Source organism: Phyllobacterium sp. TAF24 (assembly GCF_052113785.1).
Classification (GTDB): Bacteria; Pseudomonadota; Alphaproteobacteria; order Rhizobiales; family Rhizobiaceae; genus Phyllobacterium.
This window is the reverse complement of the sequence record NZ_JBFRDN010000004.1, coordinates 115344-171876: the sequence shown is the minus strand read 5'-3', so window position 1 is coordinate 171876 and position 56533 is coordinate 115344. Positions and strand designations below refer to the sequence as shown.

The following is a 56533-nucleotide window of genomic DNA, read 5'->3' as shown; positions in this document are numbered from 1 at the left end:
ACTGGCAAGATGGTGGGGACCATGCTGGATGCGGCGGATTACGGAGCATTCATCTCAGAACATGTCGATCAGTTGGTCGTGCATCGCTATTTGCGGCGCGAATGGCCGAAGGACATTGCCCGCATCCTGCCAATGCTTACCCTCGGCGATCTGCTTACGCTCAGCCTCATCGAACAGCCTGTTGATATCGACGCGACAATCATTCTTGTCCACGCCGAACGCGGGCGGCCGGAAACCATCGTCAAAATACAGGCACTCCTTGCAGATACTGATACCGGACTTGAGCAGTTCGACAAGATGACGGCGCAGGAGCTTCTGGGCGATTGGTATCGCCTGCGAATGGGAAGTGAAATGGCGCTGGATCGCATATCGGCGGCACGGTTGAAAATCTATCGGGTGTTGATCGATATTTTCGCTGGTTCAAATGCAATGACAACTGGTGGCGCGCAGGCGCAGTTTGCTCTGATGTTGCGAATGATGGAACGCTACCTCTCAGGGCTGCCATCACGCAATTTTATTATCGATCCTGCAACCGGCAGGATTGAAAAAGTTTAATGGATTAGCAAGTTCGATCAGTGCTTGCTGCGTTCTTCCGAAAGTTCTGCGGTCGTGTGGCTTAGCCTGCTCGCCAAAACGCGCATGATTTCGATGGTCATCTCCGGATAGTCGCTCAGCAGCTTGAGGAAATGTTCCTTGCTGATACGCAAGGCCTCGAGAGGTGTTGATGCGGTAACAGTCGCTGTGCGCTGCACGTCGCAGAGAATTGCGATCTCACCTACGATGGAATCATGTTCAACTTCAGCCACCTTGATCAGCCCGTTGGGCGTATCAACGCTGACATCAGCCGTGCCTGAAAGTATGACATAGGCCGCATCGGCCATATCGCCTTGACGGAACAGAGCCTGTTCAGCGCGGTAGCTGACACGATCGGACGTAAACGCCAGAAGCTTGAGCTTTGCTGGCGCCACACCCGAAAACAGCGGAATCCGCCGCAACATTTCGACTTCGTCTTTCAGAAGCATGAACGTCCATTACCCCCAAAGTGCTACTCTAGCCAGAACGCAGAGTATTACGATACTAGTTCTTTGAATATACCGTTTTTCTCCAAAAGAGTCGCGTGTGTTCCGTCTTCAACCAAAGTACCACGGTCAAACACGAGGACGCGATCAAACAAGTTTGCCAGAGAAGAATTAGCCAGCACCCAGATGATTGCAGGTGCATGGCCCTCGACATGCAGGTCTTGCAGGATATTACGCATGATTTGATCCTGCACACGCTGATCAAGGGCAGGCAATGGACGGTTGAAGATCACATAATCGGCGCGCTTGAGCAGGGCTCTGGCGACGTTCAGCTTCTGTCGTTGCACATTGGTGATCCGTTTGCCGCCCGAGCCGACATCGAAATCCAGACCGATCGATAGCACGCTGTCATAAAGACCGAGCTTATCGAAGAGATCACGCAGGATAACGCGTATGCGTTCCGGCCCGTCTGCCTGGGTAAATCCAATTCTGCCAAAGAGAACATTGTCCATTAGGTTGGCCGATGTGATGAACTTCTTGGCATCATAGCGTTCGACCACAGCTTTAAGATCATCCGGCAGGTTTTTGTGGAAACGAAGCCGCGCATCGACAATCTTAGCCATGAGCTCATCGGTCAAAAGACCAAAACGGTGTCTTGGCTCAATATAGGCAAAACTCAGGCGGATGATGCTTGACCGTTCATCCGGCGAAGCCGCATCGAAATCGCGTCCCTGCAGCTTTTGCAACAGCAATTGATAGGTCGGAATGTCATCCGCAGTCATGAACGTCAATTGCTGAAAGAACGGATGATCTGGTGGCAAATCCTCGAACAGTTCAATCGCGTTGGCTGCGATTTCGAGACCCATATTGTACAGATCGATGTTCAAACCGCTGTCCCGCAACACGGAACGGAAGTACGGATGGGCAGCAAGCTTCAGGTTGGTCATCATCGGGCGTTTCACCGTGCCGAAAAGCAGGTTCTCACCAATGGTTGCCTGTGGGTTGTAGGCCTTCGGTTCAAACGGCACCACGAGCCCGTCGAGGTCCTCATCCTTGAGGCTTTTGCGCAAGGCCTGGCGCAATTCCACAATGCGGCTTGTAAGATCGGCATGCGTTGCAGTATCCACCTGCGAGCGAAGTGCCAGATCAACAATATCCTGCGAGATCATCACCGCTTCCAGCACGGGTCTTACCACGGTGAAGAGATCATGTGGACCTGTGACACCTGCGGACTGGTAATCCACCCAATCACTGTTGAGATCAAGATCGGGATTGCCCGCAAGGCGAGCCTCATTGATGTTCCACTTGTACTTGGTTGCCTTCGCGCCCTCATACTCAACCTTCGTCAACGGAGCGTGTTTGAGACCATAAAGAAGATTGTCGCGCAGTGTTCCATGGAAGAAATAAGCGTCCGAGGCAGCATAGGCGATACGGCGGCCGGTGATGGATTCCGGCAGTTCGAGAATATCCTTACCATCAATGGTGATGCGGCCGGAATCGGGCCACAGGAGGCGGGCAAACGCCTCGGCAATTGCCTCACCACCGCTGCCGCTTGTGCCAACGATGGCGACTGTCTCGCCAAGTTTGATTTCAAGTGAAACATGCTCGACGATGCGTGCGCCGCTATCGTCAGAAAGTGTGAGATTCACGGCATTGAGGGAGTGTTCCAGCTTGCCGACAGGTTCGTGAACAACGGCCTGAATATGCGGGTCAACCAGCATATCGACATTGAATTGTTCGACTACCTGCGCATATTTCACCTGAACATCCTGACGTGACTGATCCCAGTCGATCAGTTCCTTCAGTGGGCCGGGCAGATCTTTATAAGCATTGATGACAGCCACAAGCTGGCCGATATCAAGCCTGCCCTGCAACGCAAGAACGCCGCCGATGGAATAGAACAGGAAGGGCGTAACCTGCGCGAGGAAGTTGTTGATGAATTTGACCAGGAACTTCCACTGATAAAGATCATAGCGGATGGAGAAGATGAGCCCGAGACGTGCTGCAATATCAGCGCGTTCGTAATTGGAGGTGTCGTTACCGTGAATGGTGCCGATACCGTCGACAATTTCGCCGACACGACCGGAAAGTTCGCGCGCTGTTAACTGGCGCTGGCGCCCAAGTTCGAGTAATCTTTTGCGCATGCGAGGAATGACGACGCCCTGTACGGCGACAATGCCTGCGGCGATCATACCAAGCCAGAAATTCTGCAGGATAATGAAAACAAGCGCCGTAATGGCTTGTCCCCCGAGAAGGGCCGGCTGGACAAAAGCATCGCCCGTGAAGCCACCCATCGGCTCCACCTCGTCCTTGATCATCGTGGCAATTTCGGCTGATTTCACCCGTTTGAACTGGCTGGGCGGAAACCGCAAAACGCGATCAATCAATTCAAAGCGAATGCGGCGCAACATGCGTTCGCCAAGCCGGCCCTTATATGTGTTGATATAGAGCTTGAAGAGACCGTTGATGACAACGAGCAACAGAAATACGAGGCTCAGGGCCATCAGCATCTGAAAGCGCGTTAGTTGCAGCCCTTCGAAAAACATCACTTTGCCGAAATAGGGCAGGGTGTACTGGATGCGCATGAAGGTCTGGGTCGCACCCTCAGCTTCAAATCCGGTGCCCTGTATGGGGCCGTTGACAATCTGTTTCGGTAAATCGAACGACAGGAAATACGGGACCATAGAGGCCGCAACGACCGTCAATATCCATATTTGCTGGAACCGTGTGTTCGACCAGATGTAGCGTGTTAGACTTTTTTCCATGGGTAACCGTAAGCTGTCAAATAAGCTGAATTCTGAACAATTCTAATAGGTTGTGTTTCGGTGAGATCCTCCTTTTGAAACCATTAGGTGCAATGAATTGGAGGGCAAAAATGGATGGCAGCTGGTAAATTTTATGGGACTGGCAGGAATCCCCCGAACCTTTCAGCTACCCAGTTTACAACACAGGGTAGCTGAACGCTATATGCTTGCTCCCAATTGTATGGGGGCAAATTTGGTCATGGATGTCGAACCTTCGGATCAGGCGCTGCTTTGAACAGGGTCTGTTGCCGGAGTTGCACGCGCTTCTGCTGCGCTGTCATCCACAGGTAAGAGGAGACTGGACACGAAACTCGCTCCCGCAATGAATATGAACAGGAATGCCAGCGGAGCCCATTGAACCCCGTATTTGTGCACGAGCCAGACACCGATGACGGGTGTCAATCCGCTGAAAATGGCACCGCTCAGCGATGAGCACAGCGAAATACCCGTGTAACGCAGATGTACGGGAAAGGCGCGCGTCAGGAACGGTGCCATGACAGCGTAATGGGCTGCGAGGAAGACAGTCGCTCCAAGGATAGCGATATAGATATTGGTCAGATTACCGGAGACGATCAGCATCATCATGGGAATGGCAAAGAGCAGGGCCGCACCGGCCATGGCAACCAGCAGGAAGCGTTCACCATATCGCGTGGCGATGTAGGAACCGGCGGGAAAGGCGAACAGTTCGACCACACCAACCCAGGAAATCAACACCAGCATATCAGAACGATTGATGCCGAGTGATGTGGTTGTGAATGTCATCATCAAGGTGGTGATGAAATAGAAGCCAGCGACACCCAGCAGGCACAACCCCATGCCAAGCAGCAAGGACATTTTCTTTGTACGGAATATTTCCTTGGCCGGGATAACGCTTTGAACCGATTTCTCCTTTAGCCGCTCCAGAAGTTCCGGACTTTCATTGATACCTGCCCGAATGATGAAAGCGAAGATGATCAGAACGCCGCTCAGGAGGAACGGCACGCGCCAACCCCAGCTTAGAAAGTCCTCCTGAGGCAGGTCGGAAACTGTACGGAAGGCGAGGGTGGCCAGAATAAGGCCGACGGGACTGCCATATTGCGGGGCAGATGCCAGAAAGGTCCGCCAGCGCGGCGGGGCATGTTCTGCGGCAATGAGAACCGCGCCGCCCCATTCCCCGCCCACCGCAACGCCTTGCACCAGACGCAGCACCACCAGAAGAACTGCGGCGGTCAATCCAATAGAATGAAAGCTTGGCAAGAGACCAATCAGAACTGTTGCAACGCCCATCAACAGCAGAGTGATAATCAGGGATTTCTTGCGGCCAACCTTGTCACCGAAATGACCGAAGAGCAAAGCGCCGAAAGGCCGGGCAACGAAGCCAATCGCAAACGTGCCGAGAGATGCGAGGATACCCATGATCGGGTCGGTGGATGCAAAGAACACATCGCCGAAAACCAGCGCCGCCGCTGTTCCGTAGATATAGAAATCGTACCATTCGATCATGGTGCCGACGAAGGCTCCCAAGGCAGCCCGGATCGGTTGCCTCTCAATGGTTGCTTGTGTCATTCCCTCGTCCCCCGCTCTTCCAAATGGTTTCGTCTACGACCTGTCCCGCAATTCCTGATAGGCAGCCATGAAACGGGGCGCTGCTTCGGCAACGGCGCTCAGTGAATAGCCGCCTTCCTGAACAATCACGGTTGGCAGATCGACCGCGCCCCATATATTCCCGATTTCCGCATAGGCCTCCGTGGTAACCTTGAGTTTTGACAGAGGGTCGTTGTGGTGTGCGTCCCAGCCTGCCGATATCACCAATGCGGTCGATCCATGTTTGGCAACCGCATCGGCCAGCTTTCTGTTGGCTTCGATAAATGCATCATCGCCGCTGCCTTCGGACAAAGGCAGATTAAGATTGGCGCCTTGGCCCGCACCGGCACCTGTCTCGTCCGCATAGCCGCTGTAATGCGGATAGTAGTTTGATGGATCGGTGTGAGTGGAACCAAAAAACACATCGTCGCGGGTATAGAAAATGGCCTGTGTGCCATCACCATGATGCGTATCAAAATCGATGATCGCCACGCGGTCATGTTGCTGGCGCAGGCGTTGGGCGATAATTGCCGCGTTGTTGAAATAGCAAAAGCCCGCTGCGCGATCCGCATAGGCGTGATGGCCGGGTGGGCGGCAAAGCGCAAATGACGCCCGCGCACCATTCAAGACGGCATCGGCTGCGGCAATTGCTGTCTGTGCAGATGCATAGGCCGCCGCATAGGTGTGTTCCATCATCGCGCAGGAGAGCCCATTGATGTACCAGCCAGCCTGACCCAAAACGCCTGTTGGACGCGGGCGTGAACGTGCGGCCAAATCTTGGCCAGCGCCCTGATATGCACTGACATTCGGCAGCACTTCAGGCCCATGGTTTGGCAACTGCATGAACCTGTCATAGGCGGTTCGCAGGAAAGCGACGTAGTGATCAGCGTGCACGGCGTGGATGGGATCAAGCCCGGCATCGCCGGGCTCTTCCTGCGAAAACCCCAGTTTCGTCAGGGCATCGATCAGCGTGTGGGCGCGTGCCGGATTTTCAAGTGGATCGGTAATCCGGCCATTGATCATATATTGTTTGGGCTGGTGCGCCATTTGCTGGCTGGCAAAGAACAGTTTCATAAATTCCGCTTCTTGATCAGGTTGCGGTGAGTCGTGTTCAAAGCTTATTCGCTGTTGCGCGCAATGCAATCTGGAAGGTTCAGTGCACCCTCAGCGTCACCAGTCCTGATGGCAAATGCTGTGGGCCCAGCCCGCATTTTTACGCTTCATTTCGGATAATTCCGGATCGTGTTGCACGGCGCAAAACATCGCTTTGTAGTGCGATCGGGAGTGGAAGGAACTGTATCCAAACAACCAGGTGCAGGCAAAAACAAACAAAGCTATGGGGGCAAGCCAGAGAAAGGTGCGGAAGGGATCGCGCGGCGTCATGCTCACCAATTGCTGGATGGCCTGTCGGAAATGACACTCCCAATTTATTGTGGTTTTTGACGTTCCGTCAATCGAAGATTCCATAATTATGGAAGAATATGGCTGCAAGAACGGCCGAGCCACATGACCAACGGCACCATTACAAAAAAGCCGACGAGATATGGCACCAAACTGGTAAGGTATGGCGCATATTCACTCATATTGTCCTGCTCGTCGTCGTGCATGAGGCATCACCTGCAGACACAAATCCAACCAGTGATTGATATACCAATTACACCTCCAAATCCAGTTGGTGTGCCAGGCATTTGCTTTTCAAATTATGCTTAACCAGAACTTAACGGGCTCAACCTAAAGTATAGACAACGGAAGTTTACCTCTCTGACGATCATCTCGGGATTTCACGATGCGTTTGAACATAACAGTCCTTTCTGCTGCCTCCTTATTCTCATTCTTTGGAGGACCTGTTCTTGCTGCCGATCTTGGACAAGCCTATCCACCGGAGGCCCCCGTATATGCGCCGCTTGAACAAGCGTCAGGCTGGTATCTGCGCGGCGACGTGGCTTACAATTTTAAGTCCGACGTAAAAGCCAAAGTTGACTTTGTTGGCGGCAGTTCTCCGAGTGATTATGAAATGAAACGCGGATTTTCGCCGTTTATCGGCATTGGCTATCAGTTCAATGATTATCTGCGTGGCGATGTCACCGTCGGTTACAGCCAGCGCGATACAACTTATTTTGAAACCACTGCCGACCTCTGGGAAGCCATGGCGAACGCCTATGTGGATCTCGGCAAATATTATGGCATTACGCCCTATGTCGGTGGTGGCGTCGGCTTTGCCAATGTCAACTACGACTTTCAGGGCCCTGTCTATCCGGGTCTCAAATCCGGTGACACCAATCGTTTTGAATGGGCGCTCATGGCGGGTGTTGCCATTGATGTGACGCCAAGGCTAAAATTGGATCTCGGCTATCGCTACGCAAACATCAACGGTGCCGACCTGTATAAAAACGGAGACGTGACTGTCAGCGATGACGGGATCAAAACGCATCAAATTCGCGCGGGTGTTCGCTTCAATACGTGGTAGGCAGTCAATAAATATTGCTTGAGCGTGCCAGAGGAATGACAAGCCAAGTCATATGCATGGCATTGGCCAGCACACATAGGAATAGCCATGTTTTCACGCTTTCATCACGTCGCAGTCATTTGCAGCGATTATGATCGGTCGAAGGCGTTCTATATTGAGAAGCTCGGTTACGAGATTATTGGTGAAAACTGGCGATCAGATAGTCAGTCTTGGAAGTGTGATTTAAGGTCTGGCGATACCCAGATTGAGTTGTTTCATTTCCCGCACTCTCCGGCACGTCCGTCGCGGCCTGAAGCGTGTGGTCTTCGGCATCTCGCATTTGCCGTTGAGTCCGTCGCCGATACTCTGGCTTTGTTGCAGGAGAGGGGTGTCGAGACTGAGGCTGTACGGATTGACCCCTATACCAAACGCGCCTTCACATTCTTTGCTGATCCTGATGGTCTTCCCATCGAGATTTACGAAGTGGGTTAGTGCTGCGGAACCTCGACAATTGCCTGACCGTCCACTTCTGCCGCTGCGGCCTTTCGGCTGGCAAATTCCTGCGATATCCAATCAATGAACACTCGCACGCGCGGCGAAAGCTGGCGATTGCGCGGATAGAGCAGGGATACCGGGGTTGGTGAAAGCGGAAAGCCCGGAAGAATGTGAACAAGCGTGCCAGCAGCAAGGTCAGCTTCCGCGTGATAGCGGGGGATCTGGATTAATCCGAGCCCAAGTCGAGCCACGGTGACGAAGCTTTCCGCTGCATTCACCCAGACGGGTGCAGGCAGAATGACATTGCGGACGTGGCCATTCACAAGGAATTCAAGCGGTAGAATTCCCCCTGTCGCGGTCGAGCGGAAGCCAATCATCTGATGCCCGTCGAGTCTGTCCGGATGCTCCGGCATGCCGAATTTCTCAATATAGCCTGATGAGGCCAGAGTTATCTCTTCAAGCATCCCTACGCGTTTCGCTATCATATCACTGTCGGACAGATCGCCGACGCGCAGCACGCAGTCGACACCTTCGCGCACGAGATCCACCAGCCGATCCCCTTCGCTCATATAGAATTGTATCTCGGGATATTTTTGCAGGAATGCGGGCAGTCCGGGTAGCAGGAAGTGCCGGGCAAGTGTTCCATGCACATCCACCCGCAGTGGCCCTTTTGGTTTTGCACCGGCAAATGCACCCTCAGCATCCTCAATATCGGCCAGAATGACCAGACAGCGCTGGTAATAGGCTTCGCCATCCAGCGTCGGACTGACGTGCCGTGTGGTCCGTTGCAAAAGGCCAATGCCCAGCCGCGCTTCCAACTGTTGTACCGCATTCGTCACCGTTGAACGAGGCAAGCCAACATCTTCTGCCGCCAGCGTGAAGCTGCGACGTTCTACAACGCGGGCGAAAACCCGCATGGCGTCCAATGTATCCATTGTTTGTATATCCCGAATAGTGATGCCAGTTATTGCATGATTATCCGGAAATATAAATAGTGCATGGTGCCTTCATCAACAGCGCTGCGGCGCAGACATGAAGGAGAAAGACCATGACACAACCACAAAAGAAGATCGCAATCGTGACTGGTGCATCGCGCGGTATCGGTGCCGCAATTGCCCAGCGCCTCGCTTCCGATGGTTTCACAGTCGTCATCAACTATTCGGGCGATGCTGCACCAGCTGAGGCATTGGCGCGTCAGATCGAAGACAATGGCGGCAGTGCTTTGACTGCCAAGGCAGATGTGAGTGATGCGGATGCCGTTGCCCGTATGTTTGATGCGGCAGAAGCTGCCTTCGGCGGGGTGGATGTTCTCGTCAACAATGCCGGTATCCTGAAGGCGATCCCATTGGCCGAAACCAGTGACGCCGAATTTGACCGCCATTTTGCTATCAATGTCAAAGGCACGTTCAACACGCTGCGTGAAGCAGCGAAACGCCTGAGGGATGGTGGCCGGATCGTCAATTTCTCCAGCACGACCCTTGCGCTGAACATGCCGGGTTACGCGATTTATAACGGTACCAAGGCTGCAGTCGAAGCCTTCACCCATGTCTTCGCCAAGGAATTGCGCGGCCGCAATATCACCGTCAATGCGGTGGCTCCCGGTCCTGTTGCTACGGAGCTGTTCTTCACGGGCAAGAGTGATGAGCTTGTCGCCCAGTTTGCCAAGATGCCGCCACTCGAGCGCTTGGGCCAGCCTGACGATATTGCCCGTGCTGTTGCCTTCCTCGTCGGCCCCGATGCCGGCTGGATCAATGGCCAGATCGTTCGCGCCAATGGCGGCGTTGCCTGACTGAGCTTTTCTAACAAACAACATCAAGCAATTCAGAAGGAATATTATCATGAGCAAGCAAGTTATTGTTGTTACTGGCGCTTCCAGCGGTTTTGGTGCTCTTACAGCCCGCGCTTTGGCGCAGGCAGGCCACACGGTTTATGCCGGAATGCGTGCCACGGAGGGGCGCAATGCGCCGCAGGTTGCAGAAGCAGCTGCCTTTGCTGCGGAACACAGCGTCGATCTGCGCTCGGTTGAGTTGGATGTTGCTTCCGACGCTTCCGTCGAAGCAGGCATAGCCAAGATCATTGCCGATGCGGGTCGTCTCGATGTGATCATGCACAATGCGGGCCATATGTCCTTTGGCCCGGCAGAGGCTTTCACGCCGGAACAGTTCGCTGAACTTTACGACATCAATGTGCTATCCACACAGCGCGTCAATCGTGCCGCGCTGCCCTATCTGCGCAAGCAGGGGAAGGGACTTGTTGTCTGGGTGTCCTCGTCGAGCACCCGGGGTGGTACACCGCCATATCTGTCGCCCTATTTTGCCGCCAAGGCAGCGATGGATTCCCTTGCCGTATCCTATGCGGCGGAACTCACCCGCTGGGGCATTGAAACGGCGATTATCGTTCCGGGCGCTTTTACGAAGGGCACCAACCATTTTGCCCATTCCGGTTCGCCCGCCGACAAGGAGCGCGCCGACGAATATAATGAAGGTCCCTATGCCGGTGTGCCTGATATGGCCTTGAAGGGGCTCGCTGCCTTGGAACCTGCCGACGCGGACGCCGGTGCTGTCGCAACTGCCATTGTCGATGTGATTGGCATGCCATTCGGCACACGTCCATTCCGCACCCATATCGATCCATCGCAGGACGGAGCTGAGATCGTCAACGGTGTTGCTGACCGTGTCCGGGCCGAAATGTTCCGTCGAATCGGTCTTGAAGACCTGCTGAAGCCAGCAAACACCAACGCGTAAATCCAATTCACCGCTATCGGCCAGCCCTCAAAGGGTTGGCTGTCAGCCGGTAACCTTCAAAGGAGAACATCATGACTTCGCAACCCAAAGCCACACTGGCGCCTACCTCCATGCAGTTCAATATTCTCACTCTGGCTGCTGCCATTACAGCCGCCGTCGCCGCCACCACTGCCGCCAGCGTCGGCTGGCCTGTCTGGGCCATGTTTATGGGCTGGGTCGCATTCTTCACCCGGGGTCACTCGGCGAAAGAAGCGCTGTTCAGCTATCTCTGTCTCGCCATCGGTGTGGCATTCGGCATGGGCGCTGCGCTGGCAGTAGGCCAATTGATGCCGCTGATCGGACCATTTGCATTTGGCCCCGTGGTCTTTGTGGTTGCCATCGTCGTCGTGTCGCTGCGCGCCGTTCCACATCTGAACAACGTGCCGAGCTATTTCCTCGGGCTGATTACGTTCTTTGCCGCGCACCTTGAACCCGGTGTTCTTGCCTTCTCTGAACTGGCTGCAGTCAGCGGGCTTGGTTCTTTTGCCGCATGGCTCGCCCACACATGGCAAACGAAGATCGCGCGCCGGTAACGTTCATCAACAGAAGGATGGAAAGCCGGGGCAATGCTCCGGCTTTTGCCTGCCGGGTGCTGTTAGGCCCGGATATGATCTTCGTCTCGCCCGATGTGATTTTGGGCTTTGTTCCATGCAATCTAACTTGTATGGGTTGAAGTCGGGCCAGCCTTGTCTGGTCTGAGTGGAAAATCATCAAAAAGAACAAAAGGGCGGACGTGCATCACGAAGTTTCTTTAATAGCCACGGTGGCGGTCAGTTTTGTCTTTGCAGCCGTGTTTGGATATCTAGCGGATCGTCTGCGCCTGCCTCCGCTGGTTGGATATCTGGTTGCCGGAATTCTGATGGGACCGTTTACGCCGGGTTTCATTGCGGATGGCGCTTTAGCATCACAGCTCGCGGAAATGGGCGTCATTCTTCTGATGTTCGGGGTCGGATTGCATTTCTCCGCCAAGGAGCTGCTGGCGGTTCGAGGCATCGCGGTTCCCGGTGCCATTGCCCAGATTGTGCTCGCTACACTGCTCGGTGTTGGCTTGAGTGAACTATGGGGGTGGGGGATTGGTGCCGGTTTGGTTTTTGGCCTCAGTCTCTCCGTTGCCAGCACCGTTGTTTTGCTGAAAGCGCTGGAAGAGCGCAATCTGGTGAACTCAGCAAACGGCCGTGTAGCGGTTGGTTGGCTCATCGTTGAAGACTTGGCGATGGTACTTGCTTTGGTGCTCCTGCCTGCATTGGCACAGATTCTTGGAGCTCAGGGATTTGGCGCTGCTGCAAGTGCTGCCGGTGGAATGCCACTCGTGCTGACAATCGCGATAACCTTGCTGAAGGTCGGAGCTTTCGCCGTCATGGCGATCTTCCTTGGGCCGAAAGTGGTTCCCTGGTTGCTTACTCTGGTCGCACGGACTGGCTCGCAAGAGCTGTTCACCCTTTCCGTTCTTGCTATCGCGCTTGGTATTGCGTTCGGGGCGACAGAGATTTTTGGTGTATCATTCGCGCTGGGTGCTTTTTTTGCCGGTGTCGTCATGAGTGAGTCGAACCTCAGTCACAGGGCCGCCGCAGATTCGCTACCTCTGCAGAATGCATTCTCGGTCCTGTTCTTTATTTCAGTCGGAATGCTGTTTGATCCGTCCATTCTCCTGCGGGAGCCTATGGCTGTGATAGCTGCGCTCGCGCTCATCATCTTCGGTAAATCGCTGATCGCGTTTTGCATCGTGCTTTTGCTGCGCTTTCCGGTCGGGATGGGACTGACCGTGGCAGCCAGCCTCGCGCAGATCGGAGAATTCTCGTTCATTCTGGCTGGTCTCGGTGTCACGCTGGGGCTTCTGCCGCGAGAAGGTCAGGATATTATTCTGGCCGGAGCAATCCTCTCGATCACGATCAATCCACTTGTGTTTTGGGGCGCCGAGGTTTTGGAGAAAGGTTTCCACTACAAATGGCCGTCATTCTTTGCCAGTTATGGCAAGAAAAGGCATGACGTTCTTGCTCGCGAACTCGGTGATATCAGGGCATTGAGCGATGAAAGAAACAGGCAGCATCAACTCAAGATGCAGCAGCTGATCGATACTTTTCCATTGTTCGCGCAGGTGGATGAACATTCACAGGAAGAATTGCTGCTGCTGTTCAAACCCAAATCGGCATCGCCGGGTGAGCGTATCATTCGCATCGGCGACAGGGGTGACGGGATGTATTTTATCGCGTCCGGAGCGGTGGAGGTCCAGCTTGACAGCGACCCCGTGCGCTTGGAGCCCGGAGCATTTTTCGGCGAGATGGCACTCCTCAGCGGCGGGCGGCGCACGGCAGATGTTGTCGCCATCGATTTCTGCGAATTTCTGGTGCTTGATCGCCGCGACTTCAACATGTTCATGTCGCGGCATCCGGCATTACGCACAGCCGTCAGCAATATGGCGCGTGAAAGAGCTGAGATGAACACCTTGCGCCGTAATCCGGATAAAACGGGGACAGATTGATCGATCAAGTTGGAACAGTTTGAAGGCCAGCGAGCAAGGCTATTGCTTCATCAGGCCTGCGCGCCAGGCAAGGGCGACCGCTTGGGTGCGGTCGGTCAAATCCAGCTTTGACATGATGCTTCCGAGGTGAGCTTTTACGGTCTTTTCGGTAATATTGAGCTGTGCCGAAATTCTCGCATTGCTGCCGCCTTCTGCAAGGCATCGCAAGACCTCGAGCTCGCGCACGGTCAGGTCTTCAAACTCGCTTGTCTGAGGATTGCGAATGGAATGCAGAAGACGCTGGGCCACCAAGGGATGGAGTGTCGGCGTGCCCTTGCCAGCCGCGTGAATCGCATTGAGCAAATGTTCGCCGCGCATGGACTTGAGCAGAAAGGAATGGGCACCGGCTTCAATGGCCTTGAAGGCGAGCCGGTCATCATCGCTTGATGTCAATATCATGATGTGGGTATCGGGGCTGGCCTTGCGAATAATGCCAATCACGGCTTCGGCGAAGTCACCCATTCCCGGCATCATAAGATCGAGCAACAGAACGTCAGGCCGGTGCTCCCGTACCATCAATATGGCGGTCTCGCCATTCTCTGCCTCTGCCAGAACCGTAAAGCCCGGATCAATGCGCAGCAGGCCGCGAATGCCCTCGCGGACCACGGCGTGATCATCGGCTATGACTATGGTTGTGCTCATGCTTATATCGCCGCGGGTGGTTTGAAAGACACGTCAACGGATGTGCCTGACGGTTGGGACGTGATCGTTATGATCCCGCCCGGCAATGTGTTCGCACGCCAGCGCATGTTCGACAACCCCATGCCAAATGACGCGCTGCCAATATCAAATCCCTGACCGTCGTCGCTGATAACCCAGTGCCAGCGGGTTCCCGGTTGGCACTCGATACGAATAGCGTGACACTGGGCGTGCCGCAGCGCATTGGCAACGGCCTCATGCGTAATCATCAGCAATTCCTGAGCTGTTTCAGGCGCCGTATCGAATGCATCTCGTGCATTTTCCGGCCAATTGATGGACCATTGAATACCTGACCCTGATAGCAAATCGCCAACACTGCGCAACAGTGTTTCGTATAAACCAAAATCGGCAATGGCGGGTAGGTTGAAGCCTGAAACAACGTTCTCAAGGTCCTGCTGCAGATGATCGGCAAGGCGCCGGGCAGATTCCACGGTTGGCAACAAGGGTGCATGTCCTTGCGCTTCATATTCCAGTTCCGTGAGTTTGAGGCCAAGGACGAAGCTGCGCTGCTTGGCGGTATCATGCAGGTCACGCGCGATGCGGTTGCGTTCCACCGATATTGCCAGTGCCTTCTGCATATCAAAGCTCTTCGATATCGCATCCGCCATATTGTTGAAGCGCTCGACCAACCGTCCGAATTCGTCCTTTGAACCGTCTTTGATGCGCGCCCGCAAATCGCCATCGGCCCATTGATCGGCTGCGTTGGTTGCCCGTTTGATGCGGCGATATAGCCGCCAGACAAATAAAGCGGCAACACTCGCGCCCATGGAGCCGATCAGGATGAACGTTCGGATGTAGTCGTACACGGTGGCGCTGGCAATTTCGTCATAGAGCTGCCATTGCGACCAATAATGAAACCCTATGAGCGCCTGCGTATTGGCCGCATTGGGCAGGCTCACCTGAGTAACCATAGCCCAATCTTCTTCGTCCCGATAAACTGGAATGGGTTGGGGTGATTGCCGTGCCTCGGTCATCGCCTTTGTCAAAAGCGGAGTTGCCTCGGGGAGCGTTGCGCAGAGAACCCCCTGACCATCAACGATCTGGACCTGCAATCGCCCGCTATAGAAATCGGAAAACATAACGCCGAAGTCGGAAACGCCTTTTATGCCAGCCTGAACGGTACTCCAGAAAATCTTGCTCGCCAGCGCATTGCAAGCATTCTTGTCGCGTGGATCAACACCCGTGGCCAGAGCATTCAATTGTGGCCGATCCAGCCCGTTGAGGAAGTCGCGAATACTGCTTTCATTGCGGCTGGAGGAAAACTGGCTCATCAGCATACTGACCAGCAACAGCGCGGAAAACCCAACGATAACAAACATCAACACCAGTTTGACGAACAGGCCTCTCAAACGAAGAGCATTTAGCAATCCCAAGTTGTCATTCCTTGCCGGTTACTTATGCCGGCGTCGTACTGGCCGGGCCCTTGTTCCATACCATTCGGCAGAACGAATGCCAGCTTTGCTTTCATATCGTGCTTTTGGGGCCGTGCGATGAGCCCCCGATGTCTGGCTGGATCTGCGGATCGGTTGAGGCATTGTCTCGGCTTGCTTTGGCGCCTCATCAAGGCGAGGCGCCTTGCTTTGGAACAGTCGCGTCAAATGCAGCAGAGCGAGCGCGGTGTTGCGCAGCATGCTCCAGAATGAGGGTGATAGGAGAGGAATGAGTATAAGCCCGAGCAAAAGCGACAGGGTAATATACTCAATGGAGAGCAGCGGAATCTGATAGCGCATGATCACCCAACCACCAATATGGGGTAAAGGGCATCACGCTTGACCTGCGGCTCAGGCAATATCGGTTTCAGTTTGGGCATGGTTTTTTCTTTCCATCGTCACACGCTTCGAAGCGCATGGCCGGAAAGTAGGCCTATTTGAAACGTCGCGCATCGGGCGAAGGTCAGCCCGGTGCCTACGACAAAAGTCGTACTCAGTATCCAGATGAACAGGCACCCGTCACGCATATGAAACGGCATGACGGGCTTATTTTATAGGTTTATGACGATTGCCATCAAGCGCCGCCAAGACCCAAGGCTGCACGCAGTTCGGCTTTTGCCGGTTCGTATTCAGCCTTGAAGTCATCATGCTTCATGATCGTCGCGGCAATGATGCTGCCCGAGATTCGGCCCATCTCCACGTCGGAGCGATAGTGTATGCCGCCAATGATTCGGTTGTTACCATATTCCCAGGCGCGCGCCATAATCTCGGCCTTCTTCTCGGGAACCATGTTGGACAATTCAATGCCAATCAGAGTGCCAAGCGTCGTGTGACCGGATGGCCAAGCGCCCGAGTTGGAGAGTTTTACTGCCGGTTTAACAAGGTCGCTCAACTGATGCGGGCGAGGACGCTTGAAAACATCCTTTGCCGGATCAACCACTGCGCCCTCAGTCTCGACAATACGGTCGAAGAACGCTGCCAGTTTCGGCAATTTGTCCTTATTGAAATCCGGGCCCATTACATCTGCAAAACGCCAGACATTTTCTTCCGCATCGGCTTGCGCGCGCGCAACCATTTCCGGAGTCCGGGTCATCTGCAATGTCAGAACTTCACCCAGTTCCGCCTTGGTCTGCGGTGAGTCATTGGCGGGCGGGGGTGGCAAAATCGTCAGGAGATCAATCTCCTTATTGTCGGCGAAAGGCTTTGCGTCGCCAGCATAGGCAGCGGTAAGGCCAACAAAAACAAATGCTGTCAGCAGGCTGAGAAATCTACGCATGAAATAGTCCTCGTTAGGGTGATTGCGGGAGGTCGATCATGCGCTTGCCGGATGTCATGCCTGTGACACAATGGGGCGATCTGTGGCACATCCGGGTGGCAAGAAGACGCATGGAGAGACAAGCTGTTTCCGTTGTGCGGTCCGCCCACGAAAGATAATGAAAGGCGCTAGCTGTCAGATCGGACGCCATGATTCAATACATTGAAAAGTTTGTTGAACATCCCGCTTGGCCCGGTAGGACGGCTTGGGTATTTGCGCTCAGAACCAATGCTGCAGCGCTTGTTGCGCTCATGGCAGCCTTTGCATTGAACCTGCAGCAATCGCAATGGGCAATGATGACGGTCTTTATCGTGTCGCAACCCATTGCCGGCATGGTTATCAGCAAGGGCCTGTTTCGTCTTGCCGGAACCTTGATCGGTGCGCTGGCGGCGATCGGGATAACGGCGGCGACGGGCGATATACAATGGCTGTTTGTGGTGTCAATCGCGCTCTGGGTGGCGCTGTGCACCTTTGCAGCGTCGATGCTGCGCAATCCGGAATCCTATGGTGCCGCACTTGCCGGTTATACCGCGGTCATTATTGCGTTGCCCGCCTTTGGCCAGTCCCATCTCCTGGTTGACGTTGCCTATGCCCGCTGCGCGGAAATCATGCTCGGCATTGTCTGTGCCGGTATTGCCAGCCGTTTCTTTCAGCCGCAACTTGCCCGAACCGCGCTGGTTGAAGGGTTGGAAAATTGTATTGCGGATCTCGCGCGATATACCAGTGACGCTATTGCCGGTGGCGATTCTGCCCAATTGAAAACCGCCCATAGAAAGCTGATTGCCGATACGCAGGCACTGGCGGCAATGCGCGCCCACGCGCGGCTCGAAGCGCCAAGCCTCGTTACCCACGGGCGGCACTCGCGGCATACGGTGGGCCATCTTATGTCCTGTCTGTCCATTGTGAATATTCTCGTGGCCCATCGTGTCTCCTCCGATGAGACATGGCGCAATTTGCGCGACAAGCTTGGCAAGCTGCTCGATGTTATGGCTGATGATTTCAAGCCTGACGCAACAGGGCCCTGGCTCGGCAAACTTGATGTCTTCGCAGCAGAGATTGCGGAATTGAAAAGCAAGCCGTGGGGCGATGACCGGATTGGCATGATGGCCCGCTTGACATTGCTTGGGGAATTTATTGACAGTCTGAAGGCAACTCTGGACGGACTTTCAGCTTTGGGAAGCCGTTCGCAATATATCGCTGGAAGCAGGAAGCCACCGGCTTTACCTGTTTATCGCGATCACAATACGGCTCTTGTCAATGCCATCAGGGCAATCGTCGCAACAACCCTGATGACCGCCTATTGGATGCAAACCAAGCACTCGGATGCTGCCGCGGCAGCAATCATTGTGGCGGTGGTGTGCAGCCTTTTCGCATCAATGCCCAACCCGCTTCAAACGAGTTGGGGTTTTTTCAGGGGCACCCTCTACGCTGTACCATTTGCGTTTATTCTCAGCCAGTTGGTCCTGCCACATTTTCCGGGATTGTTCTGGTTTGCTGTATTCATCATTCCGGTTCTGGTGCCAGCTGCGATCCTGATGGCTGATCCACGGCATGTCGGCCCAGCCACTGCTTTTTCCATCAATTTCATCGTCTTCCTGAAACCCCATGAAAAAATGGCGTTCGAACCTGCCATATTCATGGAAACCTCCCTTTCGGTGCTAATAGGCGTTCTTATCGGGATTCTGGTTTTCATTGTCGTTTTGCCGAAGCGGCCCTTGGTGACGGTGAACCGGATGATGAATGCGCTGCGGACGGATATCGTTCGGCTGTGTTTGCGCGACCGCGTGCCAAATGCCTCTGCGTTCAACAGCCTTGCTTATGATCGGATCAACCAGCTGATGCCGATCCTGCAAGCAATGCGGGAGACAGGCGAGACATTGATGGACGATGCCCTCTCTTCGGTAACATTAGGGGCAGAGATCATCCGGTTGCGCCGATTGTTGTTGTGGGGGCGGCTGGAACACGGCATAGCCGACCGCGTATCGGAGAACCTGGCGCAACTGGCAAAAATCATAAGCCTGCAGACACAGGACCCCGGCCTTGTGGCAGAATATGTTGCATCAGCGCGATCGCTTGCGGCAGATACTGCTGAGGTCTCAGATCGGCCGCTGGTATTGCAGGCTGCTGCATCGTTGCGTTTGATTGCGGTTATGATCGAGGATCACCCGTCTCTGGCTTTGGGAATGAAGCCGAGCGAAAGCAAAAAAGGCTTCTTCCGGTTACCATCGCTCTGATACCTGTGTTTGCAGGCATCCATTTATCTCAAGGCAATAGCTTCACTTTCACTATTCGCCTAACATGATTTCAATGACTTATGATTCTGCAAATTACTCCCTGAAAGAGCTGCTTCGCCCTATTGTGGCTGCAGAAGATGCCTTGGCGCGGCTGGACGAGCGGCTCGCGCGCAAGGGTGACTTTGGTGAATTGGGCGGCCGTCAGTCGAAGGAAGGTTTGCTGCGTGAGAACGAAGGCTGGATTGCACGCTCACATTTCATGGAGGCCTGCAACGCGCTCTGGCTGGCAGGCGAACTCGTTCATGTGGAGGATCTGGTTCTCCATGATGCGCGAATGGATATCAGAACACCGACACATGAATTAACGCGCGCCCATGCGATATTGCGAACACGGCGCCAGATTGCCGCGAGCCCGGCGCAATGGGCATTGAGCCCCAAGGGCATAGCCAGTTTGCGCGGTCGCTGGGGCGCGGACGCACTTCTTGCGCCTGTGCCAAGCGAACCGGTGAGGCGACCTGAACTCGAAACTGCCCCAGAAGCTGGATCAGAGGCGGAAAATGCCTTTGAAGAAGAATTGGCGCGGCTGGATGCGTTGCTCAACCGTTCCGAACGCCTGTTGAACCAGCCTGCCGAGAAACCTTCGCCGGAGGCAGATAGCAAGCAGCAGGTCAGGCGGAGGGCTTCTTCCGCCGGGGATTTGACGCCGGATGGTGACCCCTTGGTTTATGATCCCGACTGGGATGAAGATGGCCGCATGGACCAATGGTTCGCGGTCATGGACCGGACCCGTGATCTGCCTCCCATGCTGGCTGCGGCCTTGCTCTGGGATGCGTGGGAAGAGATTGAACCCTTGCAACACCAGCATTGGCTCGGTCCCATGCTGGTCGCCTCGATGCTGCGCGAGCGTTTGAAAACACGGGCGCATTTGGGGGCATTCAATGCGGGTTTGCGAGCGATACCACGCGATCGCCGCCGTGCCCGTAATCCCAACACGCGCCTTACGGCTTTTCTCGAGGCTGCACAAACATCGGCCATGGCCAGTTTGAAAGAGATTGACCGTTTGAGCCTTGCCCGTGTCCAGATGGAGCGAAAGCTGAAGGACCGGCGCTCCACATCCAGTCTGCCGGGTATGATCGATCTGATCCTGTCGCGACCTATGGTTTCGACATCATTGGTAGCAAAAGAGCTAAAGGTCTCGCCGCGCGGTGCTCTAAATCTGATTACCGAATTGGGCGTTCGCGAGATGACAGGTAGAGGACGTTACCGCGCCTGGGGTATTGTCTGACATCCCGTTTTTGTGATCGGTGCAAGAGCAGAAATTCCTCGTATTAATACTTGACTAAATTGATCATATTTTATTAGGGTCCCGGCGACCTGTCCTGCGATCCTCTTTATGGACGACTGGCAGGAAGAAAGTGCCAGGAGAATACCGATGTCCGCCACGCCGAATGTTCTGAGCAGCTCTGCTGCGGTTAAACTCCTGGCCCCCGGTGTCATGCTCGACAAGCTTTGCAATGTATTTGCCGAACATGCACATGTTGAGCGGGACGATCTGGAAGGGCGGATTCAGACACCCTATGGCAAAGCGCATCTGATAATCGTTGGCGACGTACTTTCCCTTGACGTTGAGGCCGATGACGAGACCTCCCTTGCTTACGTACGCATGGTGCTGGCCGATAATATTCTGGACATTGCCGGCAATGAGAAGCCGCAATTATCCTGGGTGGGCGATGGCCTGACCAGCTCGGAGCTTCCTTACTTCCGCGAAATGCGTGTGGTGAGTGCCCAGGACCTTACCCCGCATATGCGACGTATAAGATTGCGCGGTGAGAATTTGGCCCGTTTTGCTATCGGCGGTCTGCATATCCGGCTCCTGTTCGTACCTGAGGGCAGGGCTCCGAAATGGCCAACCATGGGCCGCGATGGCCGACCCGTGTGGGCGGGCGGTGAAGATGCGCTGATCGCCCGTGTTTATACGATCCGCAATATCGACGTGGATCGGGGCGAAGTCGATATCGATATGGTCGTTCATCCCGGTGAGAATACGCCGGGTGCAACATGGGCGCTGAACGCCAAATCCGGTGATATTGTTGGTATGACAGGACCGGGCGGAGGCGGCATATTGGGCGCACCGCAACAATTGCTGATCGGTGACGAAACCGCCCTGCCAGCCATCGGCCGTATTCTGCAGAATTTGCATGCCCAGACAAAAGCAACGGTCATTCTTGAGGTTGACGGTCCCGATGACCGGCAGCCATTGCAATCGCCTGCGCAGGTTGATGTTCGCTGGTTATATCGTCATGGTTCACCGGCGGGAACAACTGGCAAGCTGGCTGATATTGTTGAGGAACTGGATGCCTCCGCTCTTTCAACTGATATCTTCGTGTGGGCCGGCTGTGAATTTAACGACTTCAAACGAATCCGCGCCCATCTGCGTAAAAAACTCAAACATGATCGCGAAAAACACCATGTGGTCGCCTATTGGCGGCGAGGCTTTGATGGCGACAGCGCCCGGCGGAGCGATTGAAAAGCTCAAAAATGCAAAGCATTTAAAACCCGGGGTTGCAGAAGTTAATAGTTGATTATTATACTCAGGAATATTACAGCCGCTCCAACAGACCATGCGCCACGCATCGGAGCCTTGGATAATGGATGCATTATCGCGACGAGATGACCGGGGCGGCGGAAGAAGCGAAAGACAAAAGCCATGCGGAAAAATACAGACAGGTTTTCACCAATGCAGAACGTTTCTGTAAGGATCAGGGCAGCGGCGCTTACCTCCGCACTTCTGTTGTCTTTGATTTCCCCTGTGATGGCACAGGAAACCTCTTCTCAGGCACCGCAACCTGCACAACAGAGCCCTGTTGAAGCCGCACCTGCGCCTGTGCTTCAGCTTGCCCCGGCACCTGCCACTCAAAGTGCTCCTGCGCCTCAAGCTTCTGGTTCTGCGCCCGCTGTAATCCCTGCACCCTCCCCAATTGCCTCCGCACCAGCAGCGCCCGCGGCAGTGAACAAGGCGAACCTGCCACACAACCTGTCACCATGGGGCATGTTCATGGCCGCGGACTGGGTGGTGAAGGGTGTCATGATCGGCTTGGCCTTTGCTTCGCTTATCACCTGGACTGTCTGGCTCGCCAAGACGTTGGAACTTGCTGGTGCGCGTGTTCGCGCTTATCGCGCTCTCAGTGCAATTGGCAATGCCCGCACGCTGCGCGATGCGGAACAGGCGCTTGAAGGGCGTGGTGGACCGGGCGTGCAATTGGTCAATGCGGCGCGCGAGGAAGTGCGGATGTCGCAGGAAGCGCGCAATTATGCCGGTGCGGATGGCCTGAAAGAACGCGTTGCCTCGCGTCTGTCGCGTATCGAGGCACAGGCTGGGCGCCGCATGAGCCGTGGCACAGGTGTGCTTGCAACAATCGGTTCAACCGCTCCCTTCGTTGGTCTTTTCGGCACGGTGTGGGGCATCATGAACTCGTTCATCGGTATCTCAGAATCGCAGACAACCAATCTCGCCATTGTGGCTCCCGGGATCGCGGAAGCTCTTCTGGCCACGGCTATCGGCCTCGTCGCAGCCATCCCCGCAGTTGTGATCTACAACGTGTTTGCCCGGTCGATCACCGGTTACCGGCAATTGCTGGCTGATGCGTCGGCTGGCGTTGAACGTCTTGTGAGCCGTGACGTGGATTTTGCGCTTGTACCTCAGGTGCATCAGGCACGCCCTGCAGCGGCAGAATAAAGGTACACATCATGGCTGGCGGTATCAGACACAACGTTTCTGACGACGATTTGCAGGAAAACCACGAGATTAACGTGACACCGTTCATCGATGTCATGTTGGTTCTGCTGATCATTTTCATGGTGGCAGCGCCTTTGGCGACCGTCGATATCAATGTCGATCTGCCGGCATCGACGGCAGCACCCGCTAACCGTCCTGACAAACCGCTTTATCTCACTTTAAAAGAAGATCACACCATCGCAATCGTCAATGACATGGTGACAAAGGAAACGCTTGGTGCGTTCCTTGATCAGAAGACGCAGGGCGACAAGGAAACACGTGTGTTCCTACGCGCCGACCGTGCTGTGGATTATGGTGCGCTGATGGATCTGATGAATACCTTGCGCGCCAGTGGTTATCTCAAGATCGCGCTTGTCGGGCTTGAAAGCGCACCGTTAGCGCCGGCCACGCCTGCACCAACGGGAAGCGCGCAATAATGCCAGACAGGCCAGTAGCACCCATGGCAGGCCGGTTTCAAACGAACTGGCGTGAAATTGGCTTGTGGTCCGCAGCGGCCGTCGTGGCGATTGGTGTTCATGCGGGCGCTGGCTGGTACGGATATAGCTACCAGTCAGACGCAAATGGCGGTGAAGTTGCAGCTGCCGTGATGATCGATATGGAGCCGTTGCCAGCGCCAATCGTGCCTGAGGCTGTTGCTGAACTGCCGCCTGTTGAACCGGAAAAGGTAACGCCGGAGCCCGTTCAACAGGAAGCCGCTGCTCCCGAAATCCAACCGGAAAAGCCAGTGGAGCCGGAACCTCAACCAGCGCCGGAGGAACAAGTTGTGCCAGAGGAAGTGCAGCCGGAGGAAACGGTTGAACTGCCGAAGGTTGAAGTGCCGCTTCCTGTTGTCAGACCGGAACCAAAGAAGCCGGATGAACCCAAGAAAGAGGTTCCGAAGAAAGTTGTCCGTAAGCCAGTAAAGACAGTGGTGGCGGAAACCAAGAGCGATACTGTGGTGGAAGCAAAACAGCAGCCGAGCATATCGCGTGCGGCTTCAGCCCGTGCAGCACAAAGCTGGGGCGAAAAAATCAATTCTTATCTCGCCCGTTATGCGCGTCGTCCGGGAGGTCGTAATCATGGAGCGGGTAGTGCTAGGGTTGCTCTTACTTTTACAAGAAGCGGTGATATCACCTCATCTAGAATAGCAGTCAGTTCGGGAAAGCCTGAACTGGATCAATATATTCTTGATGTGGTTCGTCGTGCATCGCCAGTTCCCTCCGCACCGGATGATTTTACTGGTGGGAGTCAGTCGACGGCTGTGACAATTACAATCCAGTGATTTCGGGCTTGATCAAGTCGTCTTGTTAATTTGATCAAGCGATACGCAGAGTGAACTAAGTTCTTTCGCGGCCTTTTGTTGAATGACACGCCGGAGTCTTTCATCAGCCGTGACAAAGCGGCACTGTCGTTGTTTGGCCAGCGCCAGATAGATGCAGTCATAGGCTGGGTGGCCGAGCAATATTGCGAGCATTGCTGCTTCTTCCAGTAGCCCACGCATGGAGATCAGTTCAATATCCGCGCGTTGAAGCAGGCGCGCTGCAAGCCGTGCTTCGTCTGGAACAAGCTCGTTTCGCTGTACTTTCTTCCAAAGAATGTTGGCACATTCGGCAACCAGCAGATCCGGAGCCGCAAACTTATAGCGTCCACGCAGTTTGACGGCTTCCTCTGTACCCTCTTCTTCGACGACCCATTTGATGGCAATGCTGGCGTCGATAATAAGAGTGTCCATTAGCGTTCGTCGCGCCCTTCGCGCAGCAACACTTCAGAGGGCGTTTGTTGCCGTTTCGTTGTGAGTTTACGCAATTGTGCCGCTAATTCATCGAACGAAGGTTCAACTTCTGTTTCCAAAGCCTGGCGCAAAATTTCGCGATGTTCCGCCTCCGTCGAGCGCCCGTGCCGCGCCGCGCGCAGTTTGAGCCTCGTGATCAGGTCGTCGTCGAGATTTCTGACGTGCAAATTTCCGGCCATTAATGCCTCCATTGATCTCAATGATAGCAAAGAGATCAAGGGGGCTCAAGCGCTGATAATCATCTCGGCGGCCTTTTCGGCAATCATGATTGTCGGGGAGTTGGTATTGCCTGACGTGATCGACGGCATGATCGAAGCATCTGATATACGCAGGCCTTTAATGCCGCGTACGCGCAATTGCGGATCGACCACGGACTCCTGATCGGCGCCCATACGGCAAGTGCCGACAGGATGGAAGATCGTCGTGCCAATGGCTCCTGCCGCTTCAATCAGTTCCGCCTCGTTTTGATATTGCGGGCCCGGTTTGAATTCTTCCGGCCGGTAGCGTTGCAACGGTTCCTGCGCCACAATGTTTCGAGTGATGCGAATTGAATCCGCAGCCACGCGGCGGTCGCTGTCCGTTGCAAGATAATTCGGACGGATAGCCGGATGCGCGCGGTAATCAGGCGATTTGACGTGAACCGAACCGCGACTATCGGGCCTAAGATTACAGACACTGGCGGTAAAGGCAGGGAAGGGGTGAACATTTTCACCGAACTTTTCCAGCGAAAGCGGCTGTACGTGATATTGCAGATTCGCGGTGGCGAAAGACGGGTCCGAGCGGGTGAATACACCCAGTTGGCTTGGTGCCATCGACATAGGGCCGGATTGGTTGAAGAGATATTCAAGGGCAATCGATGCTTTGCCAAGCAGGCGATTGGCTTTTTCGTTGAGTGTCGGAATACCGGTTACCTTATAGGCGCACCGCAGTTGCAGGTGGTCCTGAAGATTTTCGCCGACTGAGCGCCGCTCGAGAACAGGTGTAATTCCCGCGTTCTGCATGATCTCGCCGCGTCCGATGCCCGACAATTCAAGAATTTGTGGTGAGCCCACGGCTCCAGCTGCAAGGATGACCTCCCGTCTGCAATCGATCCTGTGGATCGTTCCCGCCTGTTCAATTTCCACGCCCTTGGCAGTCAGGTCATCGATAATAAGCTTGCGCACATGGGCACCGGTCTCGACCCTGAGATTGGGGCGTTTCATAGCCGGACGAAGAAATGCCTTTGCCGTGTTCCAGCGAATGCCGCGCTTCTGATTCACCTTGAAATAGGAACTGCCTTCATTGTCGCCGCGATTGAAATCGTCGGTGCGCGGAATACCGGCTGCCTCGGCGGCATCACGAAAGGCATCGAGAATATCCCAGTGGAGCCGCGCTTCTTCCACGCGCCATTCGCCGCCCGATCCATGGAAATCGTCGGCACCCAGATAATAATCCTCCGATTTACGAAAGTAGGGCAGAACATCGTCCCAGCCCCAACCGGTGCAACCGTCCTGCCGCCATAAATCGTAGTCGCGCGCCTGACCGCGCATATAGATCATGCCGTTGATCGATGAACAGCCGCCCAGCACTTTTCCGCGCGGATAGTTCAGGATACGGCCATTGAGGCCCGGTTCAGCTTCGGTTGAAAAGCACCAGTCCGTGCGCGGATTGGAAATGCAGTAGAGATAGCCGACCGGAATGTGAATCCAGGGATAGTTGTCCTTACCACCCGCTTCAAGCAGCAGAACAGACACATTCGGGTCTTCCGACAAACGGTTGGCCAAGGTGCAGCCTGCCGTGCCCGCCCCGACGATGATGTAATCATAACTGGCTGTCATGTCAGTGTCCGGAATTGCTCTCGAGTTTCTTGCCAAGGCGCGAAGCATAGAGTTCACCGATGACACCGCGCCGGAAGACGAGGACACAGACCATGAAGATAATGCCGGTGATAACCGTCACTGGAAATTCCGATGTGGCGAGATAGTTTTCCAGAGCGGAGACAAATCCTGCACCGATGATCGGACCAACCAGAGTGCCGATACCGCCAAGCAGGGTCATCAGTACAACTTCACCCGACATCTGCCAGCTGACGTCGGTCAGCGTCGCGAACTGAAAGACGATGGCTTTCAGCCCGCCTGCCAGACCTGTAAGGGCAGCCGACATGACGAAAGCGGCAAGCTTGTAGCGGGCAACCGAATAGCCCAGCGAAATGGCGCGGTTTTCATTTTCCCGGACAGATTTCAGGATCATGCCAAAGGGCGAGTTGATGATACGCCAGATGATGAATATGCCGATCAGGAACACCGCCAGCACGAAGAAATACATGTTGAGCGGATCATTGAGATCAATGAAGCCCAGCAGTTTGCCGCGTGGCACGCCCTGAATGCCGTCTTCGCCTTTGGTGAAAGACGCCTGCAGGCAGAAGAAGAAAAACATCTGCGAGAGGGCAAGGGTAATCATCGTGGAATAAATGCCCTGACGGCGAATGGCAAAGAAGCCGATGATCAGACCCAAAATGGCCGCGCCGAAGACGCCAAGCAGGATGCCCAATTCCGGTGGGAAGCCCCATTCCTTGACCGAATGAGCGGTGAAATAGGCTGCCCCGCCAAAGAACGCCGCATGGCCGAAGGAAAGAATACCCGTATAGCCAAGCAGAAGGTTGAACGCGCAGGCAAAGAGCCCAAAGCACAACACCTTCATCAGGAAGACCGGATAGAAATGGAACGGTGCCAGAATAAGCAGCCCAACGCCGATAAGGATCAGCACCATTTCAAGCGTGAAGAACTTGTTTTTCTGAACGGAAGAAACTGTTGTATCGGTCATAGTCAGACCTCCTTGCCGAACAGGCCTGCCGGACGGACAAGCAGGACAATCGCCATGATGACGAAGATCACGATATTCGAGGCTTCCGGATAGAACACCTTGGTCAAACCTTCGAAAATACCGAGCATATAGCCGGTGACGATGGCGCCAAGAATGGAGCCCATGCCACCCACCACGACCACCGCGAACACGACGATGATCAGGTTCGACCCCATCAATGGGCTGACCTGATAGATCGGTGCTGCCATGATACCGGCAAGACCGGCAAGGCCTGCGCCCAGACCATAAGTAAAGGTCAGAAGCAGTGGCACGTTGATGCCAAAAGCCCGCACGAGGGTTGGGTTTTCGGTAGCGGCACGCAGATAGGAACCAAGCCGTGTTTTCTCGATCAGCAGCCATGTGCCGATGCAGACGGCAAGCGATGCAATCACCACCCAGGCGCGATATTTCGGCAAGAACATGAAACCGAGATTGTAACCACCGGCAAGCGCTGATGGCACCGCATAGGGCTGACCCGCTGCACCATAATAATAGCGGAACGTGCCTTCTATCACGAGCGCAAGGCCGAAGGTGAAGAGCAGCCCATAGAGGTGATCGAGATTGTAGAGGCGCGAAAGTGCCACGCGCTCGACGATTGCACCTGCTACGCCGACCACAATCGGCGCAAGAAGCAGGGCAGGCCAATAGCCGATACCCAGTTGTGCCAACAGAAGATAACCGATGAAGGCCCCCAGCATGTACTGAGCGCCATGGGCGAAATTGATCACGCGCAGCAGACCGAAGATGATCGCAAGGCCAAGGCTGAGCATGGCATAGAAGGAGCCGTTGATCAGACCGATGAGCAACTGTCCAAGAAAGGCCTGAAGTGGAACGCCGAAGATCATTGTCATGGATCAGACTCCCAGCGCTTCATTGAGCATGGTCATGCGGTCCGGCAGTTCCCGGACATGAAAATTGTCGATAATCTTGCCGTGGTCCACCACATAGAACCGGTCTGCGACTTTGCTGGCGAAACGGAAATTCTGCTCGACGAGCAGGATGGTCATGCCGCGTTGTTTCAGGGTGACGAGCACTTCGCCGATGCGCTGGACGATAACAGGCGCAAGACCTTCAGTTGGCTCGTCAAGCAGCAAGAGTTTGACGCCGGTGCGCAGGATGCGGGCAATCGCCAGCATCTGCTGTTCACCGCCGGAAAGTTTTGTGCCCGGACTGTTGCGCCGCTCCTTCAGATTGGGAAACAGGTCGTAAATCTCGGCAATGGTCATACCGCCCTTGGCGACAATTGGGGGCAGGTTGAGATTCTCGTCGACGGACAGCGTTGCGAAGATGCCGCGTTCTTCCGGCACAAAACCAATGCCCGCATGAGCCGTGCGGTGCAGCGGCACGCGCATCATGTCTTTGCCGTTAAACGTGATGCTGCCGGTACGCTTGCGAATGATGCCCATGATGGAACGCAGGGTCGTGGTTTTGCCAACACCGTTGCGGCCAAGAAGCGTCACGGTTTCGCCCTCGTGAATATCAAGATTGATGCCATGCAGTGCGTGGCCTTCGCCGTACCATGCGTGAAGATCGCGAACGGCGAGAAGAGGTTTGGTGTCACTCATGTTCGGTCCCCATATAGGCGACACGCACCCGTTCATCCTGGCTGACAGTCTGGTAATCGCCGGAGATGAGGATTTCGCCGCGCTGCAAAACGGTGACCTTGTCGCAAAGGTCTGCAACGACCTTCAGATTATGTTCCACCATGAGGATAGCCCGGTCGCGGGCAACTTCGCGGATAATGTCGGAAACGATGTGCACGTCCTCGTGGCCCATACCGGCCATGGGTTCATCCAGCAGCAGCACCTTGGGATCGAGCGCGAGCGTTGTTGCAATTTCCAATACGCGCTTGCGGCCATAGGAAAGGTCAGCGGCAAGTTTGTTGCGCGCATCCTGTAAGCCGACAGCGCTGATCAGTTCCATGGCGCGGTCATTCAGACGGTTGAGCGCACTGGTTGGCAGCCAGAATTGGGTGGACAGTCCACCGGGGCGCTGCAGGGCAACGCGCACATTGTCGAGGACTGTCAGATGCGGGAAAACCGCAGAGATCTGGAACGAGCGCACCAGTCCCATCCGGGCAACCTTGGCCGGGTCGGTTCTGGTGATGTCGTGATCAAGCAGGGTGATTGTACCGCTCGATGGTTGCAGAAATTTCGTCAACAGATTGAAAACAGTGGTCTTTCCCGCCCCGTTCGGGCCGATCAGCGCATGCACTTGTGCATGCTGAACATCCAGATCCACATTGTTGACGGCAATGAAGCCGCCAAAGTCCCGGCGCAGGCCACGGGCGGAGAGAACCACCCGGGACTCAGCGTTGTCGGCGTTGCCGGGAGAAGTCTGTCCTCCCCCGAAAGCCGTGCCTGTTAGCGAAGCCGTCATACGGATTACTTGGCCAGATCGCAGCCGCTTTCGGCTGGCTTCATGTAAGCTTCGTCACCGGGAACCGTGGCAAGAACCTTGTAATAGTCCCATGGCTCCTTGCTTTCCGAGGGCTTCTTGACTTCCATCAGATAGACATCGCTGATCAGGCGGCCATTGGCACCAACCTTGGCACCACGTCCGAAGACGTCATCAACGGGCATTTCATGCATCGCTGCAGCAACCTTTACCGTATCGTCAGTTCCGGCTTTCTGAATAGCCTTCAGATATTGCATGACGCCGGAATAGGTCGCAGCCTGAATCATGTTTGGCATACGGCCGGTACGCTTGAAGAACTTGCGGCCGAACTCACGGGACTGGTCATCGCGATCCCAGTAGAAGCTTTCCGTCAGCGTCAATCCCTGAGCCGCTTCAAGGCCAAGACCGTGCACTTCGGCCAGTGTAAAGAGCAGGGCGGCCAGACGCTGCCCACCGGCTACGATACCGAATTCGGCTGCCTGCTTGATGGCATTCGCCGTATCAAGTCCGGCATTGGCAAGGCCGATGACCTTTGCGCCCGATGATTGTGCCTGTAGCAGGAACGAGGAATAGTCGCTGTTTGCAAGCGGATGGCGCACGGAGCCAACAATCTTACCGCCTTTGGAGGTGACATACTTGCTTGTCTGCTCTTCCAATGAATAGCCGAAGGCATAATCGGCAGTCAGGAAAAACCATGTATCGCCGCCCTGCTTGACGAGCGCGCCGCCGGTACCAACTGCAAGAGCATGGGTGTCATAAGCCCAATGGAAGCCATAGGGCGAGCACTGCTTGCCGGTCAGTTCAGCTGTCGCCGCACCGGTTACAAGATCGATCTTCTTCTTTTCCTTGGAGATGCCCTGCACGGCAAGCGCAACGGATGATGTGGTCAACTCCATGATCGAGTCGACCTGTTCGGTATCATACCATTGGCGGGCGATGTTGGAGGCAATATCAGGCTTGTTCTGATGGTCGGCGGTGATGATCTCGATCGGTGCATCCAGCACCTTGCCGCCAAAATCCTCGGCAGCCATCTTTGCCGCTTCATAGGACCACTTGCCACCGAAATCCGCATAGACGCCAGACTGATCGTTCAGGATACCAATCTTCACCTTGCCGTCGGAAATCTCTGCACTTGCCGCAGGCATGACGGTTGCCGCCATAAGGGCTGCGGTTGCTATTGCCAATAATTTCATTCTGTTCTCCTCCCAAAGAAATGCCGCTCACAGGATCATCGTATGATGGACCGTCGCGGGCTTGATCGTCTCGATTGAAAATGACCCGGAGACATGACGCAGATATGTCTGCGCGCAACCGGTTCGGTTCTCCCTCCCTCAATCCGGTCAGTCATTCTCTCTGCCGGATAATTCTTGCCCCTATGATTGTCCCGTTTCTTCTGACGGGCAACCACTCTGTTGAAAAAACTGTAGCATTGACAAATAAGTACACAAACACCTATTTTCGAACAGAATAAGTACAAAAATGTACATTAAGGTGGGGCCGTGCGGCAATATACGTGGGATGATCTTCAGTATTTTCTGGCCGTGGCGCGCACTGGCCAGCTTACGACAGCCGCCCGCCGTTTGCGCACCAATCACGTCACCGTCTCCCGCCGCATCGACCGGTTGGAGGAGGCACTTTCGGCGCGGCTGTTCGAACGCAACCCGCGTGGCTATATCCTCACGGCGCTGGGTGAAAAGCTGATTGAATCCGCCGAAATCATGGAACGCGAAGCGGAACGCTTTCAAAATGAGGCATCCGGCGGCACGATTTCGCTGAGCGGTGTTGTGCGTCTGAGCATTCTCGAGGGCATTGCCAATTTCTTTCTGGCGGATCGGCTGCCGCGCATGGCGCAGGCCTATCCCAGCCTTTCCGTGGAGATGGTGACGATCCAGCAGATTGTTTCGCTTTCGCGCCGTGAGGCTGATTTATCGATAACATTGAATGCCACACGCACCGGCCCCTACCATCAGGAAAAGCTGATGCCGTATCGCCTCTTCATTTATGGTGCGAAGGACTATCTGGCGAAACATCCGGCAATCCGCCAGCGGTCAGATCTCTCTGGCCACCGGTTCATCGGTTATATCGAAGATATGATTTTCACGCCGGGGCTCGATTATATGCGCGAGATTCTGCCGGGCTTGCGGCCTGCCTATCAAAGCTCAAGTATCTTTGCCCAATTGAGCGCTGCGCGTTCCGGCTTCGGTCTTTGTATCCTGCCCTATTTCATCGCCTGCAATTATCCTGAGCTGGTGCCCGTTTTGGCAAAAGAGATGCACCTCAACCGCGATTACTGGCTGATCTGCCATGAGGATATCGTCAATACGCCGCGCATTCGTGTGCTCAGCGATTTTATCAGGTCAGAAGTGGGCAGCCAGACGAACATCTTCGGGGGCTACCCATTGCTCGGCTGAAAACGGGCGGCAGAAAGGCGCGGGGCGATTTGTGCCAGCGCATCCGGCAGCGATTGCTGGCGAATAAGCGTTGCAGTGAATTGCGAGAGGGCCGGTGCCGTCTGGATACCATAGCCGCCCTGTCCGGCGAGCCAGAAGAACCCATCAAGTTCAGCGTCAAAGCCCGCAACGGGGGTACGGTCAGGCGCAAAAGTGCGGAGACCTGCCCAGCTCCGTTCGACGCGATTAACGGGCACCGTAACCGCCTGCTCATAGCGATAGAGACCCTCAGCCAGTACCATGTCATCGACATAGGCATCGTGCGGCTCAACCGGGGTTTCATCGCAAGGCGAGACGAACAGCCTCCCGCCGTCGGGCTTGAGATACCATGCTTCATTGGCGTCATCGACCAGCGGCCAGCCTCGGGTGTCATAGCCTTCAGGTGCGGGGAGAACTGCGATACTGCGGCGCAACGGCGTAAGGCCAAGCGGCTTGCCGCCGAAAATACCCGCTATAACATCAGCCCAGGCACCCGCAGCATTGACGACGATTTGAGCGCGGAATATTTGATCAGGTGTTTCGACGAGCCACAAACCATTTACACGCGTGGCACTGATAACCTCCGCGTTTGTGCGAAGGTCTACGCCGAGGCCAGTGGCCTTGCGCAGCCAACCCTGATGCAGGGCGTTCACATCGATGTCCTGTGCCTCGGCCTGATAACACGCTGCTTTGATGTATTCGCGATTGAGGATCGGAACCATTTCAACCGCGCGATCAGTGCTGATCTCATCGACATTGACACCGTTCTTGAGCAGGTCTTCGCAGTGTTCGATGCCGGTATCATCAGCAACAGTCAGCGAACCGCGCAGTGTCAGCAGCGGCTCGGGAAACAGCTTTGTATCGCGTTGCGTGAACATTGGCGCACTGGCCCGATTGAGCGCACGAATGACATCATTGCCATAATTGGGCAGGAAGATTGCAGCCGAACGCCCTGTCGAATGATAGGCTGGCTGGCTCTCCCGTTCGAGAATGATGACCTTATGGGTGCTGGCCAGCTCGGCGGCGGCTCCAACACCGGCAATGCCAGCGCCGATTATGAGAACGTCGGTATCAATTATGTCGGTCATAACAGTGCGAGGTCTTTCAGATAGGGATTGTTTTCGATGGAAGCGGCAAACATGTGCCTGTTAATATCGGCAAACAGCAGTTGCTCTTTCGTATCGGTAGAGGCGGCAATCAAGCTGCCATCAGGTGCCGCAATGCGTGACAGACCGGCAAAACTAAAGCGCCCGTCATTATCAGCATGATTGACATAGGCGACAAATATCTGGTTCTCGAAGGCGCGCACCTGAATCATATGGCCAGCAATGAACGTGCCGGATGGACCCGCAGGAAGAGCTGTTGGCACAATGACCATCTGGGCGCCAGCCTGTGCAAGGCGACGTACATTTTCTGGAAATTCCACATCGTAGCAGATGAGTATCCCGAGCTTTAATCCGGCTATCTGGACGATGCAGCTTGCAGGTTTTTCCGGGCTGAACAGGGCTCGCTCATAATCGCCATAGAGATGTGATTTGCGGTAAACCACTGGCTGCGCATCGCCGCAGACATAAGCTGCACTGTTATAAACATGGTAGCCGTCACGCTCGGCAAAGCCAGCGATGATGGCTATGGCATTTGCTTTGGATATTGCCTGTAGCTGGCTAATCTGACTGCCATTTGCAGGTTCTGCCAATGCCGTGATTGCGTCGCCCGCACCATAGCCTGTCAGGGCAAGCTCCGGTACGACCAGAAGGTCGGCACCAGCTTTTGCTGCATCCACGGCGGCCTGTTCTATACGCGCAAGATTTGCGCCGACATCGCCACAAACCGCCTGCATTTGAAGCGCTGCAATCCGCATCATTTATCGTCCGTAGCCATGGCACCGAGAAGTTTTGGCAGATCGCCGAATTTGGCAACCAGCGAGAAAATCACTGCCGCAGTCGCGACAAACAGGATCGTGACCGATGCCATGGTTGGCGTGTAGCCATAACGCAGGGCATTGAAAATTTTGATAGGCAGGGTTTCCAGCGTAAAGCCTACGGTCATGTAGGCAACGATATATTCGTTGAGCGACAACACGAAAGCAAAGGCATAGCCCGACACCAGATAGGGCAGGATTAACGGCAGGATCACCGTGCGAAAGATGGTGCGGTCATTGGCGCCCATCGTGGCGGCAGCTTCAACGAAAGAGCGATCAATAGCGGAGAACCCAAGCGACAGGGTAACGAGCGGCAAGGTGACGAAGAAAATCGCATGGCCGATAACAGCGGTCCATGGCTGGCCATAGAAACCTGTGGTGGCCCAGAACGTGAGAAGGCCAAGCGCGGTGATGACGGGCGGCAGCGTGAACGGTGCGATGCCGAGGACCTGAAAGATGTTGGCCCATGGCGCAATCCGCCGCCAAAGAAACCATGAAAGCGGTAGCGCGATCAGCACGGCCAAAGCTGCCGAAGTGGTGGCAAGCAGGACAGAGGCGAAAAGCGCGCTGCGCCATTCCGGGTTGAGAAAGATTTCGCCATACCATGCCAGTGAAAAGCCTTGCGGCGGAAATGCAAGGGTCTGCTTGGCATTGACTGACACCCCGGCTACCACCATCAATGGAAGCGCGAGAAAGAGGCCAATCGCAAAGAAGTAAAGACGCCGGAGCCAGGTGGTCATGCCTTTTCTCCCTTGCGTCCGATGAGCAGAGTCAGAGCCACAAGACCGAGTGTGACGAGCACCAGAAATACGGCCATGGCAGCTGCGAATGGCATATTGGACTGATAAATCGCCTGATCGGTGATGAGGACCGAAAGCGTCCAGTGTTGCGGCCTGCCAAGAATCTGCGGCAGAAGGTAAGAACCGAGCGCAAAAATGAACACCATAATGAGCGTTGCCATGATCGTATTGCGCAGCGCCGGTACAAGCACATTGAAGAAGGCGCGCAGCGGAGATGAACCCAACGTTCGCGCCGCCTCCATCAGGGTCGGATCAAGCCTGACAAGGGCGGGATAAAGCACCAGCACCGTATAGGGCAGGGCCTGATAGACCATGCCTGTCAGCACCGCACCGAAACTGGGCGAAAGCGCGACGGCCTGTTTCATCAAACCAAGCTGCACGAGAATATTGGTGATCCCGGCCGTACGCGAGAACAGAGTGGACCACGCAAAGCCGATAATGACTTCCGATAGGGACAGCACGGAAAGCAGGGCGACAAGCCAGATTACCTGTAAGCGGCGTGGCAGCTTTGATAAAAGATAGGTGAAGGGCAGCGCAAGCACGACGCAACATATGGCGACCGTAATTGCCAGCATCAGGGAGAAGCCAAGAACGCCGCCAAAGAAGACGCTGAGAAAGCGCTCGTAATTGGAAAAGACGAAGGCTGGTGTATAGAAGCCGCCTTGCTGACGCTGGAAAAAGCTGACGGCGATCATCGTACCAAACGGCACGACAAAGAAGACGAGCAGCATACCGGCGGGGAAAAACAGCGGACCGTAATCAGCTACGGATTGCGGGGCTTCGCGCTTCATTGCTTGAGCACCACGCAAACGTCAGGCGCAAGCACGATGCCGACCTGCTGTCCGGCGGTGACTTCAGGCCGCGCACGCGGTGTTGAAACGGCAACGATCTGTTTGCCGCCCGCTTCCACGAAAGTCTCGATTGTGCCGCCGAGATCGCGCACGAAGGTCACGATGCCGTTGATAGCGCCATTACCGGGCGCTGTCAGATGAACATCTTCGGGGCGAACGGAAATCGTTGCCTTCTGCATACCGTTTGGAAGTATCAGGCCGGGAACCTTGTTTCCGAAAACGGTCGCTGCGCCGGAACTGTCAGCTGTGGTTTCGATGAGATTTGTCGAGCCAATAAAATCGGCGACGAATGTATCGGCAGGCTTGCGGTAAATTTCGATCGGCGAGGCGGCCTGACGAATGTGCCCGCCATTCATCACGACGACCGTATCGGCCATGGTCATCGCTTCGCGCTGGTCATGGGTGACGACAATGGTGGTAATACCGAGTTTCTGCTGCAACTGCCGCAGTTCCACCTGCATTGCCTCGCGCAGCTTGGCATCAAGCGCTGAGAGTGGTTCGTCCAGCAGGAACAGTTTGGGGGAAAGCGCAAGGGCGCGGGCGATGGCCACACGCTGGCGTTGCCCGCCTGATAGTTTCGAAACGGGCCGGTCGCCATAGCCGGGAAGGTGAATGAGGGCAAGAAGCTCATCAACACGCTTCTTCTGTTCTTCGCGGCTCTTGCCGCGAATGCGCAAGGGGTAGGCGATATTCTCACCAACGCTCAAATGAGGAAACAGGGCCAGCGACTGGAACACCATGCCAAGATTGCGCTTGTGCGTCGGGACTTTGGTGATGTCTTCGCCGTCGAGCAGAATGGAACCGCCTGTGGGATCATCAAGGCCCGCAATCATGCGCAGCAACGTAGTCTTGCCGCAGCCCGATGGCCCGAGCATGCAGACAAACGTTCCGTGCGGCACGGAAAGCTGCACATTTTCTACGGCGGTAAATGAACCAAATTGCTTGGTTACATTGTTGAGAACCAGTCCGGACATCAAGCCCCCATTTTCATTGGTCTTATTCAAGGGGAAACCCGGTTTAGAATAATCCGGGTTTCCCGCCGATACAGTCTCGCAATCTGCAGCCACCGGCCGCCAGTTGCAATCAACCGACAATCAGCTCGGTCCATTTCTGGTTGAGGAAATCGGCCTTGGTCGTCAAAAGATCGTAGCGCGGCAGGATCGGTTCGATATCTGACGAGACAGCGGCGAATTCCTTGTCATTCAGATCAAGCAGTTCGCGCTTGACCGTTGGCGCTGTTCCGACTTTACGTGACAATGTCGCCTGAATGGCTGGCTGGCTCATATAATCGATGAAGATATGGGCTTCGTCGACCTTCTTCGAAGCGCGTGACAGCGCCCAGCAACCGGAGTCCTGAATGCCGCCCTCTTTCGGGAAAGTCGAGCGAACAGGATGCCCCTCGGATGCGGCAAGGCCCGTAACATCGTGGTAATACTGGCCCATTGGAATTTCACCCGATTTCAAAGCCTGCTCAAACTGCGCTTCATCGCGATACCAGAGGCGGACATTCGGCTTCACTTCAGCGAGTTTGTCGAAGACCTTGAGGATCCCTTCTTCGGTATCGAGGGCATTGGTGCCCCCAAAGAAAGTCTTGGCGGTGACTTCCAGAAGGAACGAGTTTGAAACAAGAGCCAGCAGGCCAAGCTTGTCAGCGTTCGCCGGGTCCCAAAGTGCCTGCCATGAGGTTGGCGCTTCCTTGTAGACGTCGGTATTGGTGACAAGGGTGATGTACCATGCAACGGCACCGATACCGGCGACGCGTCCGTCAGGGTATTTGTTGATGAAACGGTCAATCAGGTTTTTGGAGTTCGGCAGCTTCGACACGTCAAGCGGTGTCCACAGATTGGTCGACTGTCCCTTAATCATGGCGACCTGTGACATCATCGAAATGTCGGCAGGGGCAGCACCAGCCTTGGCGGCCTGTTCCAGCTGAACCAGCCACGCTTCGCCTGTTGGTTCGGCGACGGATTCAACGGCGATGCCGGTTGCCTTGGTGAATTCAGGGAAAATGTTCTTGTCGAACGAATTCTTGAAATAGCCGCCATAGACGCCAATCTTCAGCGACTTGTCCTGCGCGCGCAGTATTGATGGCATGGCGAGCATTGCAACGCCGAGGGCACCCGCACCAAGCACAGTCCGCCGACTGACGTGTTTCTTGAGAATTGTATCCATAGTCCGATCTCCTTTTCTGCTGCCAGTTTCTGGCTGATTCCCACTCTTTTTGCCAACAGCCGCGCAAGCCCTAACGCTGTGCGGCACGAAGCTCCAATTTCTTAGTGTAGCGCGTCAGCGGATAGCACAGAACAAAATAGATCAGCGCGACCAGTCCGTAGACGGTGAAGGGTTCGAATGTTGCATTGTTGATGGCGTTCGAGGTTCTGACCAGTTCCTCAAATCCGATGATCGAAGTCAATGCCGTGCTCTTGATCAGCTGGACCAGAAAACCCACCGTCGGCGCGCGTGTGATCGCGAAAGCCTGCGGTAGGATAATCAGGCGCAACTGTGCGACATAATGCAGGCCGAGACTGCTCCCGGCGTCCCACTGTCCGTTTGGCAGGGATTGCACGCCGCCGCGCCAGATTTCGGCAAGGAAAGCGCTGGCACAGAGCGTCAGACCAAGCACGGCTGCTGTCCATGCCTCGATGCGAAAACCAAGGAGGGGCAGGCCGAAAAACAGCAGAAACAGCTGCATGAGCAAAGGCGTTCCCTGAAACAGGCCGATATAATATTCGGCGCTGCGCCTTAGCCATTTCCGTTTTGAGATACGGGCCAGGAGGATCGCCACGCCGACAATAGCACCTCCAGTAAAGGCAACGACGGAAAGCAGAACCGTCCAGCGGGCGGCCAGAAGCAGATTGCGCGCAATATCCCAGAAGGTGAACTCGATCATGCCATACCTCCGGCAATCGACCGGCGTCCAACCGCATAAAGCAGTCTGCGTAGCGCGATACTAAGTCCGAGATAAACGAGGGTCACGATAAAGTAGGTCTCGAAGGCACGGAATGTGCGTGCCTGAAGCATATCTGCTTCATAGGTCAGTTCCCGCACGGCGATCTGCGACACCACCGCGGATTCGAGCATCATGATAACGATCTGGCTGGTCAGAGCAGGGAAGATGACCTTCAATGCCTGCGGCAGGATGACCTTGATGAAGATGATCCTTGGATGGAGACCGAGCGCCTTCGCCGCTTCGGTCTGTCCTTTTGGCACGGCGTCCAGACCTGCGCCGACGATCTCGGTGCTGTAAGCCGCCATATTCAGGGTCATGGCAAGGATGGCCGCCGTCACCGGATCAAGGCGGATGCCGAAACGCGGCAGCCCGAAGAAGATGAAGAACAGCTGCACCAGAAATGGCGTGTTGCGGATCAGTTCGACATAACCCGCAACGAGCTTACGCAGGATCGCATGACGGCTGCGGCGCCCGATGGCACCGAAGATGCTCAGCACCGTGCCAGCAACGGAGGTCACGACGATCAGGAAAACCGTCATGCCCGCGCCGCTGACGATCATGCCGATCGCATCATTCAGCCAGCCGAAATCGAGCGCATAGCCCACCTGTTAATCCTTGAGGTTTGCGGGATTGAGCGGTGTCTTGAGCCATGCTTCGGAGCTTTTGTTCAAAGAACCATCGCTAAGCATCTTGGCAACGGCATCGTTGATCGCCTGCTTGAGCCGGTCTTCTTTCTTGTTGAGGGCGATATGCGATGGCGAGGTCAGAAGTTGGAATTTCTGTTCCGGCGCAAGGGCCTCCTGACGGGCAAGAACCTGTGCGCCCACATCGTTGCCAACCACCATGAGCTGGGTCTGGCCCGAGATAAAGGCCTGAATGACGGCGTTATAATTGTCAAAGCGTTTTACATCGGCGGAGGCCGGAGCAGCGGCCGTCAAGGACGTGTCTTCGAGTGTGCCGCGATTGACGGCGATGCTCTTGCCTGCAAGGTCGTCCTTGCCTTTCACTGCAAGCGCCTTTGGACCAATCACAGCGATGTAATAGGGCGCATAGGGCGCAGCAAAATCAATGACCTGTTCGCGTTCCTTGCTATAACCGACGCTCATCAGCAGATCGACGCGATGCTCGGTCAGATACGGAATACGGTTCTGGCCGGTGACGCTGACGGTCTTGAGCTTCACCTTCAATGCATCGGCAAGAGCCTGCGCCACATCGATATCGTAACCCTTGAGGGTCATATCAGCGCTAGCCGAGGAAAATGGTGGAAAGTCAGCGAAGACGCCGACATTGAGAACCCCCGCCTTGGTGATGTCGTCAATGGCATCGGCGCGGGCGCCGACGGTGGCTCCGCCCAATAGTAGAAGTGCGGCAACGGATAATTTGAGCGTAGTTCTGAATGTCATGTCGGTCCCCATTTGTTATTGTTTGACGGTGCAGGGTGTTCTCGCCGCACCGTTTGTCAGGTGTAAGGATCAGTCGCGTTTGCCTGTTACAAACGGGCTGAATACCATCAGGCTCAGGATCTCGAAGAGCACCTGTGCGCCCGCATGGGCGGTGTTGGCCGTTGCATCATATTGCGGGGCAACTTCCACCACATCGCCGCCGACGATGTTGATGCCCTTGAGGCCGCGGATCAGTTCGAGCACTTCGCGGGTGGTCAGGCCGCCCACTTCAGGCGTGCCGGTGCCCGGCGCAAAGCTTGGATCAACACTGTCGATATCGAAGGACAGATAGGTCGGGCCATCGCCGATGATCTTGCGGGCTTTCTCGATGATGGCGGGCATGCCAAGGCCGGTGACCTCTTCGGCATGGATGACAGTCATTCCCGACTCGTATGAGAACTCCCACAGATATTCCGCCGATCCACGAATGCCGATCTGGATGGTGCGGGTAGGGTCAAGAACGCCGTCGAGTACCGCATTACGGAACGGTCCGCCGTGGTGGAACTTTGTCTGGTCGAAGGCACCGCCGGTATCGCAATGGGCATCGATGTGGATCATGCCAACCGGACGCTTTTTACCGACCGCCTTGAGAATTGGATGGGTGATCGAATGATCGCCGCCAACGGCAAGTGGTACAACGCCCGCGTCGATGATCTGGTTGAAACGGCGCTCGATATCGTCATGGCTTTGTTCCAGCCGGTAACGGCTGGCAAAGGGTACATCGCCAATATCGGCAACACGCAGATCGAAGACAGGCGCGCATTCAAGCACGTGATTGTAGGGGCCGATGCGCTCAATGGTGCGCAGCGCCCGTGGGCCAAAACGCGAGCCGGGGCGGTTGGTAACGCCGAGATCCATTGGTACGCCGACAATAGCAACCTGCAGATTTCCAAAATCGGGCGCAGTTGCATCAACCGGCATGTAAGGCGCGGTCAGAAATGTCGGCACGCCCGCATAGGGAGCAAGACGTGTGCCGCTCTTGGAGAAAATCTTGTCTGCGACCTTGCGGAAGGTCGGGTCAAACAATTCACCGCCATGGCTTTCGCCGTATTTGGCGCGAAGATCACTCAGCTTTTTCTCATCCCATGGTGCCATGACGCTATCCCGCTATCTGAAAGCCGAGGGGACATAAGGTGCGGATTGGCCCATTCGAGCTTTCCAATCTGCTCCGCGTCTGTCTGTTCCCCTGGGCTTTTCGCCTCTGCTCCCGGCATTATCGATACAAAAGCGATAGAAAAGCAATTGACATTGTTATAGGGTTTTGTGTGAGAAAATCTCACATGACAAATGGGCGTTTGATGTCTATTGGAGTCTCCTATGACACTTGGCCGGTTGCCTCCGCTGAATCCCTTGCGCGCCTTCGAAGCGAMGGCGCGGCATGGCTCCGTGACTGCGGCAGCTCGGGAGCTCAATGTCACCCACGGCGCCATCAGCCACCAGATCAAGGCACTGGAAACAACACTTGACGTGCAACTGTTCGAACGTGGTGCGCAGCGGCTGAAACTGACGGCGCAGGGGGCTCTGCTTTTGCCGACGGTGTCGAAGGCGTTTGAGGATATTGCGACAGCAACGGCCTTGATGAAGCGCCCGACGACGAAGGGCGAACTGACTGTTACCTGCGTGCCCGCGCTGCTTTCGCTGTGGCTTATTCCCCGTTTGAACCAGTTCACCGAGCAATATCCTGATATCAGATTGACATTGAACGCCACGAACGAGGCGCATCATCTCCAGTCGCCCGATGTGGATGTCTGCGTGCTCTATGGCGATGGCAAGTGGACCGATTGCTGGTCGCGTCTGTGGAGCACACTGAAACTCTTTCCAGTGGCTAGTCCCACACTGCTTAACAGCCGGCCACTGCGCTCGGTGCGTGACCTGCGCAATCATGTTCTCTTGCATGGTGATGACGGGCGCGAGTGGAATACATGGCTGGCGGCTGCCGATGCCACTGATCTCGCGCGAGGTGCCCAGCATTTCATGAGCGATGCGCGGCTGTCCACGGAAGCAGCGCTATATGGTCAGGGTGTTTCGCTTGGCGATACGATCACCGCGAGCAATCTGATTGCCAAAGGTGAACTCATCGTTCCCTTCGATCTGACCGTTCCCGCTAATGATGCTTTCTATGTCGCCTGCCGTAACGAGGTGCGCAACGCGCCTATCGTCAGGGTGTTTATCGACTGGCTCTTTGCCTCACTTGAGTCCGAAACGATCACTGAACCGCAGACGTCGGCGCGCCGTATCATCCGTCGGCGCAACGGCAAAATAAGCGCGCCCGAACGGTTGACGGCGCCACCATCCATTCCCACAACACGGCCCAAACGGCTTGACCGCACGCAAAAGCGCCGGGCCAAGACCGATATCCGATAGGACCATCATCCATGACCGCTGCTCTGCTGAACTCGCTCGTAACCCGCTTGTCGCCGCCGCCAATCCCGGCTGTACAGGCATGGGGCAAGTCCTATACGGGCAGCCACGGTCCGTTGATCGATCTGTCGCAAGCGGTTCCCGGCTATCCGCCGCATCCCGACATGTTGCGCTGGCTGGGTGAGGCGGCGTCCTCGGTTGCTTTCGCTAATTACGGGCCGATTGAGGGTGAAACGGTTCTGCGTGATGCCTATGCCACGCACATGTCGGAGCTTTATGGCGCAAAGATTGGCGGCCAGAATATTCACATCACGTCAGGCTGCAATCAGGCTTTTATCTGCGCTGCGATGGTCGTGGCGGCAGCGAGGGAGACGGTGCTTGTCACGGACCCATTCTACTTCAATCACGAAACCACACTCTCCATGTTGGGTATCAAAACGGGTTTTGTCGCCGGCGATGCGGAGCATGGTTTTGTGCCGACGGTCGAGGCTGTGGAACAGGCACTGGTGCCGGGCGTGCGTGCTTTGGCCTTGGTAACACCCAACAACCCGACCGGCGCCGTCTATTCGCCTGAGCGTCTCAAGGCAATTTTCGAGGTCTGTACGAAGCGTGGCATCTGGCTCATTCTGGATGAAACCTATCGCGACTTTCTGGCTGAGGGCACGGGTGCGCCGCACGGTCTTTTCAATGTATCAGGCTGGGAAGACAATCTGATCCAGCTTTACAGCTTTTCCAAATCCTTCTGCATTCCCGGACATAGGCTCGGAGCAATAACGGCTGGCGAAGCTGTTGTCACCGAGATCGCCAAGATCATGGACAATCTGCAAATCTGTGCACCACGCGCACCGCAAATCGCTGTGGCGCGGGCACTTCCGGCATTGACTGATTGGCGCGCTGGCAATCGGCTCGAAATCGAGACACGGGCCAATGCCCTGCGCGAAACGATGACCGATCTCGGTGGTTGGCAGTTGGCCGCTATTGGCGCTTACTTTGCTTTCGTCCGCCATCCTTTTACGGATAAAACGTCAGTGGAAGTGGCCGAACAACTGGCCAAAAAAGCGGGCATTCTGACAATTCCCGGTGAGTATTTCGGCGCTGGTCATACGCGGTTTCTACGCTTTGCCTTTGCCAATGCAGACGCTGCAACCATTCGCCAATTGCGTAGCCGGATGGCCGCTTTCAGTCTGTGAAAAAGAGAGGCTGGCAACAATGCCAGCCTCTTCAATTATTTTAGTAGCCTTTTGCCTCGCCTGAGCTGGCGCGGCTGTCGATGGCACCGTTGTAACGGGAGCCGTCGCCCTTAGCGATCTCGGAAAGACTTTCGCCGCCAACGAGTATGCCTGCGGCCTGACCCCAGATCGACCAATCCTTGTCGATCTGCACGTCGTGTCCCATCTCAGTCAAAACCTTCTGCGTATCGGCTGATAGCGCATAGGGTTCCATATAGACTTTGTCTGGCAGCCACTGATGATGAACGCGTGGTGCATCAATGGCTTCCTGAATGTTCATGCCATGATCGATCACATTGAGGATCGCTTCCAGCGTGATGGTAATAATGCGCGAGCCGCCGGGGCTGCCGATGACCATGAATGGCTTGCCGTCCTTGGAAATGATCGTCGGGCTCATCGAAGAAAGCGGCGTCTTCTTGGGCGCAATGGCATTGGCTTCACCTTGGACAAGACCGTAGAGATTGGGAACGCCGGGCTTTGAGGTGAAATCATCCATCTCGTTGTTGAGAAGAACACCCGTACCTGCAGCCACAACACCAGCGCCAAATGAGCCGTTGAGCGTATAGGTMACAGCAACCGCATTGCCATCATTGTCGATGATGGAATAGTGGGTGGTTTCGTGGCTTTCGCCGAGGCCCTTGGGCATCAGGTCTTTCGAAACCCCAGCCTTGAACGGGCTGATCTTGTCACGGATTTCCTTGGCATAGGCCTTGTCGAGCAATTTCGTGACCGGATTGTTGACGAAGTCCGGATCGCCAAGGGCTGAGTTGCGATCGACATAGGCATAGCGCATGGCTTCAACCATGGCATGCACCGTTTCGGCTGATCCATAACCAAGATAGGAAAGCGGATAGCCTTCCAGTACATTGAGGATTTCACAGATGATCACGCCGCCGGAACTGGGTGGGGGCGAGGAGACGATGTCATAACCGCGGTAGTTGCACTTCACCGGCTCCAGTTCGCGGACCGAATATTGCTCGAAATCCTGTTTGGTGAGGATACCGCCCTTGTCCTGACTGGCTTTGGCAATGGCATCCGCCGTCGCGCCCTTGTAGAATGAATCCGGCCCCTTGTCGGAGATACCGGAAAGTGTAGCGGCGAGATCGGTCTGGACGAGCGTTTCACCGACCGCATAGGGCTTGCCATCGGGTTTGAGGAAGATTGCGGCAGCAGCAGGGTCCTTGGCCAGCTTCTTATTGCCAGATTTCAATGAATTGATATCGCCTTGAACGAGTTCGAAGCCATCCCGCGCCAGACGAATGGCGGGGCCTATCAGTTCTTCGCGTGATTTCGTTCCATATTCTGTTCGGGCCAGCTCAAACCCGGCAACAGAGCCGGGTACGCCAACGGCGAGATAGCCATCCGTGCTCAAACCTTTGACGATATTGCCCTTGTCGTCGAGATACATTGTCTTGGTGGATGCGAGCGGTGCCCGCTCGCGGAAATCAAGGAAGGTGGTCTTGCCGTCCTTGAGGCGGATGGTCATGAAGCCACCGCCGCCGACATTGCCGGCTGTTGGATAGACAACCGCAAGGGCATAGCCAACAGCCACGGCGGCATCGACTGCGTTGCCGCCATTCTTCAGAACGTCCACACCAGCCTGGGTGGCAAGGTGCTGGGCCGTGACAACCATTCCATGCTCAGCTTTTGCCGGTTCGGGCGAGGCTGCCATGACAATACTGGGTGAGATGGTGCTCAGGGCGAGCGAAACGGTGAAAGAAACCACCGTTGTGAAACGGGTCTTCATACTCTTCCTCCTACTGGCAATTTATGAATCGCTAGAGGAACCGGTCTGACGCTGCATGTCCAGCCAGAAATGCGACATGTCCCGCAAATTTACAATGTTCGCGCAGTTCGCTATGAACCTGAAGTAATATTGAGGTTAAGGTGGGAGCCATGACAATCAAACCGAGTGAGCGACACAGACAGCTGACGGTCGGCGAGGTAGCTGCGCGCAGCGGGGTTGCGGTTTCGACACTGCATTTCTATGAAAACAAGGGGTTAATCCAAAGCGAACGCAATCGCGGCAATCAGCGCCGCTATTCGCGTGAGGTCTTGCGCCGGGTTGCTATTATTAAGGTGGCGCAGCGAACGGGCATACCGCTGGCATCCATAGCAGAAGCCTTGTCGACACTACCGCAAGGGCGCACGCCCACTGCCGCGGATTGGCGACGGCTTTCGGCTGGCTGGAAAGAGGATCTGGATGACCGGATCAATAAACTGATCGGCCTGCGTGACCAGTTGAACACCTGTATTGGTTGTGGCTGCCTGTCGATGCAGGACTGTCCACTGCGTAATCCGTGGGATGAATTGTCAGAGCAGGGGCCGGGACCGAGATTGCTCGACCCCGTGGCGGATGCGGATTGAAATTCGAGCCAAGCCCCTCTGCCGCGCCGGGCAGAGGGGGTGAACAGCCTTGGGAGGCTATTTCTTCCTGAGCAAGGATTTGGCTTCCTTGATCCCAAGCGCTTCTGGCCGCGTACAACTGCTCTTGATATCGATGAACTTCTTTTCCTCGCCGGAGCGCAGGATTGAAACCATCACATCAACACCGTGCAGCGCCCGGTCGATGGAGCAGCGAATGTCACGACCCTCCAGTATGGCTGCAGCCATATCCGCGAGACCGGCCGTGCGGTAATTGGCCATCATGCCAACCGAGTGTTTTTGGTTCGGAATGCCAAAAGGATGCGCCCAGCTTTTCAGGGATTTTGCCTTTTTGCCCGGCTTTGCCAGTTTGACATCGCCGCCAAAGAAGTTCGGATCGGGCAGGAACAGCGAGCCATCCGTTCCATAGAGCTCCATATTGGGATGATGATGAGCCCAGACATCCCAGCTTGCCGAAAGCGTGATCGAAGCGCCGCTTTCGAATTCGAGCAGAGCCTGAATAGTAGTCGGCGTTGTCACCGCAATGGTTTCACCTTTGCGCGGTTCACTGGAAATGGTCCGCGTCGGTGTCGCCATCGAAGTCAGCGCAGCAACCCGTTTTACCGGCCCTATGAGATTGACCAGATTGGCAATGTAATAGGGTCCAAGATCAAGGATCGGGCCGCCGCCCGGACGGAAGAAGAAGTCCGGGTTTGGGTGCCAGTGCTCCATGCCATGGCTCATGACATGGGCTGTTCCAGATGTGATTGTGCCGATCTGACCATCATCAACGGCTTTGCGTGCCAGCTGATGCGCACCGCCGAGATAGGTGTCCGGCGCACAGCCCGCCTTCAGGCCCTTCTTGTTGGCGAGCTTCTGCAGCTCAAGGCCATCCTTGAGCGACAGGGTAAGCGGCTTTTCCGAATAGAGATGCTTGCCTGCCGAAAGGATCTGCTGCGAAACGTCGAAATGCGCGTCCGGCACAGTCAAGTTGACGATGATGTCGATGTCATCGCTTGCCAGCAGCTTGTCGATGCTGCGGGCCTCGACGCCAAATTCCTTGGCGCGTGCCTCTGCCGCCTTCTTGTTTAGATCAGCCACCGCCCGCATTTCGATGCCCTTGAAGAGTGGGCCGAGCCTTAAGTAAGTGGCGGAAATATTGCCGGCACCGATAATGCCGATACCAAGTGTTTTAGCCATCATGCTGTCTCTCTTCAAAATGCCTTGACGGTCGCGATGGAGCGGCGGGCAAACCGCTCATCATCCGACGGGTTGTCGTGTTCCATGACAAAAAACTGGACTGGTGTGCCTTTCAGCGCTGCGAACAATGCTTTCCAGTCGACGGTGCCGTAGCCGACATCAGACCAGCCATCTTCGTTGGTGTTTTCACCCTTGGGCGCAATGTCCTTCACATGAACCGCGCTGATGCGGGAGCCGTAATCCTTGATCCACTGGAACGGGTCTGCACCGCCGCGAATAACCCAGGCGATATCCGCTTCCCACGAAATGCTTGGTGCCGCGTCGAGGATGAGTTTCTGTGGAATTGAGCCATCGGCCAGCGCCTTGAACTCGAAATCATGGTTGTGCCAGCCGAAAATATATCCGGCTTTGCTGTAGGTCGCATGGACAGCCTCCAGCCGCTTGCCGAAATCCGACCATCCCGAGGCATCCGATGGGCGGTGCTCGACAGCCAGATGCGGGCAATAGATGGCCTTCAGGCCAAGTGTACCTGCTATATCGAGCACCTTGTTTGGCTCGTTTTCCAGAACATCGATGCTGAAATGGCCCGATGCCATGGTAAGTCCATGGGCGTCGAGGGCCGCCCGCGTTGCTGCCGCATCCGTGTAGACACCGCCATATCCTTCGACCTGCGCATAGCCATTCTTTTGCAGGATCGGAAGTATCTTTTCGAGCGGCGGAAAGTTGCGGGAACTGTAGAGCTGGTAGGAAAAATCAGTCACGGTCATTACTCCATAGGGTTTTGGGAGGACTAAATTCGCTCTTCGGTCTGGGAGTCGAAGAGGGAGGCGAGGGCGGGGTCAAAGGTCAGCTGCACGGTTTCGCCGTTCTGGTAGCGACGACCGGAATCCACGCGGACTGAGACGGCTTTGCCAGCGACTTTCAACCAGACAAGGCTATCGGCGCCCATGGGTTCATCAAGATCAACGGTGGCCTGACAGGAACGGCCAGCCGGGCCCGGTTGATCACTGAGGGCAATATGTTCCGGGCGGAAACCGAAAATGACCGAACGACCAGCCTTTAAGGGTTCCTGCGCGCCATAAGTATCCAGAGACACATCAAGATCGGCGACACGGAAAAACGGCTTGCCACCTTTCTCCGCAATCTCACCCTTCAAGAAATTCATCGAGGGTGAACCGATGAAGCTGGCAACGAACAGATTGCGCGGCTTGTTGTAGATGGTCAGCGGCTCGTCCAGTTGCTGGATCAGGCCGCCCTTCATGACTGCGATGCGATCCGCAAGGGTCAAAGCTTCAATCTGGTCATGCGTGACGTAGATCATCGTATTGGCGAGTTTCTGGTGCAGCCGCTTGATTTCAACACGCAATTCGGAACGAAGTTTTGCGTCGAGATTGGACAGGGGTTCATCAAACAGAAACACGTCGACGTCACGCACCAATGCGCGGCCAATAGCGACGCGCTGGCGCTGGCCGCCGGAAAGCGCGCCGGGTTTGCGCTGCAAAAGCGGGCCGATCTGCAGGATATCAGCGGCGTTGGCGATGCGCTTTTCGATCTCGGCTTTTGGCAAGCCCGCAACCCGCAGACCAAAGGAGAGATTCCTTTCTACTGTCATCTGCGGATAGAGCGCATAGGACTGGAACACCATGCCGATGCCGCGGTCCTTTGGTTCCTTCCATGTGACGTTCTTGTCTTTTATAAAGATCTGTCCATCCGAAATTTCGAGCAGACCGGCAATGCAGTTCAGCAAGGTCGACTTGCCACAGCCTGATGGCCCGAGCAGTACAAGGAATTCACCATCGGCCACGTCGATATTCAGCTCTTTGAGCACGCTCACCGAACCATAGTTGAGCGAAAGATCCTTGATCGAAACGCTGGGGCTTTGCTGGGTCATACTGATCCGTTCCCTCGTGGCTGATGGTGACAATCCTTGCATACGCAATCATCCTTTGACGGCGCCAGCGGCGATGCCCCTGACGAAATATTTGCCTGAAAAGAAATAGACGAGCAGCGGCACCAGACCGGTGAGAATGGTGGCTGCCATGTTGACGTTGTATTCCTTGACGCCCTGCGTCGAGTTGACAATGTTGTTGAGCTGCACCGTCATCGGCACGTTTTTGGTGCCGGCGAAGACGACGCCGAAGAGGAAATCATTCCAGATGCCAGTGACCTGTAGAATGATGGCGACAACGAAGATTGGCGCAGACATCGGCACCATGATCTGGAAAAAGATGCGCCAGAATCCTGCACCATCGACGCGGGCAGCCTTGAACAGTTCCACCGGCAGCGAAGCGAAATAATTGCGGAACAGCAGCGTCAGTATCGGCATGCCGAAAATGGTATGGATGACGATGATACCCGGCAATGTTCCAAAGATACCAAGATCGCGCGTGATGATCACAAGCGGATACAGCATCACCTGATAGGGAATGAACGCACCAAACAGAAGAATGCTGAAGAAAACTTCCGATCCCTTGAAGCGCCAGTTCGCCAGCGCATAGCCATTCACCGAGGCGATGAGGATCGAGATGATCACGCTGGGAATGGTGATCTTCACCGAATTCATGAAGCCGACTTTCAGGCCTTCGCAGTACAGGCCTGTGCAGGCCGTGTCCCAGGCGGTGCTCCATGACTGGAAGGTTATCTCCACAGGCGGCGAGAAGATATTGCCAAGGCGGATTTCCGGCATGCCTTTCAGCGATGTCACAATCATCACGTAGAGTGGCAACAGGTAATAGATCGCAGCCACAAACAGAATGCCGTAGATCATGATCGTTGCAGGCGAAAAAACCCGTGTCGGACGTTTACCGCGTGGTTCGATTGTCGTCTGGCTTACAACGGTCATTTGCGTTTACCCTCGCGGAATTCCATCAAGGCCCACGGAATGAGAATGATGAGAACGGTGGTCAGCATGATGGTGGATGCGGCAAGGCCCTGTCCGAGATTGGCGCGCCGGAACATGAATTCGTAGACATATTTTGCCGGGACTTCGCTGGCGTTACCGGGGCCACCATCAGTGAGGGCGACAACCAGATCGTAAACACGGACGATGCCTGCGGCAGTCAGGACGATTGTGGTGATGAAGACCGGTCGCATCATCGGGATGATGATGAAGAGGTAGGTCTTCCATGTGGGAATGCCGTCGACCCGGGCGGCCTTCCAGATTTCCTCATCAATGTTGCGCAGGCCCGCCAGCATCAGCGCCATGACAAGGCCAGTGCCATGCCACAGACCGGCAATGACGATCGCATAGATGGCGTAACGCTGATCATTCAGGATTGAGAAGGTGAAGTTCTCAAAACCGAGATCGCGAACCACTTTTTGAATGCCAAAGGTCGGTGTGAGTATCCACTGCCAGATAAGCCCGGTGACGATAAAAGACAGGGCATAGGGGTAGAGGAAGATGGTGCGGAACGTATTCTCAAAGCGGATTTTCTGATCCATCAGCGCAGCGAGAATGAAGCCGATGACGGATGAAAAGCACAATAGACATACACCGAAGATTGCCAGGTTTCGCGCGGATATGTTCCACCGGGGCGTATTGAAAAGCCGGGCATATTGGTCGAACCCGACAAATGTCAGTTCCGGCAATGCCCGCGATGCCGTGAAGGAATAAACAACGGTCCACAATGTGCATCCGATGAAAACCACGAGAACTGTCACGATCATCGGCAGGGCCGCAACCTTGGCATTGAGGTTCTTGAAAAGCGTGTTGGGCCGCGCCGTGGAACTCATTGTGTTCTCCGTCAATCCTCGGTTGGCCGCCGATTGCCTGTGCAACCGGCGGTCCCGAGGGTGATGTCAGTGGGCTACTGGGCTTGCTTGATGATTTCGACGAAGCGCGCCTGCGCGTCATCGACAGTCATGTTGGGATCGGCGAAGAATTCCTTCGTCAAATCCTCAATCTGCCCCTTGGTGTCCGCCGTCAGATTCTGGTTGAGCGAAGGCAGAATATTCTCGGGGCTTTTGAGAATTTCGATACCCTTCTTCATGCAGGCATTGGCTGCCTCAAGATCAACGTCCCCGCGCACCGGCAGAGAACCTTTGGCAAGATTGAACGCCACTTGCGTCTCTTTGGAAAGCAGAAGGCTTGCCAGCTTCAGCTGTGCCTTGGTTATCTCAGGGTTCTGGTTCTTTGGGAAATAGAAGGCATCGCCACCCGTATCGAGGATGGCATTGCCACCAAGTCCGGGTAGGCAATCATAATCAGTCCCTGCCACCTTTTTGGCGAGGCCAAATTCTCCCTGTGCCCAGTCGCCCATGACCTGTGCTCCGGCCTTGCCGGTGATGACCAGATTGGTTGCCTCATTCCATGATCGACCGACATATCCGGGGTCAACGAGGGTGCGTGCCTGTGCGAAAGAGTCCCATACGGCCTTCATTTCCGGGCTCGCTGCTGCTTCGGGGTCCTTGAGCTCATAAACCTTGCGGAACAGTTCCTTGCCGCCAAGCGAAGGGATCATGACATTGAAAATAGTATTGACCTGCCAGGCTTCGCCTGTGGCGAGCGGGATGATGCCCTTTTCCTTCAGCGTGGGTGCTGCGGCGACGAATTCTTTCCAATTCGTAGGAACTGCCACACCGGCGTCCTTGAAAGCGTTGGGATTGATCCACATCCATTGTGCCGAATGAATGTTCACAGGCACGCAATAGATTTTGCCTTCATATTTGCATGCATCGAGCAGTTTTTTGGGACGGATAAAATCGGCCCAGCCTTCCTTGGCTGCGAGGTCGGAGAGGTCGGTCATCATGCCGGCCTTCACAAGGTCTTCGGCATCACGTCCCGTATTGAGCTGCGTTGCACCCATGGGGTTGCCGCCAAGAATACGGCTGACGATGATAGGGGTTGCTGTTGAGCCGCTGCCAGCAATGGCGCCGTCGACCCACTTATCACCGCCCTGCTTGTCAAAGGAATCGGCGAGGACCTTGACCGCAGCAGCTTCGCCGCCGGATGTCCACCAATGGGTGACTTCAAGGTCCACAGCGCTGGCAGAGCCAGCAGTCCATAGCAATGTTGACGCAGCCAAAATGGCCAATGATGTCCGGTAACGCATCGTATCCTCCCAAATCTGAAACGTTACAGGTAGCGTAGTCGAAAACTTTTAACGACGCAATTCCCGATGGAGGATTTTTTTCGATGGCCGATATAATGTTGTGGAGCACGTATTTTACCCAATAATATCATGTTATTAGGCCGTTCATAATGTGCAGTCATAGACACGACGGCTGGGGTTTTCCGTTTTTGATGATCGAGATACCGCTCCAATCCATCCTTGTAACATCACCGTCGGGGAATGCTTTTCGATATAATCTGAAACGTTACAGAAAATTATAACGTCTATCTTGAAGATATGCGTCGGCGTGTCCATACAGGGGGAAGCACCTGCAATCGGTTGAACTGGCATGAACGATAAACGGCATATTCCTCTTGATGGGGAAAAGGCGGCGCCTCTCAGCGAAGGCGAGCGGCCAACGTTGAAAACCATAGCTTTTATGRCCGGGCTCGGTGTGACCACCGTCTCGCGCGCACTCAAGGACGCTCCGGAGATCGGGCAGGCGACGAAAAACCGCGTGCAGCTGATTGCCAGGCAGATTGGCTACCGGCCCAACCGGGCGGGCGTGCGTTTGCGGACAGGCAAGACAAATGTCATCAGCCTTGTGCTCAATTCACAGAGCGAGATCATGGGGCTGACATCCAACCTCGTTTACGGCATCTCGGAAATTCTGGCCGAAACGCCTTATCATCTCATTGTCACGCCATATTCGCCTGAAAATGATCCGATGCAGCCCATCCGTTACATCTTCGAAACCGGATCGGCTGACGGAATTATCATGTCGCAGACCGAGCCTTCCGATCCGCGTGTTCGCTACCTCACGGATCACAACTTTCCGTTCGCCACCCATGGTCGCACGAGAATGGGTATCGAACATCCATTCCATGATTTCGACAATGAGGCCTATGCCTATGCCGCAGTGAAAAGCCTTGCGGAACGGGGGCGTCGCCGGATTGCTATGGTTGCGGGGCCTAGTCCCGCCCATACCTATTATTGGCACCTCGATGATGGCTTCAGGCGCGGTCTGCAGGAAAGCGGCGCCACAGCAGTTCCGCTTGATCACTGGAATGGCACRCTCTCACTCACCGATGTGCGCAACCTGACAGAAATATTCATGCGTGAACCCAATCCGCCGGATGGTATCATCTGTTGCACGGGTGGTTTGGCAGTCGCTGTTGTTGCCGGTATCGAGGCAACTGGCTTAAAGCTTGGCCGGGACGTTGATCTGGTGTCGAAACAGACGACGAATTTCCTGCAATGGTTCCGGCCTGAAGTTATCGTTTATAATGAAGACATCCGGCATGCCGGGCGTGAACTTGCCCGTGCCGTCTTGCGCCGGATTGAGGGTGTCGACCCGACACAGTTGCAGAGCCTGAGCTATCCGGAAGCTGATCAGGGCGAGCGCATCGGGATTTCTAGCCGATAAGGCCACCAGCGGTGAAACCACCATCGACGGCGAGCGTCTGGCCCGTCACATAGCTTGAGCGGTTCTCATCAAGAAGAAAGGCGATTGTGCTGGCAATTTCTTCGGGCTGGCCGTAGCGCCGCTGTGGCACTGTCCGGCTCCAGCCCTCGCGAATTTCGGGCGTGTGGAGGGCGGCGGCCATGGGTGTTTCAACAGGGCCGGGAGCAATCGCATTGACGCGGATGTTGTAGGGAGCAAGTTCAACGGCCATCACCTTTGTCAGGTTGATGATCGCACCCTTCGAAGCACCGTAGGCTGATCGACCTATATTGCCGCGCATGCCTGAGATCGAGGCAAGATTGACCACGGCGCCACCACCATTGGCGGCCATGATGCGTGCACCGGATTGGGCAACCAGAAATGTACCGACCACATTGATCTCGTAGATTTGGCGGAACATGTCTGCGGTGGTATCAAAGAATGGCGTATCGCGGCCAATCCCTGCGGAGCAGACTATGCCCCTGATGGGGCCGAACTCCGCTTCTGTTTCCGCTGTCAAGGCTTCGACGGCGTGTTCGTCGGTGACATCAAGTTGCGCGAACCGTACGCGGCCCGGATAGGCTTGGTTAAGTTCGACCTTCACCGCTTCCTTGACATCACGATCAGCGACAACAACCTTCCAGCCGTCACTTGCCAAAGCGTGAACCGTGGCAAGACCGATCCCCGATGCGCCGCCGGTAACAAGGGCTGTCCGCTCGTCAGTATCGAATGTCGTCATGGTGCTGGTCCTCTCTGTTATGAGGGAAGAGGATGGTCAGGCCTCTTCCAGACAAAGTTCGAAGGTGATGCAAACAGGGTTGTCGCCGCGCACGAGGGTGCCGCTGGTGATGCTGCCCCTGGTATCGACCATGGTGATTTCCAACCGGGTTGCGCTGGAGTCCGCCGAGATGAAACCGCCGGTGATGAACACTTCGGTCGCAATATCGTCAACGCGGGTACCGTCCAGATACCGCGCACCGATCAGGCTGCCGACACCGCCGCGAAAGTGTGCGCCCGCAAAGCCGTGCTTGCGGCAGATCGCTTCCACAGCGTCAATAATGTCTTCGTTTGGTCTGACGCGGGCGATGATTGTGCGCGGACCAGTGGCGATGCTCGATGGCTGTTTGAACGGCACAGGATGAAAAATAGTGAATGCTGTTTCGGCATCCGGCTCGGAAACCATCCTGATCTCTTCGACACCCCATACGGTGGTGCGGATGGGCTGGCTGATGATTGTTTCGTGCGGCAGGATATGACCGGCACAGCGTCTGCCATCCGGTTCGATCCATGTGGCATGGCAATGGATGAATGGAGCACCGTCCCGCTCGCCGAATGTAACGTTGCCGCGTTCCAGCCGCGTTTCACCAGCGGGAGAGAATGTGTCGCTATACCATGCGGCATGAAGATTATCGGTAGACAGTGCGGGCATAAGATAGTGAAAAGGCGCGAACGCACCACCTTCAATGACGAGTGCTGCGGCGCGCATATTGGCCGCAACGAGCGGTCTGGTGATTGCCTCGTTGATGCTGAGACCCGGCTCCAGGTCAAAGCTGAACGTGCGGCCAATCCCGGCAAAACTCTCGAACCGTTCGACCTCAGCCGGGCCGGGTTGATGTAACCGACGCTCAGGCACCGACCACCGCCGAACAGCTTTGGCCGCCATCCACGGGGAGGCAAACGCCGGTTATGAACTTCGCTTCGTCGGAGGCAAGGAATACTGCGGCATTGGCCACATCAAACGCACTGCCCATCTGGCCCAATGGTACAAGGCGATTGCGTGCTGCGACCATTTCCTCATTGGATTGATAATTGCCTGATATCTGCTTGTAGATCAGGGGTGTGTCAATCATCCCCGGCATGATGCAATTGGCGCGGATGCCATGTGGTGCATATTGCATTGCAAGCGCCACGGTGGCCTGATTAACCGCACCTTTGGCGGCGTAATAGGCAAAATAGGGATAACCGGTCCAACGGATGGCCGCGAGTGATGAGATGTTGATAATCGCGCCCGACTTTCGCGCCTTCATATGGGGCAAGACAGCTTTGGCCGTGCGGAAAACCGAGCCGACATTGATATCAAGCGACATCCGGAATTTCTCGTCATCGAGTTCTTCCGGTCCACCTGATGTAGCAACGCCCACATTGTTGTGCAGGATATCGATATGGCCGTAGCGCTTGATCGTGGCGTCGACTGTTTGCGAGACGGATGTGCTGCTGATGACATCCGATTTAATGGCAATAGCCGAAAAACCTTCCGATACGATAATCCCGGCTGTTTCCTCGGCGGCTTCCTGTTGCAGGTCAACGCATATGACCGTCGCGCCCTCCCTTGCATAGGCAACAGCGGCGGCCTTGCCATTGCTCCAGCCGGGGCCGGAAG

At 55.3% G+C, this 56533-nt stretch carries 57 protein-coding genes (2 of these 57 only partly in view); 19 read left to right on the top strand and 38 right to left on the bottom strand.

The genetic code is table 11. The features are described from left to right. Nucleotides 1-555, top strand: the 3' portion of a protein-coding gene (locus AB4Y96_RS05620; protein WP_441916196.1) for a metallophosphoesterase family protein. Its footprint begins 1215 nt before the window's first position; only the last 555 of its 1770 coding nucleotides appear in the window; the start codon falls outside the window, past its left edge; the stop codon is at nucleotides 553-555. A gap of 17 nt (nucleotides 556-572) precedes the next feature. On the opposite strand, the gene AB4Y96_RS05615 is transcribed toward AB4Y96_RS05620, so the two are convergent. The 5 genes from AB4Y96_RS05615 to AB4Y96_RS05595 form a co-directional block, all read right to left on the bottom strand. Beyond that, the gene (locus tag AB4Y96_RS05615) at nucleotides 573-1022 is read right to left on the bottom strand and encodes a cyclic nucleotide-binding domain-containing protein (RefSeq protein ID WP_091882740.1); all 450 of its coding nucleotides are present in this window, start codon (nucleotides 1020-1022) and stop codon (nucleotides 573-575) included. A 47-nt stretch (nucleotides 1023-1069) separates the two neighbouring features. After that, entirely contained in the window at nucleotides 1070-3784 is a 2715-nt protein-coding gene (locus AB4Y96_RS05610; RefSeq protein ID WP_441916195.1) for an ABC transporter transmembrane domain-containing protein, read from the bottom strand. 258 nt (nucleotides 3785-4042) lie between these two features. After that, nucleotides 4043-5368 (bottom strand): MFS transporter, encoded by a 1326-nt coding sequence (locus AB4Y96_RS05605; protein ID WP_441916194.1) that lies wholly within the window; start codon nucleotides 5366-5368, stop codon nucleotides 4043-4045. A 33-nt stretch (nucleotides 5369-5401) separates the two neighbouring features. Beyond that, nucleotides 5402-6460, bottom strand: coding sequence for a histone deacetylase family protein (locus tag AB4Y96_RS05600; protein WP_441916193.1), 1059 nt, complete (start codon nucleotides 6458-6460; stop codon nucleotides 5402-5404). A 96-nt stretch (nucleotides 6461-6556) separates the two neighbouring features. After that, entirely contained in the window at nucleotides 6557-6769 is a 213-nt protein-coding gene (locus AB4Y96_RS05595; protein WP_441916192.1) for a hypothetical protein, read from the bottom strand. A gap of 403 nt (nucleotides 6770-7172) precedes the next feature. On the opposite strand from AB4Y96_RS05595, the gene AB4Y96_RS05590 reads away from it, so the two are divergent. Next, nucleotides 7173-7853, top strand: a complete 681-nt coding sequence (locus AB4Y96_RS05590) for an outer membrane protein (RefSeq protein ID WP_441916191.1) — start codon at nucleotides 7173-7175, stop codon at nucleotides 7851-7853. An 87-nt stretch (nucleotides 7854-7940) separates the two neighbouring features. Then, nucleotides 7941-8324, top strand: coding sequence for an SMU1112c/YaeR family gloxylase I-like metalloprotein (gene gloA2, locus AB4Y96_RS05585; protein ID WP_441916190.1), 384 nt, complete (start codon nucleotides 7941-7943; stop codon nucleotides 8322-8324). Here the strand turns inward: gloA2 and AB4Y96_RS05580 are convergent. Further along, nucleotides 8321-9262 (bottom strand): LysR family transcriptional regulator, encoded by a 942-nt coding sequence (locus AB4Y96_RS05580; RefSeq protein WP_441916189.1) that lies wholly within the window; start codon nucleotides 9260-9262, stop codon nucleotides 8321-8323. The two genes, gloA2 and AB4Y96_RS05580, sit on opposite strands and share 4 nt — an antisense overlap. A 113-nt stretch (nucleotides 9263-9375) precedes the next feature. Here AB4Y96_RS05580 and AB4Y96_RS05575 point away from each other — a divergent pair, with 113 nt between their 5' ends. The 4 genes from AB4Y96_RS05575 (at nucleotide 9376) to AB4Y96_RS05560 (ending at nucleotide 13589) form a co-directional block, all read left to right on the top strand. Beyond that, nucleotides 9376-10116, top strand: coding sequence for an SDR family oxidoreductase (locus AB4Y96_RS05575; protein ID WP_091882718.1), 741 nt, complete (start codon nucleotides 9376-9378; stop codon nucleotides 10114-10116). Between the two features lie 49 nt (nucleotides 10117-10165). Continuing rightward, a complete protein-coding gene (locus tag AB4Y96_RS05570; RefSeq protein WP_441916188.1) occupies nucleotides 10166-11071 on the top strand; it encodes an SDR family oxidoreductase in 906 nt (301 codons plus the stop codon). 71 nt (nucleotides 11072-11142) lie between these two features. After that, on the top strand, nucleotides 11143-11643 hold the full coding sequence (locus AB4Y96_RS05565) for a DUF1097 domain-containing protein (RefSeq protein WP_091882712.1): 501 nt from the start codon (nucleotides 11143-11145) through the stop codon (nucleotides 11641-11643). A gap of 200 nt (nucleotides 11644-11843) precedes the next feature. Beyond that, a complete protein-coding gene (locus tag AB4Y96_RS05560) occupies nucleotides 11844-13589 on the top strand; it encodes a cation:proton antiporter domain-containing protein (protein WP_441916187.1) in 1746 nt (581 codons plus the stop codon). Nucleotides 13590-13628: 39 nt separating this feature from the next. On the opposite strand, the gene AB4Y96_RS05555 is transcribed toward AB4Y96_RS05560, so the two are convergent. The 4 genes from AB4Y96_RS05555 to AB4Y96_RS05540 all read right to left on the bottom strand — a co-directional run bounded on the left by AB4Y96_RS05555 (nucleotide 13629) and on the right by AB4Y96_RS05540 (nucleotide 17033). After that, nucleotides 13629-14270: a response regulator gene (locus tag AB4Y96_RS05555; RefSeq protein ID WP_441916186.1), complete on the bottom strand. Its 642-nt coding sequence runs from the start codon at nucleotides 14268-14270 to the stop codon at nucleotides 13629-13631. A 2-nt stretch (nucleotides 14271-14272) separates the two neighbouring features. Beyond that, nucleotides 14273-15700, bottom strand: a complete 1428-nt coding sequence (locus tag AB4Y96_RS05550) for a HAMP domain-containing protein (RefSeq protein ID WP_441916185.1) — start codon at nucleotides 15698-15700, stop codon at nucleotides 14273-14275. Nucleotides 15701-15718: 18 nt separating this feature from the next. Further along, nucleotides 15719-16057, bottom strand: coding sequence for a hypothetical protein (locus tag AB4Y96_RS05545; protein WP_441916184.1), 339 nt, complete (start codon nucleotides 16055-16057; stop codon nucleotides 15719-15721). A gap of 274 nt (nucleotides 16058-16331) precedes the next feature. Beyond that, on the bottom strand, nucleotides 16332-17033 hold the full coding sequence (locus AB4Y96_RS05540; protein WP_441916183.1) for an acid phosphatase: 702 nt from the start codon (nucleotides 17031-17033) through the stop codon (nucleotides 16332-16334). Nucleotides 17034-17221: 188 nt separating this feature from the next. On the opposite strand from AB4Y96_RS05540, the gene AB4Y96_RS05535 reads away from it, so the two are divergent. From AB4Y96_RS05535 to AB4Y96_RS05505, 7 genes are all read left to right on the top strand, one after another. Next, nucleotides 17222-19306 (top strand): FUSC family protein, encoded by a 2085-nt coding sequence (locus AB4Y96_RS05535; RefSeq protein WP_441916182.1) that lies wholly within the window; start codon nucleotides 17222-17224, stop codon nucleotides 19304-19306. Nucleotides 19307-19379: 73 nt separating this feature from the next. Beyond that, entirely contained in the window at nucleotides 19380-20591 is a 1212-nt protein-coding gene (locus tag AB4Y96_RS05530) for an RHE_PE00001 family protein (protein ID WP_441916181.1), read from the top strand. 147 nt (nucleotides 20592-20738) lie between these two features. Then, nucleotides 20739-21833 (top strand): DUF2218 domain-containing protein, encoded by a 1095-nt coding sequence (locus AB4Y96_RS05525; RefSeq protein WP_441916180.1) that lies wholly within the window; start codon nucleotides 20739-20741, stop codon nucleotides 21831-21833. A gap of 125 nt (nucleotides 21834-21958) precedes the next feature. Beyond that, nucleotides 21959-22174, top strand: a complete 216-nt coding sequence (locus AB4Y96_RS05520) for a hypothetical protein (RefSeq protein WP_441916261.1) — start codon at nucleotides 21959-21961, stop codon at nucleotides 22172-22174. Further along, the gene (gene exbB, locus AB4Y96_RS05515) at nucleotides 22119-23042 is read left to right on the top strand and encodes a tonB-system energizer ExbB (protein ID WP_441916258.1); all 924 of its coding nucleotides are present in this window, start codon (nucleotides 22119-22121) and stop codon (nucleotides 23040-23042) included. The genes AB4Y96_RS05520 and exbB overlap by 56 nt, the downstream gene beginning before the upstream one ends. A gap of 11 nt (nucleotides 23043-23053) precedes the next feature. After that, entirely contained in the window at nucleotides 23054-23518 is a 465-nt protein-coding gene (gene exbD / locus AB4Y96_RS05510; protein WP_441916179.1) for a TonB system transport protein ExbD, read from the top strand. Then, nucleotides 23518-24363, top strand: coding sequence for a TonB family protein (locus AB4Y96_RS05505; protein WP_441916178.1), 846 nt, complete (start codon nucleotides 23518-23520; stop codon nucleotides 24361-24363). The genes exbD and AB4Y96_RS05505 overlap by 1 nt, the downstream gene beginning before the upstream one ends. Before the next feature lie 12 nt (nucleotides 24364-24375). On the opposite strand, the gene AB4Y96_RS05500 is transcribed toward AB4Y96_RS05505, so the two are convergent. Genes AB4Y96_RS05500 through AB4Y96_RS05465 form a run of 8 tightly spaced genes read right to left on the bottom strand, consistent with a single transcriptional unit; the run spans nucleotide 24376 to nucleotide 31304 of the window. Beyond that, nucleotides 24376-24813 (bottom strand): type II toxin-antitoxin system VapC family toxin, encoded by a 438-nt coding sequence (locus tag AB4Y96_RS05500; protein ID WP_091882689.1) that lies wholly within the window; start codon nucleotides 24811-24813, stop codon nucleotides 24376-24378. After that, nucleotides 24813-25052 (bottom strand): FitA-like ribbon-helix-helix domain-containing protein, encoded by a 240-nt coding sequence (locus AB4Y96_RS05495; RefSeq protein ID WP_227989048.1) that lies wholly within the window; start codon nucleotides 25050-25052, stop codon nucleotides 24813-24815. The genes AB4Y96_RS05500 and AB4Y96_RS05495 overlap by 1 nt, the downstream gene beginning before the upstream one ends. A 45-nt stretch (nucleotides 25053-25097) precedes the next feature. Then, nucleotides 25098-26690: a GMC family oxidoreductase gene (locus AB4Y96_RS05490; RefSeq protein ID WP_441916177.1), complete on the bottom strand. Its 1593-nt coding sequence runs from the start codon at nucleotides 26688-26690 to the stop codon at nucleotides 25098-25100. A gap of 1 nt (nucleotide 26691) precedes the next feature. Next, on the bottom strand, nucleotides 26692-27621 hold the full coding sequence (locus AB4Y96_RS05485; protein WP_441916257.1) for a branched-chain amino acid ABC transporter permease: 930 nt from the start codon (nucleotides 27619-27621) through the stop codon (nucleotides 26692-26694). Nucleotides 27622-27677: 56 nt separating this feature from the next. After that, entirely contained in the window at nucleotides 27678-28565 is an 888-nt protein-coding gene (locus tag AB4Y96_RS05480; protein WP_091882678.1) for a branched-chain amino acid ABC transporter permease, read from the bottom strand. Nucleotides 28566-28568: 3 nt separating this feature from the next. After that, nucleotides 28569-29279 carry an ABC transporter ATP-binding protein gene (locus AB4Y96_RS05475; protein ID WP_441916176.1) on the bottom strand — a complete coding sequence of 237 codons (711 nt, stop codon included), beginning with the start codon at nucleotides 29277-29279 and terminating at the stop codon, nucleotides 28569-28571. Then, entirely contained in the window at nucleotides 29272-30093 is an 822-nt protein-coding gene (locus AB4Y96_RS05470) for an ABC transporter ATP-binding protein (protein ID WP_244518407.1), read from the bottom strand. The genes AB4Y96_RS05475 and AB4Y96_RS05470 overlap by 8 nt, the downstream gene beginning before the upstream one ends. Nucleotides 30094-30098: 5 nt before the next feature. After that, nucleotides 30099-31304: an ABC transporter substrate-binding protein gene (locus AB4Y96_RS05465; protein WP_091882672.1), complete on the bottom strand. Its 1206-nt coding sequence runs from the start codon at nucleotides 31302-31304 to the stop codon at nucleotides 30099-30101. Nucleotides 31305-31610: 306 nt separating this feature from the next. On the opposite strand from AB4Y96_RS05465, the gene AB4Y96_RS05460 reads away from it, so the two are divergent. Then, complete coding sequence (locus AB4Y96_RS05460; RefSeq protein WP_441916175.1) at nucleotides 31611-32522, top strand: LysR family transcriptional regulator; 912 nt, start codon at nucleotides 31611-31613, stop codon at nucleotides 32520-32522. Here AB4Y96_RS05460 and AB4Y96_RS05455 read toward each other — a convergent pair. The 10 genes from AB4Y96_RS05455 to speB all read right to left on the bottom strand — a co-directional run bounded on the left by AB4Y96_RS05455 (nucleotide 32504) and on the right by speB (nucleotide 41599). Next, nucleotides 32504-33628, bottom strand: coding sequence for an NAD(P)/FAD-dependent oxidoreductase (locus tag AB4Y96_RS05455; protein ID WP_441916174.1), 1125 nt, complete (start codon nucleotides 33626-33628; stop codon nucleotides 32504-32506). The genes AB4Y96_RS05460 and AB4Y96_RS05455 overlap by 19 nt on opposite strands. Next, nucleotides 33625-34404, bottom strand: a complete 780-nt coding sequence (locus AB4Y96_RS05450; RefSeq protein ID WP_091882665.1) for a carbon-nitrogen hydrolase family protein — start codon at nucleotides 34402-34404, stop codon at nucleotides 33625-33627. The genes AB4Y96_RS05455 and AB4Y96_RS05450 overlap by 4 nt, the downstream gene beginning before the upstream one ends. Next, nucleotides 34401-35201 carry an ABC transporter permease gene (locus AB4Y96_RS05445; RefSeq protein WP_091882662.1) on the bottom strand — a complete coding sequence of 267 codons (801 nt, stop codon included), beginning with the start codon at nucleotides 35199-35201 and terminating at the stop codon, nucleotides 34401-34403. The genes AB4Y96_RS05450 and AB4Y96_RS05445 overlap by 4 nt, the downstream gene beginning before the upstream one ends. Continuing rightward, nucleotides 35198-36052 (bottom strand): ABC transporter permease, encoded by an 855-nt coding sequence (locus AB4Y96_RS05440; protein WP_091882659.1) that lies wholly within the window; start codon nucleotides 36050-36052, stop codon nucleotides 35198-35200. Before AB4Y96_RS05440 ends, AB4Y96_RS05445 begins: the two co-directional genes overlap by 4 nt. Then, complete coding sequence (locus AB4Y96_RS05435; RefSeq protein WP_441916173.1) at nucleotides 36049-37086, bottom strand: ABC transporter ATP-binding protein; 1038 nt, start codon at nucleotides 37084-37086, stop codon at nucleotides 36049-36051. Before AB4Y96_RS05435 ends, AB4Y96_RS05440 begins: the two co-directional genes overlap by 4 nt. 109 nt (nucleotides 37087-37195) lie before the next feature. Beyond that, nucleotides 37196-38284: an ABC transporter substrate-binding protein gene (locus tag AB4Y96_RS05430; RefSeq protein ID WP_091882653.1), complete on the bottom strand. Its 1089-nt coding sequence runs from the start codon at nucleotides 38282-38284 to the stop codon at nucleotides 37196-37198. 70 nt (nucleotides 38285-38354) lie between these two features. Continuing rightward, nucleotides 38355-39002 carry an amino acid ABC transporter permease gene (locus AB4Y96_RS05425; RefSeq protein ID WP_441916172.1) on the bottom strand — a complete coding sequence of 216 codons (648 nt, stop codon included), beginning with the start codon at nucleotides 39000-39002 and terminating at the stop codon, nucleotides 38355-38357. Next, entirely contained in the window at nucleotides 38999-39667 is a 669-nt protein-coding gene (locus AB4Y96_RS05420; protein ID WP_441916171.1) for an amino acid ABC transporter permease, read from the bottom strand. The genes AB4Y96_RS05425 and AB4Y96_RS05420 overlap by 4 nt, the downstream gene beginning before the upstream one ends. 3 nt (nucleotides 39668-39670) lie before the next feature. After that, a complete protein-coding gene (locus AB4Y96_RS05415) occupies nucleotides 39671-40465 on the bottom strand; it encodes a transporter substrate-binding domain-containing protein (RefSeq protein ID WP_441916170.1) in 795 nt (264 codons plus the stop codon). A 69-nt stretch (nucleotides 40466-40534) separates the two neighbouring features. Next, nucleotides 40535-41599: an agmatinase gene (gene speB / locus AB4Y96_RS05410; RefSeq protein WP_441916169.1), complete on the bottom strand. Its 1065-nt coding sequence runs from the start codon at nucleotides 41597-41599 to the stop codon at nucleotides 40535-40537. A 222-nt stretch (nucleotides 41600-41821) separates the two neighbouring features. Here speB and gcvA point away from each other — a divergent pair, with 222 nt between their 5' ends. Together gcvA and AB4Y96_RS05400 are read left to right on the top strand one after the other, a co-directional pair. Beyond that, nucleotides 41822-42868, top strand: coding sequence for a transcriptional regulator GcvA (gene gcvA, locus AB4Y96_RS05405; RefSeq protein ID WP_441916168.1), 1047 nt, complete (start codon nucleotides 41822-41824; stop codon nucleotides 42866-42868). 11 nt (nucleotides 42869-42879) lie between these two features. Continuing rightward, complete coding sequence (locus AB4Y96_RS05400) at nucleotides 42880-44055, top strand: aminotransferase (RefSeq protein WP_441916167.1); 1176 nt, start codon at nucleotides 42880-42882, stop codon at nucleotides 44053-44055. 40 nt (nucleotides 44056-44095) lie between these two features. On the opposite strand, the gene ggt is transcribed toward AB4Y96_RS05400, so the two are convergent. Continuing rightward, on the bottom strand, nucleotides 44096-45766 hold the full coding sequence (ggt, locus tag AB4Y96_RS05395; protein ID WP_441916256.1) for a gamma-glutamyltransferase: 1671 nt from the start codon (nucleotides 45764-45766) through the stop codon (nucleotides 44096-44098). A 224-nt stretch (nucleotides 45767-45990) separates the two neighbouring features. Between ggt and soxR the strand changes: the two genes are divergently transcribed. Next, on the top strand, nucleotides 45991-46461 hold the full coding sequence (soxR, locus tag AB4Y96_RS05390) for a redox-sensitive transcriptional activator SoxR (RefSeq protein WP_091882636.1): 471 nt from the start codon (nucleotides 45991-45993) through the stop codon (nucleotides 46459-46461). A gap of 57 nt (nucleotides 46462-46518) precedes the next feature. Here the strand turns inward: soxR and AB4Y96_RS05385 are convergent, their stop codons facing one another. From AB4Y96_RS05385 to AB4Y96_RS05360, 6 genes are all read right to left on the bottom strand, one after another. After that, on the bottom strand, nucleotides 46519-47658 hold the full coding sequence (locus AB4Y96_RS05385) for a Gfo/Idh/MocA family protein (protein ID WP_441916255.1): 1140 nt from the start codon (nucleotides 47656-47658) through the stop codon (nucleotides 46519-46521). Nucleotides 47659-47672: 14 nt separating this feature from the next. Beyond that, on the bottom strand, nucleotides 47673-48419 hold the full coding sequence (locus AB4Y96_RS05380) for a sugar phosphate isomerase/epimerase family protein (RefSeq protein WP_441916166.1): 747 nt from the start codon (nucleotides 48417-48419) through the stop codon (nucleotides 47673-47675). Between the two features lie 29 nt (nucleotides 48420-48448). After that, on the bottom strand, nucleotides 48449-49549 hold the full coding sequence (locus AB4Y96_RS05375; protein ID WP_441916165.1) for an ABC transporter ATP-binding protein: 1101 nt from the start codon (nucleotides 49547-49549) through the stop codon (nucleotides 48449-48451). 48 nt (nucleotides 49550-49597) lie between these two features. Further along, on the bottom strand, nucleotides 49598-50500 hold the full coding sequence (locus AB4Y96_RS05370) for a carbohydrate ABC transporter permease (protein WP_441916164.1): 903 nt from the start codon (nucleotides 50498-50500) through the stop codon (nucleotides 49598-49600). Beyond that, nucleotides 50497-51390, bottom strand: coding sequence for a carbohydrate ABC transporter permease (locus tag AB4Y96_RS05365; protein WP_091882623.1), 894 nt, complete (start codon nucleotides 51388-51390; stop codon nucleotides 50497-50499). The genes AB4Y96_RS05370 and AB4Y96_RS05365 overlap by 4 nt, the downstream gene beginning before the upstream one ends. Before the next feature lie 74 nt (nucleotides 51391-51464). Then, nucleotides 51465-52709, bottom strand: coding sequence for an ABC transporter substrate-binding protein (locus tag AB4Y96_RS05360; protein ID WP_091882621.1), 1245 nt, complete (start codon nucleotides 52707-52709; stop codon nucleotides 51465-51467). Between the two features lie 349 nt (nucleotides 52710-53058). Here AB4Y96_RS05360 and AB4Y96_RS05355 point away from each other — a divergent pair, with 349 nt between their 5' ends. Then, the gene (locus AB4Y96_RS05355; RefSeq protein WP_441916163.1) at nucleotides 53059-54135 is read left to right on the top strand and encodes a LacI family transcriptional regulator; all 1077 of its coding nucleotides are present in this window, start codon (nucleotides 53059-53061) and stop codon (nucleotides 54133-54135) included. Here AB4Y96_RS05355 and AB4Y96_RS05350 read toward each other — a convergent pair. The 3 genes in view from AB4Y96_RS05350 to AB4Y96_RS05340 are tightly spaced (at most 36 nt apart) and all read right to left on the bottom strand, a layout consistent with a single transcriptional unit that may run on beyond the window. After that, a complete protein-coding gene (locus AB4Y96_RS05350; RefSeq protein WP_441916162.1) occupies nucleotides 54125-54892 on the bottom strand; it encodes an SDR family NAD(P)-dependent oxidoreductase in 768 nt (255 codons plus the stop codon). The genes AB4Y96_RS05355 and AB4Y96_RS05350 overlap by 11 nt on opposite strands. A 36-nt stretch (nucleotides 54893-54928) precedes the next feature. After that, the gene (locus tag AB4Y96_RS05345; protein WP_441916161.1) at nucleotides 54929-55786 is read right to left on the bottom strand and encodes a PCC domain-containing protein; all 858 of its coding nucleotides are present in this window, start codon (nucleotides 55784-55786) and stop codon (nucleotides 54929-54931) included. Next, nucleotides 55779-56533: the 3' portion of an SDR family NAD(P)-dependent oxidoreductase gene (locus AB4Y96_RS05340; protein ID WP_441916160.1), read on the bottom strand. It continues 49 nt past the right edge of the window; the window shows 755 of its 804 coding nt (coding positions 50-804); the start codon falls outside the window, past its right edge — the gene reads right to left on this strand; its stop codon occupies nucleotides 55779-55781. The genes AB4Y96_RS05345 and AB4Y96_RS05340 overlap by 8 nt, the downstream gene beginning before the upstream one ends.

Bases quoted from the DNA above. Each gene is read 5' to 3' on its own strand.
- AB4Y96_RS05615 (WP_091882740.1), bottom strand. From the start codon at position 1,022: ATGCTTCTGAAAGACGAAGTCGAAATGTTGCGGCGGATTCCGCTGTTT.
- AB4Y96_RS05610 (WP_441916195.1), bottom strand. From the start codon at position 3,784: ATGGAAAAAAGTCTAACACGCTACATCTGGTCGAACACACGGTTCCAG.
- AB4Y96_RS05605 (WP_441916194.1), bottom strand. From the start codon at position 5,368: ATGACACAAGCAACCATTGAGAGGCAACCGATCCGGGCTGCCTTGGGA.
- AB4Y96_RS05600 (WP_441916193.1), bottom strand. From the start codon at position 6,460: ATGAAACTGTTCTTTGCCAGCCAGCAAATGGCGCACCAGCCCAAACAA.
- AB4Y96_RS05595 (WP_441916192.1), bottom strand. From the start codon at position 6,769: ATGACGCCGCGCGATCCCTTCCGCACCTTTCTCTGGCTTGCCCCCATA.
- AB4Y96_RS05590 (WP_441916191.1), top strand. From the start codon at position 7,173: ATGCGTTTGAACATAACAGTCCTTTCTGCTGCCTCCTTATTCTCATTC.
- gloA2 (WP_441916190.1), top strand. From the start codon at position 7,941: ATGTTTTCACGCTTTCATCACGTCGCAGTCATTTGCAGCGATTATGAT.
- AB4Y96_RS05580 (WP_441916189.1), bottom strand. From the start codon at position 9,262: ATGGATACATTGGACGCCATGCGGGTTTTCGCCCGCGTTGTAGAACGT.
- AB4Y96_RS05575 (WP_091882718.1), top strand. From the start codon at position 9,376: ATGACACAACCACAAAAGAAGATCGCAATCGTGACTGGTGCATCGCGC.
- AB4Y96_RS05570 (WP_441916188.1), top strand. From the start codon at position 10,166: ATGAGCAAGCAAGTTATTGTTGTTACTGGCGCTTCCAGCGGTTTTGGT.
- AB4Y96_RS05565 (WP_091882712.1), top strand. From the start codon at position 11,143: ATGACTTCGCAACCCAAAGCCACACTGGCGCCTACCTCCATGCAGTTC.
- AB4Y96_RS05555 (WP_441916186.1), bottom strand. From the start codon at position 14,270: ATGAGCACAACCATAGTCATAGCCGATGATCACGCCGTGGTCCGCGAG.
- AB4Y96_RS05545 (WP_441916184.1), bottom strand. From the start codon at position 16,057: ATGCGCTATCAGATTCCGCTGCTCTCCATTGAGTATATTACCCTGTCG.
- AB4Y96_RS05540 (WP_441916183.1), bottom strand. From the start codon at position 17,033: ATGCGTAGATTTCTCAGCCTGCTGACAGCATTTGTTTTTGTTGGCCTT.
- AB4Y96_RS05535 (WP_441916182.1), top strand. From the start codon at position 17,222: ATGATTCAATACATTGAAAAGTTTGTTGAACATCCCGCTTGGCCCGGT.
- AB4Y96_RS05530 (WP_441916181.1), top strand. From the start codon at position 19,380: ATGACTTATGATTCTGCAAATTACTCCCTGAAAGAGCTGCTTCGCCCT.
- AB4Y96_RS05525 (WP_441916180.1), top strand. From the start codon at position 20,739: ATGTCCGCCACGCCGAATGTTCTGAGCAGCTCTGCTGCGGTTAAACTC.
- AB4Y96_RS05520 (WP_441916261.1), top strand. From the start codon at position 21,959: ATGCATTATCGCGACGAGATGACCGGGGCGGCGGAAGAAGCGAAAGAC.
- exbB (WP_441916258.1), top strand. From the start codon at position 22,119: ATGGCACAGGAAACCTCTTCTCAGGCACCGCAACCTGCACAACAGAGC.
- exbD (WP_441916179.1), top strand. From the start codon at position 23,054: ATGGCTGGCGGTATCAGACACAACGTTTCTGACGACGATTTGCAGGAA.
- AB4Y96_RS05505 (WP_441916178.1), top strand. From the start codon at position 23,518: ATGCCAGACAGGCCAGTAGCACCCATGGCAGGCCGGTTTCAAACGAAC.
- AB4Y96_RS05500 (WP_091882689.1), bottom strand. From the start codon at position 24,813: ATGGACACTCTTATTATCGACGCCAGCATTGCCATCAAATGGGTCGTC.
- AB4Y96_RS05495 (WP_227989048.1), bottom strand. From the start codon at position 25,052: ATGGCCGGAAATTTGCACGTCAGAAATCTCGACGACGACCTGATCACG.
- AB4Y96_RS05490 (WP_441916177.1), bottom strand. From the start codon at position 26,690: ATGACAGCCAGTTATGATTACATCATCGTCGGGGCGGGCACGGCAGGC.
- AB4Y96_RS05485 (WP_441916257.1), bottom strand. From the start codon at position 27,621: ATGGTGCTGATCCTTATCGGCGTTGGGCTGCTTATTCTGGCACCGTTC.
- AB4Y96_RS05480 (WP_091882678.1), bottom strand. From the start codon at position 28,565: ATGACAATGATCTTCGGCGTTCCACTTCAGGCCTTTCTTGGACAGTTG.
- AB4Y96_RS05475 (WP_441916176.1), bottom strand. From the start codon at position 29,279: ATGAGTGACACCAAACCTCTTCTCGCCGTTCGCGATCTTCACGCATGG.
- AB4Y96_RS05470 (WP_244518407.1), bottom strand. From the start codon at position 30,093: ATGACGGCTTCGCTAACAGGCACGGCTTTCGGGGGAGGACAGACTTCT.
- AB4Y96_RS05465 (WP_091882672.1), bottom strand. From the start codon at position 31,304: ATGAAATTATTGGCAATAGCAACCGCAGCCCTTATGGCGGCAACCGTC.
- AB4Y96_RS05455 (WP_441916174.1), bottom strand. From the start codon at position 33,628: ATGACCGACATAATTGATACCGACGTTCTCATAATCGGCGCTGGCATT.
- AB4Y96_RS05450 (WP_091882665.1), bottom strand. From the start codon at position 34,404: ATGATGCGGATTGCAGCGCTTCAAATGCAGGCGGTTTGTGGCGATGTC.
- AB4Y96_RS05445 (WP_091882662.1), bottom strand. From the start codon at position 35,201: ATGACCACCTGGCTCCGGCGTCTTTACTTCTTTGCGATTGGCCTCTTT.
- AB4Y96_RS05440 (WP_091882659.1), bottom strand. From the start codon at position 36,052: ATGAAGCGCGAAGCCCCGCAATCCGTAGCTGATTACGGTCCGCTGTTT.
- AB4Y96_RS05435 (WP_441916173.1), bottom strand. From the start codon at position 37,086: ATGTCCGGACTGGTTCTCAACAATGTAACCAAGCAATTTGGTTCATTT.
- AB4Y96_RS05430 (WP_091882653.1), bottom strand. From the start codon at position 38,284: ATGGATACAATTCTCAAGAAACACGTCAGTCGGCGGACTGTGCTTGGT.
- AB4Y96_RS05425 (WP_441916172.1), bottom strand. From the start codon at position 39,002: ATGATCGAGTTCACCTTCTGGGATATTGCGCGCAATCTGCTTCTGGCC.
- AB4Y96_RS05415 (WP_441916170.1), bottom strand. From the start codon at position 40,465: ATGACATTCAGAACTACGCTCAAATTATCCGTTGCCGCACTTCTACTA.
- speB (WP_441916169.1), bottom strand. From the start codon at position 41,599: ATGGCACCATGGGATGAGAAAAAGCTGAGTGATCTTCGCGCCAAATAC.
- AB4Y96_RS05400 (WP_441916167.1), top strand. From the start codon at position 42,880: ATGACCGCTGCTCTGCTGAACTCGCTCGTAACCCGCTTGTCGCCGCCG.
- soxR (WP_091882636.1), top strand. From the start codon at position 45,991: ATGACAATCAAACCGAGTGAGCGACACAGACAGCTGACGGTCGGCGAG.
- AB4Y96_RS05385 (WP_441916255.1), bottom strand. From the start codon at position 47,658: ATGGCTAAAACACTTGGTATCGGCATTATCGGTGCCGGCAATATTTCC.
- AB4Y96_RS05375 (WP_441916165.1), bottom strand. From the start codon at position 49,549: ATGACCCAGCAAAGCCCCAGCGTTTCGATCAAGGATCTTTCGCTCAAC.
- AB4Y96_RS05370 (WP_441916164.1), bottom strand. From the start codon at position 50,500: ATGACCGTTGTAAGCCAGACGACAATCGAACCACGCGGTAAACGTCCG.
- AB4Y96_RS05365 (WP_091882623.1), bottom strand. From the start codon at position 51,390: ATGAGTTCCACGGCGCGGCCCAACACGCTTTTCAAGAACCTCAATGCC.
- AB4Y96_RS05360 (WP_091882621.1), bottom strand. From the start codon at position 52,709: ATGCGTTACCGGACATCATTGGCCATTTTGGCTGCGTCAACATTGCTA.
- AB4Y96_RS05350 (WP_441916162.1), bottom strand. From the start codon at position 54,892: ATGACGACATTCGATACTGACGAGCGGACAGCCCTTGTTACCGGCGGC.